This is a genomic window from Bradyrhizobium sp. SZCCHNRI1009 (assembly GCF_032487575.1).
Classification (GTDB): domain Bacteria; phylum Pseudomonadota; class Alphaproteobacteria; order Rhizobiales; family Xanthobacteraceae; genus Bradyrhizobium.
This window is the reverse complement of the sequence record NZ_JAUEUL010000007.1, coordinates 56897-114567: the sequence shown is the minus strand read 5'-3', so window position 1 is coordinate 114567 and position 57671 is coordinate 56897. Positions and strand designations below refer to the sequence as shown.

General features: G+C 65.8%; 50 protein-coding genes, 2 tRNA genes, 1 pseudogene and 1 riboswitch (1 of these 54 cut by a window edge). Of the genes and pseudogenes, 34 read left to right on the top strand and 19 right to left on the bottom strand.

Annotation, left to right across the window (positions count from 1 at the left end):
* The 3 genes from QX010_RS15050 to purH form a co-directional block, all read left to right on the top strand.
* Positions 1-606 carry the final stretch of an RsmB/NOP family class I SAM-dependent RNA methyltransferase gene (locus QX010_RS15050; RefSeq protein WP_316180263.1) on the top strand. 747 nt of this gene lie to the left of the window's left edge, so only the last 606 of its 1353 coding nucleotides appear in the window; its start codon lies off the left edge, out of view; the stop codon is at positions 604-606.
* A gap of 234 nt (positions 607-840) precedes the next feature.
* Positions 841-2556 carry a heparinase II/III family protein gene (locus QX010_RS15045; protein WP_316180261.1) on the top strand — a complete coding sequence of 572 codons (1716 nt, stop codon included), beginning with the start codon at positions 841-843 and terminating at the stop codon, positions 2554-2556.
* Between the two features lie 315 nt (positions 2557-2871).
* A riboswitch (ZMP/ZTP riboswitch) is annotated at positions 2872-2952 on the top strand.
* Between the two features lie 24 nt (positions 2953-2976).
* Entirely contained in the window at positions 2977-4569 is a 1593-nt protein-coding gene (gene purH / locus QX010_RS15040) for a bifunctional phosphoribosylaminoimidazolecarboxamide formyltransferase/IMP cyclohydrolase (RefSeq protein WP_315800759.1), read from the top strand.
* 113 nt (positions 4570-4682) lie between these two features.
* Here purH and QX010_RS15035 read toward each other — a convergent pair whose 3' ends face one another.
* Entirely contained in the window at positions 4683-6092 is a 1410-nt protein-coding gene (locus QX010_RS15035) for an MFS transporter (RefSeq protein ID WP_316180259.1), read from the bottom strand.
* A 169-nt stretch (positions 6093-6261) separates the two neighbouring features.
* On the opposite strand from QX010_RS15035, the gene ggt reads away from it, so the two are divergent.
* Positions 6262-7968: a gamma-glutamyltransferase gene (gene ggt, locus QX010_RS15030; protein WP_316180258.1), complete on the top strand. Its 1707-nt coding sequence runs from the start codon at positions 6262-6264 to the stop codon at positions 7966-7968.
* Positions 7969-8136: 168 nt separating this feature from the next.
* Positions 8137-9543 carry a serine hydrolase gene (locus QX010_RS15025; RefSeq protein WP_316180256.1) on the top strand — a complete coding sequence of 469 codons (1407 nt, stop codon included), beginning with the start codon at positions 8137-8139 and terminating at the stop codon, positions 9541-9543.
* Between the two features lie 9 nt (positions 9544-9552).
* Here the strand turns inward: QX010_RS15025 and QX010_RS15020 are convergent, their stop codons facing one another.
* On the bottom strand, positions 9553-10218 hold the full coding sequence (locus QX010_RS15020) for a glutathione S-transferase (RefSeq protein ID WP_316180255.1): 666 nt from the start codon (positions 10216-10218) through the stop codon (positions 9553-9555).
* A 163-nt stretch (positions 10219-10381) separates the two neighbouring features.
* On the opposite strand from QX010_RS15020, the gene QX010_RS15015 reads away from it, so the two are divergent.
* The 5 genes from QX010_RS15015 (at position 10382) to panE (ending at position 15020) form a co-directional block, all read left to right on the top strand.
* Positions 10382-10954: a DUF2239 family protein gene (locus QX010_RS15015; protein ID WP_316180253.1), complete on the top strand. Its 573-nt coding sequence runs from the start codon at positions 10382-10384 to the stop codon at positions 10952-10954.
* Between the two features lie 151 nt (positions 10955-11105).
* Positions 11106-12419 (top strand): MATE family efflux transporter, encoded by a 1314-nt coding sequence (locus tag QX010_RS15010; protein ID WP_316180456.1) that lies wholly within the window; start codon positions 11106-11108, stop codon positions 12417-12419.
* 104 nt (positions 12420-12523) lie between these two features.
* Positions 12524-13132: a 2-hydroxychromene-2-carboxylate isomerase gene (locus QX010_RS15005; RefSeq protein WP_316180251.1), complete on the top strand. Its 609-nt coding sequence runs from the start codon at positions 12524-12526 to the stop codon at positions 13130-13132.
* A 112-nt stretch (positions 13133-13244) separates the two neighbouring features.
* Entirely contained in the window at positions 13245-13982 is a 738-nt protein-coding gene (locus QX010_RS15000) for an SDR family oxidoreductase (RefSeq protein ID WP_316180249.1), read from the top strand.
* Positions 13983-14096: 114 nt separating this feature from the next.
* Positions 14097-15020, top strand: coding sequence for a 2-dehydropantoate 2-reductase (gene panE, locus QX010_RS14995; protein ID WP_316180247.1), 924 nt, complete (start codon positions 14097-14099; stop codon positions 15018-15020).
* Positions 15021-15125: 105 nt separating this feature from the next.
* Here the strand turns inward: panE and QX010_RS14990 are convergent, their stop codons facing one another.
* Together QX010_RS14990 and QX010_RS14985 are read right to left on the bottom strand one after the other, a co-directional pair.
* Positions 15126-15710 (bottom strand): c-type cytochrome, encoded by a 585-nt coding sequence (locus QX010_RS14990; protein WP_316180246.1) that lies wholly within the window; start codon positions 15708-15710, stop codon positions 15126-15128.
* A gap of 131 nt (positions 15711-15841) precedes the next feature.
* Positions 15842-17119, bottom strand: coding sequence for a PQQ-dependent sugar dehydrogenase (locus QX010_RS14985; RefSeq protein WP_315800769.1), 1278 nt, complete (start codon positions 17117-17119; stop codon positions 15842-15844).
* Positions 17120-17520: 401 nt separating this feature from the next.
* Here QX010_RS14985 and QX010_RS14980 point away from each other — a divergent pair, with 401 nt between their 5' ends.
* The 3 genes from QX010_RS14980 to QX010_RS14970 all read left to right on the top strand — a co-directional run bounded on the left by QX010_RS14980 (position 17521) and on the right by QX010_RS14970 (position 21821).
* Positions 17521-18867 (top strand): amidase, encoded by a 1347-nt coding sequence (locus tag QX010_RS14980; RefSeq protein ID WP_316180245.1) that lies wholly within the window; start codon positions 17521-17523, stop codon positions 18865-18867.
* A gap of 96 nt (positions 18868-18963) precedes the next feature.
* Positions 18964-20268 (top strand): nicotinate phosphoribosyltransferase, encoded by a 1305-nt coding sequence (pncB, locus tag QX010_RS14975; protein ID WP_316180243.1) that lies wholly within the window; start codon positions 18964-18966, stop codon positions 20266-20268.
* A gap of 116 nt (positions 20269-20384) precedes the next feature.
* Complete coding sequence (locus QX010_RS14970) at positions 20385-21821, top strand: caspase domain-containing protein (RefSeq protein ID WP_316180241.1); 1437 nt, start codon at positions 20385-20387, stop codon at positions 21819-21821.
* 34 nt (positions 21822-21855) lie between these two features.
* On the opposite strand, the gene QX010_RS14965 is transcribed toward QX010_RS14970, so the two are convergent.
* Positions 21856-21930, bottom strand: a tRNA-Gly gene (locus QX010_RS14965).
* Between the two features lie 289 nt (positions 21931-22219).
* On the opposite strand from QX010_RS14965, the gene trxA reads away from it, so the two are divergent.
* A complete protein-coding gene (gene trxA / locus QX010_RS14960; RefSeq protein WP_316180239.1) occupies positions 22220-23140 on the top strand; it encodes a thioredoxin in 921 nt (306 codons plus the stop codon).
* A 48-nt stretch (positions 23141-23188) separates the two neighbouring features.
* A complete protein-coding gene (locus QX010_RS14955; protein WP_315715855.1) occupies positions 23189-23863 on the top strand; it encodes an LON peptidase substrate-binding domain-containing protein in 675 nt (224 codons plus the stop codon).
* Here QX010_RS14955 and QX010_RS14950 read toward each other — a convergent pair whose 3' ends face one another.
* The 3 genes from QX010_RS14950 to QX010_RS14940 all read right to left on the bottom strand — a co-directional run bounded on the left by QX010_RS14950 (position 23864) and on the right by QX010_RS14940 (position 25702).
* The gene (locus tag QX010_RS14950; RefSeq protein WP_315800774.1) at positions 23864-24694 is read right to left on the bottom strand and encodes an FTR1 family protein; all 831 of its coding nucleotides are present in this window, start codon (positions 24692-24694) and stop codon (positions 23864-23866) included. It abuts the gene before it with no gap.
* 11 nt (positions 24695-24705) lie between these two features.
* On the bottom strand, positions 24706-25002 hold the full coding sequence (locus QX010_RS14945) for a cupredoxin domain-containing protein (protein ID WP_315800775.1): 297 nt from the start codon (positions 25000-25002) through the stop codon (positions 24706-24708).
* A 349-nt stretch (positions 25003-25351) separates the two neighbouring features.
* A complete protein-coding gene (locus QX010_RS14940) occupies positions 25352-25702 on the bottom strand; it encodes a hypothetical protein (RefSeq protein WP_315800776.1) in 351 nt (116 codons plus the stop codon).
* 90 nt (positions 25703-25792) lie between these two features.
* Here QX010_RS14940 and QX010_RS14935 point away from each other — a divergent pair, with 90 nt between their 5' ends.
* From QX010_RS14935 to QX010_RS14925, 3 genes are read left to right on the top strand one after another with little or no spacing between them, the layout of a single operon-like run.
* Positions 25793-26335 carry a TetR/AcrR family transcriptional regulator gene (locus tag QX010_RS14935; RefSeq protein ID WP_316180237.1) on the top strand — a complete coding sequence of 181 codons (543 nt, stop codon included), beginning with the start codon at positions 25793-25795 and terminating at the stop codon, positions 26333-26335.
* 56 nt (positions 26336-26391) lie between these two features.
* Positions 26392-26589, top strand: a complete 198-nt coding sequence (locus QX010_RS14930) for a Trm112 family protein (protein ID WP_006613415.1) — start codon at positions 26392-26394, stop codon at positions 26587-26589.
* A gap of 3 nt (positions 26590-26592) precedes the next feature.
* Positions 26593-27522, top strand: a complete 930-nt coding sequence (locus QX010_RS14925; RefSeq protein WP_316180236.1) for an alpha/beta hydrolase — start codon at positions 26593-26595, stop codon at positions 27520-27522.
* A gap of 58 nt (positions 27523-27580) precedes the next feature.
* Here QX010_RS14925 and QX010_RS14920 read toward each other — a convergent pair.
* Positions 27581-28804 (bottom strand): annotated as a pseudogene (locus QX010_RS14920) (ubiquinone biosynthesis hydroxylase); the annotation flags it as partial.
* A gap of 152 nt (positions 28805-28956) precedes the next feature.
* Here QX010_RS14920 and tesB point away from each other — a divergent pair.
* Entirely contained in the window at positions 28957-29832 is an 876-nt protein-coding gene (gene tesB / locus QX010_RS14915) for an acyl-CoA thioesterase II (RefSeq protein WP_315800779.1), read from the top strand.
* 5 nt (positions 29833-29837) lie between these two features.
* Here tesB and QX010_RS14910 read toward each other — a convergent pair whose 3' ends face one another.
* Positions 29838-30713 (bottom strand): DUF4339 domain-containing protein, encoded by an 876-nt coding sequence (locus tag QX010_RS14910; RefSeq protein WP_316180233.1) that lies wholly within the window; start codon positions 30711-30713, stop codon positions 29838-29840.
* A gap of 208 nt (positions 30714-30921) precedes the next feature.
* Here QX010_RS14910 and QX010_RS14905 point away from each other — a divergent pair, with 208 nt between their 5' ends.
* The 6 genes from QX010_RS14905 (at position 30922) to QX010_RS14880 (ending at position 38218) form a co-directional block, all read left to right on the top strand.
* The gene (locus tag QX010_RS14905; RefSeq protein ID WP_315800781.1) at positions 30922-31260 is read left to right on the top strand and encodes a P-II family nitrogen regulator; all 339 of its coding nucleotides are present in this window, start codon (positions 30922-30924) and stop codon (positions 31258-31260) included.
* 93 nt (positions 31261-31353) lie between these two features.
* On the top strand, positions 31354-32664 hold the full coding sequence (locus QX010_RS14900) for an ammonium transporter (RefSeq protein WP_316180231.1): 1311 nt from the start codon (positions 31354-31356) through the stop codon (positions 32662-32664).
* Between the two features lie 333 nt (positions 32665-32997).
* The gene (locus QX010_RS14895) at positions 32998-33336 is read left to right on the top strand and encodes a P-II family nitrogen regulator (RefSeq protein WP_006611147.1); all 339 of its coding nucleotides are present in this window, start codon (positions 32998-33000) and stop codon (positions 33334-33336) included.
* 39 nt (positions 33337-33375) lie between these two features.
* Positions 33376-34878, top strand: coding sequence for an ammonium transporter (locus tag QX010_RS14890; protein ID WP_315800783.1), 1503 nt, complete (start codon positions 33376-33378; stop codon positions 34876-34878).
* Positions 34879-35718: 840 nt separating this feature from the next.
* On the top strand, positions 35719-36873 hold the full coding sequence (locus QX010_RS14885) for an IS4 family transposase (protein WP_315800429.1): 1155 nt from the start codon (positions 35719-35721) through the stop codon (positions 36871-36873).
* Between the two features lie 190 nt (positions 36874-37063).
* Positions 37064-38218 carry an IS4 family transposase gene (locus QX010_RS14880; protein WP_315800429.1) on the top strand — a complete coding sequence of 385 codons (1155 nt, stop codon included), beginning with the start codon at positions 37064-37066 and terminating at the stop codon, positions 38216-38218.
* A gap of 145 nt (positions 38219-38363) precedes the next feature.
* On the opposite strand, the gene QX010_RS14875 is transcribed toward QX010_RS14880, so the two are convergent.
* The 4 genes from QX010_RS14875 to tsaD form a co-directional block, all read right to left on the bottom strand.
* Positions 38364-38579 carry a dodecin family protein gene (locus QX010_RS14875; protein WP_315800784.1) on the bottom strand — a complete coding sequence of 72 codons (216 nt, stop codon included), beginning with the start codon at positions 38577-38579 and terminating at the stop codon, positions 38364-38366.
* Between the two features lie 325 nt (positions 38580-38904).
* A complete protein-coding gene (locus QX010_RS14870; RefSeq protein WP_315800785.1) occupies positions 38905-39318 on the bottom strand; it encodes an EVE domain-containing protein in 414 nt (137 codons plus the stop codon).
* Between the two features lie 184 nt (positions 39319-39502).
* Positions 39503-40483 (bottom strand): NAD(P)H-dependent glycerol-3-phosphate dehydrogenase, encoded by a 981-nt coding sequence (locus QX010_RS14865; RefSeq protein ID WP_316180229.1) that lies wholly within the window; start codon positions 40481-40483, stop codon positions 39503-39505.
* 241 nt (positions 40484-40724) lie between these two features.
* Entirely contained in the window at positions 40725-41792 is a 1068-nt protein-coding gene (gene tsaD / locus QX010_RS14860) for a tRNA (adenosine(37)-N6)-threonylcarbamoyltransferase complex transferase subunit TsaD (protein ID WP_316180228.1), read from the bottom strand.
* 140 nt (positions 41793-41932) lie between these two features.
* On the opposite strand from tsaD, the gene QX010_RS14855 reads away from it, so the two are divergent.
* The 5 genes from QX010_RS14855 to QX010_RS14835 all read left to right on the top strand — a co-directional run bounded on the left by QX010_RS14855 (position 41933) and on the right by QX010_RS14835 (position 47601).
* Entirely contained in the window at positions 41933-42661 is a 729-nt protein-coding gene (locus QX010_RS14855) for a uroporphyrinogen-III synthase (RefSeq protein WP_315800788.1), read from the top strand.
* Positions 42662-42711: 50 nt separating this feature from the next.
* The gene (locus QX010_RS14850) at positions 42712-44025 is read left to right on the top strand and encodes a hypothetical protein (RefSeq protein WP_316180226.1); all 1314 of its coding nucleotides are present in this window, start codon (positions 42712-42714) and stop codon (positions 44023-44025) included.
* Positions 44026-44042: 17 nt separating this feature from the next.
* Complete coding sequence (locus tag QX010_RS14845; RefSeq protein ID WP_316180224.1) at positions 44043-45941, top strand: heme biosynthesis protein HemY; 1899 nt, start codon at positions 44043-44045, stop codon at positions 45939-45941.
* A 151-nt stretch (positions 45942-46092) separates the two neighbouring features.
* Positions 46093-46168: transfer RNA gene (locus QX010_RS14840), tRNA-Thr, on the top strand.
* A 185-nt stretch (positions 46169-46353) separates the two neighbouring features.
* Positions 46354-47601, top strand: a complete 1248-nt coding sequence (locus tag QX010_RS14835) for a tyrosine-type recombinase/integrase (protein ID WP_315800791.1) — start codon at positions 46354-46356, stop codon at positions 47599-47601.
* 379 nt (positions 47602-47980) lie between these two features.
* Here QX010_RS14835 and QX010_RS14830 read toward each other — a convergent pair whose 3' ends face one another.
* Entirely contained in the window at positions 47981-48196 is a 216-nt protein-coding gene (locus QX010_RS14830; protein ID WP_315715837.1) for an AlpA family transcriptional regulator, read from the bottom strand.
* A 128-nt stretch (positions 48197-48324) separates the two neighbouring features.
* Positions 48325-51336 (bottom strand): Ti-type conjugative transfer relaxase TraA, encoded by a 3012-nt coding sequence (gene traA, locus QX010_RS14825; protein WP_315800792.1) that lies wholly within the window; start codon positions 51334-51336, stop codon positions 48325-48327.
* A gap of 169 nt (positions 51337-51505) precedes the next feature.
* Between traA and QX010_RS14820 the strand changes: the two genes are divergently transcribed.
* Both QX010_RS14820 and QX010_RS14815 read left to right on the top strand, forming a co-directional pair.
* Positions 51506-51832 (top strand): conjugal transfer protein TraD, encoded by a 327-nt coding sequence (locus tag QX010_RS14820; RefSeq protein WP_315800928.1) that lies wholly within the window; start codon positions 51506-51508, stop codon positions 51830-51832.
* Position 51833: 1 nt separating this feature from the next.
* Positions 51834-52127 (top strand): conjugal transfer protein TraD, encoded by a 294-nt coding sequence (locus tag QX010_RS14815; protein WP_315800793.1) that lies wholly within the window; start codon positions 51834-51836, stop codon positions 52125-52127.
* Between the two features lie 46 nt (positions 52128-52173).
* Here the strand turns inward: QX010_RS14815 and QX010_RS14810 are convergent, their stop codons facing one another.
* Positions 52174-53580, bottom strand: a complete 1407-nt coding sequence (locus tag QX010_RS14810) for an MFS transporter (RefSeq protein WP_315800794.1) — start codon at positions 53578-53580, stop codon at positions 52174-52176.
* A 100-nt stretch (positions 53581-53680) separates the two neighbouring features.
* Here QX010_RS14810 and QX010_RS14805 point away from each other — a divergent pair, with 100 nt between their 5' ends.
* Complete coding sequence (locus QX010_RS14805) at positions 53681-54631, top strand: LysR substrate-binding domain-containing protein (protein WP_315800795.1); 951 nt, start codon at positions 53681-53683, stop codon at positions 54629-54631.
* On the top strand, positions 54528-56021 hold the full coding sequence (locus tag QX010_RS14800; RefSeq protein WP_315800796.1) for a serine hydrolase: 1494 nt from the start codon (positions 54528-54530) through the stop codon (positions 56019-56021). Before QX010_RS14805 ends, QX010_RS14800 begins: the two co-directional genes overlap by 104 nt.
* 168 nt (positions 56022-56189) lie before the next feature.
* On the opposite strand, the gene QX010_RS14795 is transcribed toward QX010_RS14800, so the two are convergent.
* Both QX010_RS14795 and QX010_RS14790 read right to left on the bottom strand, forming a co-directional pair.
* On the bottom strand, positions 56190-56969 hold the full coding sequence (locus QX010_RS14795) for a class I SAM-dependent methyltransferase (protein WP_315800797.1): 780 nt from the start codon (positions 56967-56969) through the stop codon (positions 56190-56192).
* 215 nt (positions 56970-57184) lie between these two features.
* A complete protein-coding gene (locus QX010_RS14790; RefSeq protein ID WP_315800798.1) occupies positions 57185-57631 on the bottom strand; it encodes a hypothetical protein in 447 nt (148 codons plus the stop codon).
* Between the last annotated feature and the right edge of the window lie 40 nt (positions 57632-57671).

The following is a 57671-nucleotide window of genomic DNA, read 5'->3' as shown; positions in this document are numbered from 1 at the left end:
GTCAGCGGCAAGGCCGTCGCCGACCTCTGCGCGGCGCCGGGCGGCAAGACCGCCCAGCTCGCCCATGCCGGCGCCCGCGTCACCGCGGTCGACCGGTCGCCGGCCCGGATGAACCGGCTGAAGGACAACATGACCCGGCTGCAGCTCGCGGCCGAGACGGTCGTGGCCGATGCCGCCGAATGGCAGCCCGCCGACGGCGGCGGCTTCGACGGCCTGCTGCTCGATGCGCCCTGCACCTCGACCGGCACGATCCGGCGCCATCCCGACGTCGGCTGGTTGCGCAGCGAGGCCGACATCACCGCATTGTCGGGCCTGCAGACGCGGCTGCTGACCAGGGCGGCCAGCCTGCTCAAGCCGGGCGGAACCCTGGTCTACTGCACCTGTTCGCTGGAGCCCGAGGAGGGCGAGCAGGTGGTCGAGCGCGTGCTCGCCGAAAGCACCGAGCTGCGCCGCATCCCCGTCAGCCCCGGCGAGGTGGCGGGACTGGCCGAGCTGGTCACGCCGGCTGGCGACCTGCGCACCCTGCCCTGCCATTTGCCGCACCAGGACCCGCGGCTTGGCGGTCTCGACGGTTTTTATGCGGCGAGACTGGAGCGGCGGCCGTGAGCGTGTCATCGTGTGCGCTCTGCGCCGGCCGCGCTTTGAGGGCGTCGGCGTTGCGTTAGTCCGTTTATATCCTGATTTTGCACCAGATTCTGGTCCCGCGATGGTGCTGCACCGGGGCCAAAAATGGTGTATCGGCGGCAGTTGCGATCTATGAAGGATGCGCAACCGAATCCCCCTCTGAATCCAAGGCTTGGCGTGTCCGCCGCTCAACGCAGACGCATATCGACGCTGGTGATGGGCCGCTTTGCGCGCAGCCTGATGTCCAACGTCAGCGGTGTATCGGTATCCGTGTCCGGGCTGTGGCCAGGACGCGCGGACCGGCTCATCATTGCGCCGCATGACCTGCGCACGTCGGACGCGACGCGGGCGGCCGAGATCTATGCCGGACGCTTCGTCTTCGCCGGCAAGATCGTGACCTGCCACGGCCGTTCGATCTTCGACCTGGAGCCGCCGTCCGAGGACTGGGAGGTGGCCCTGCTCGGCTTCGGCTGGCTGCGACATCTGCGCGCAGCCGATACCGCGCTGACCCGCGCCAACGCCCGCGCTTTGGTCGACGACTGGATCACCAACCAGATCGGCCGCCATCCGCTGAGCCGGCGCGCCGACGTGCTGGCGCGACGGGTGATTTCGCTGTTGTCGCAGGCGCCACTGGTGCTGGCCGATTCCGACGGCAAGTTCTACCGCCGCTACCTGCGCGGGCTGACCCGCGAGATCCGCTATCTGCGCTATTCGACCATCGACATTCCTGATGGCGCGCCGCGGCTGCAGGTGCTGATTGCGCTGTGCTACGCGGCGCTGTGCCTCGCCAACCAGGCCAAACACATCCGCAGCGCGACCCGGAAACTCTCGGACGAATTGCAGCGCCAGATCCTGCCCGATGGCGGCCACGTCTCGCGCAATCCGGGCGCGCTGATCGAGCTCTTGATCGACCTGCTGCCGCTGCGGCAGACGTTTGCGGCCCGCAACATCGCGCCGCCGCCGGCGCTGCTCAATGCCATCGACCGCATGATGCCGATGCTGCGCTTCTTCCGGCACGGCGACGGCAACATGGCGCTGTTCAACGGCATGGGCGGCACCCCGTCCGACCTGCTGGCGACACTGCTCGCCTATGACGACACCCACGGCACGCCGATGGCGAGCATGCCGCATTCCGGCTTCCAGCGGCTCGACGCCGGACCGATGACGGTCATCGTCGACACCGGTCCGCCGCCGCCACCGCATCTGAGCCATGAGGCCCATGCCGGCTGCCTCGCCTTCGAGATGTCCTCCGGACCGTGCCGCATCGTGATCAATTGCGGCATGCCGTCGACTGGCCGCGACAATTGGCGTGCCTTCGCGCGCAGCACGGTGGCGCATTCGACGCTGACCTATCACAACACCTCGTCCTGCACCTTCGTCGAGATGTCGGCGATGAAGCGCCTGCTGCACGGCGCGCCGATCGTGTCGGGTCCGACGCGGGTCGAGAACTTCCGCGAGATCGTGCCCGACGGCACCGTGCTGTCGACCTCGCACAATGGCTACGCGGCGAAATTCGGCCTGATCCATCGCCGCGTGCTGGTGGCGGCCGAGGATGGCTCGCGGCTCGACGGCGAGGACACCGTGACGCCGGCGCAGGGCGCGCGGCTTCGCGGCGGCGGCTCGGACTACGCGCTGCGCTTCCACCTGCACCCGGCCGTCAAGGCCAGCCGGCTCAGCGACGGCCGCGGCGCCATGCTGGTGCTGCCCAATCGCGAGGTCTGGACGTTCGAGACGTTCGACGACCGCGTCGATCTCGAGGACAGCGTGTTTCTCGCCGGCAATGACGGTCCGCGCCGCACCACCCAACTGGTGATCCGGCAGGACGCGCAGCAGGCCCCGTCGATCCGCTGGAGCTTCGTCCGCTCGTCGGCGTCGCCGACCGAGACCAACGGGCGCCGCAACGCGCGGAAAGAGCCGGAACTGCCGCTGTGATCGGTACGGCGCCAAGGAATGAGCCGACGAATCGTGCTGCGAGATGCACGCCATATCTGCACGGACAGTAGGCTCCCTCTCCCCGTTCTTACGGGGAGAGGGTCGGGTGAGGGGCAGACGCACGGGAAGTGCACGTGGCGAGACCTGTACCCCCTCACCCGGATTGCATCTGGCGATGCAATCCGACCTCTCCCCGCAAGCGGGGCGAGGTAAGGGCACCGCCTGCGACGCGCGTTCGAGCCAACATGAGCGCTCAATCGATCCCGAGCACACACACCTCCCCGTTGTCGCCATCGGCAAAAGCTGATATGAGGCCGGCTCTCGCGCGACTGGCGACTTTGGATGGAGCACCATCGGGGAGCGCGGGATCGACCGCCGTGCGCCTGGGCAAATTGAACTCCTTCAACAGGACTCTTTGCCATGACAAACCAGCTTCGTCGCGTTCGCCGTGCTCTGCTCTCCGTTTCCGACAAGACCCGCCTCGCCGATTTCGCGCTGGCGCTCGCCGCGCGCGGCGTCGAACTGATCTCCACCGGCGGCACCGCCAAGGCCATTGCCGAGGCCGGCCTGAAGGTGAAGGACGTCTCCGACCTCACCGGCTTTCCCGAGATGATGGACGGTCGCGTCAAGACGCTGCATCCCAAGGTGCATGGCGGCCTGCTCGCCATCCGCGGCAATGACGAGCACACCGAGGCGATGAAGGCGCACAACATCGCGCCGATCGATCTCCTCGTCGTCAATCTCTATCCGTTCGAGGCCACCGCCGAGCGCGGCGCGTCGTTCAGCGACTGCATCGAGAACATCGATATCGGCGGCCCGGCGATGATCCGCGCGGCCTCGAAGAACCACGAGGATGTCGCGGTCGTCGTCGACGTCAACGACTACGAGGCCGTGCTCGAGGACCTCGCGCGCCACGAGGGCTCGACCACCTTGCTGCTGCGCCGCCGGCTTGCCGCCAAGGCCTATGCGCGCACCGCCGCCTATGATGCTGCGATCTCCAACTGGTTCGCCGCCACCATCCAGAACGACGCGCCCGACTACCGGGCCTTCGGCGGCAAGCTGATCCAGTCGCTGCGCTATGGCGAGAACCCGCACCAGCATGCGGCGTTCTACGCGCTGCCCGGCCGCCGTCCCGGCGTCGCCACCGCGCGCCAGCTCCAAGGCAAGGAGCTGTCCTACAACAACATCAACGACACCGATGCGGCCTATGAGTGCATCGCCGAGTTCGACCCGGCGCGCACCGCGGCCTGCGTCATCGTCAAGCACGCCAATCCCTGCGGCGTCGCCGAAGGCCCCGATCTCGTCACCGCCTATCAGAAGGCGCTGGCCTGCGATTCGACCTCGGCGTTCGGCGGCATCATCGCGATGAACCGCAAGCTCGACGCCGCCACCGCGCGCGCCATCACCGGCATCTTCACCGAGGTGATCATCGCGCCCGACGCCACCGACGAGGCGATCTCGATCATCGCAGCGCGCAAGAACCTGCGGCTGCTGCTCGCCGGCGCCCTGCCCGATCCGCGCGAAGCCGGCCTCACCGCCAAGACCGTGGCCGGCGGCCTGCTGGTGCAGAGCCGCGACAATGCCGTCGTCGATGACATGGAGCTGAAGGTGGTGACCAAGCGCGCCCCCACCGACGCCGAGCTGCGCGACCTGCGCTTCGCCTTCCGCGTCGCCAAGCATGTCAAGTCGAACACGATCGTCTACGCCAAGGATTCGGCGACCGTCGGCATCGGCGCCGGACAGATGAGCCGGGTGGATTCGGCGCGCATCGCCGCACGCAAGGCGCTGGATGCGGCCAGCGCGCTCAAGCTCGCCGAGCCGCTGACCAAGGGCTCGGTGGTCGCCTCCGACGCGTTCTTCCCGTTCGCCGACGGCATGCTGGCCTGCATCGAGGCCGGTGCCACCGCCGTGATCCAGCCGGGCGGATCGGTGCGCGACGACGAGGTCATCAAGGCCGCCGACGAGCACGGCATCGCCATGGTGCTCACCGGCGTCCGGCACTTCCGGCACTGAGCGCCTTCACCGTCGTTCCGGGGCGCGCGCAGCGCGACCCCGGAATCCGGAGCCGAGGCGCGAGATTCCGGGTTCGTTGCTGCGCGACGCCCCGGAATGCCCCCGGAGAGAGTTCAGGCAGCCCGCTCCGCAGGACGATCTGAACTCACGCGCGCCAGCAACAGCAATCCGGTCGCGAAGAACAGCACCAGCACCGCCATGCCGGCCTTCTGACTCGCAGTGACCGCGGTGATGGTGCCGATCAGCAATGGCCCGATGAACGACGTCACCTTGCCGGTGAGCGCGAACAGGCCGAAATACTGCGCGACGCGCTCCTTCGGCACCATGCGGATCAGCAGCGAGCGCGAGGCCGCCTGCAGCGGCGCGCCGCAGGCGCCGATGACGCAGCCGAGCAGGAGATAGGCGCGCTCCGGCAGCGAGGCGAATAGCGGGCCGCCCGGCACGGCCGGCGTCACCGGAATGAACAGAACCGAATCACGGCTCACCATGAGAATCGCGACGATCGCGAGCAGCAGCAGCGTCATGCTGCCGGCGATCACACGCTTCGGCCCGAGAAAATCATCCAGCTTGCCGCCGAGCCAGCCACCGAACGTGCCGGCGGCGGCGAGGATGATGCCAAAGGTGCCGATCTGGATCGTGTTCCAACCGAATGTGCCGGCGGCATAGATGCCGCCGAAAGCGAACAGCGACACCAGCCCATCGGTGTAGATCATGTTGGCGAGGAGAAAGAGTGCAACGTCACGCTGCTGCGGCAGGCTGCGCAGCGTCTGCTTCAGTTGACCGAGCCCCTCGCGCACGGCCGCGCCCAGCCGGTGCCGTGCCGGAAAGTCCGGTGTGAACAGGAACATCGGCAGCACGAACACGATGAACCAGAGCCCCGTGAGCGGACCGGAGATGCGGTCGCCTTCATGGCTCACGGGATCGAGCCCGAACAGCGGCTTGAATCCAAACAGCGTGCGGCCGCTGTCGGGATTGGCGGCGAGAAAGCCGAGCACGATGATGAGCGAGAGGATGCCGCCGACATAACCGGTGGCCCATCCGGTGCCGGATAGCCGGCCGATGCGTTCCGGCGGCACCAGGGTCGGCATCATCGCGTTGTTGAACACGGTGGCGAACTCGACGCCGATGGTGGCGATCACATAGGCCGCGAGCAGCGGCGGGATCAGCTCGGGCGCGCCGGGGCGCCCGATCCACATCAGCGAGGCGCCGATCACGAGCAGCGCGCCGAACGCCGCGATCCACGGCTTGCGGCGCCCGGTGGCATCGGCGATGGCGCCGAACACCGGTGACAGCAGCGCGATGACGATGCCGGCCGCGGCGGTCGCAAAGCCCCACAGCGCCTGGCCGCTCGCCGCGTCCGGCGCGACATGCGCCGCGAAATAGGGCGCGAAGACGAAGGTCGTGATCAGCGTGAAATAGGGCTGCGCCGCCCAATCGAACAAGATCCAGCTGACGACGGCCGCGCGCCCGGGATAGATTCGGCCGTCGGCAGTGCCAGAGGTCTCGATCGTGATGACGGCCATTCGAAAATCCTCTGCAATCCCAGCGTCGCGTCTCGCGACGATCACGGCGTTGCGTTTTACGCCGGCGACCCGGCCCTATAACATCTGACGATCCCAGGCGGATGTCAGCAACGGCAGAATTGCGATGACCACGTTCACGATTGATCGACGACGGCTCCTTGCGGGTTTCATGCTGTTGCTGGCCGGCTGCCTGCCCGCGCGGGCGCTGGATTCGCAAACCTTCGATATCCCGCAGCCACCCGGTATCACCGCGCCGGCGCAGCCGCCCGCCCATGGCATGGTGGTGGCACAGGAGAGGATCGCAGCCGAAGTCGGCCAGCGCATTCTCGCGCTCGGCGGCAACGCGGTCGATGCCGCCGTTGCCACCGGCTTTGCGATGGCCGTCACCTATCCGGTTGCCGGCAACATCGGCGGCGGCGGCTTCATGGTCATCCACATCGCCAAGTCCAACGAGGATATCGCGATCGACTATCGCGAGACCGGTCCCGCCGCGATTACGCGCGACATCTTCCTCGGCGCCGACGGCAAGCCCGACAACGCCAAGTCGCGCGATTCGGCGCTGTCGATCGGCGTCCCCGGATCGGTGGCGGGTCTCGCGCTGGCGCTGGAGAAATACGGCTCGGGCAAATTCACGCTGGCGCAGGTGCTGCAGCCGGCGATCGTGCTGGCACGCGACGGCATCCCCGTCGCCGACGACGTCGCCGTGACGCTGCCGATGATGGCGCCGCGGCTGGCGAAATGGAAATCGTCGGCCGCGATCTTCATGCGGCCCGATGGCACCGTGCTGAAGGACGGAGACCGGCTGATCCAGCGCGATCTGGCGGCGACGCTCACCGCCATCGCCGAGCAGGGGCCGCGCGGATTTTATGAAGGGCCGGTCGCCGACCAGCTCGCCAAGGCGATCCAGGATGCCGGCGGCATCATGACGGCGGACGATCTCAAATCCTACCAGCCGGTGCTGCGCACGCCGGTGCGCGGCACCTATCGCGGCTATGACATCGTGTCGATGCCGCTGCCGTCGTCGGGCGGCACCGTGCTGGTCGAGATGCTGAACATCCTCGAGGGCTTTCCGCTCGCCGAGCTGAAGCAGGGCTCGCCCGCATCGCTGCATCTGCTGATCGAGGCGATGAAGCGCGCCTATGCCGACCGTGCGCGCTATCTCGGCGACCCCGCCTTCGTCGACGCGCCGGTGCGCGCGATGCTGTCGAAGGACTATGCCACGCGCCAGCGCGCCGGCATCGATCCCGCGCACGCCACCAGCGCCGGCGACGTTCTCAACACCAAGCCGTTGCGCGAGGGCAGCAACACCACGCATTTTTCGGTGGTCGACAATGACGGCAATGCCGTCAGCAACACCTACACGCTGAACTTCCCCTATGGCGTCGGCCTCGTCGCCGACGGCACCGGCGTGCTGCTCAACAACGAGCTCGACGATTTCACCGCCGCGCCCGGCGCCTCCAACGCCTTCGGCCTGGTCGGCTTCGAGGCCAATCTGCCCGGCCCCGGCAAGCGGCCGCTGTCCTCGATGTCGCCGACCATCGTGCTGAAGGACGGCAAGCCCGTGCTGGTCACCGGCTCGCCGGGCGGCAGCCGCATCATCTCGACCGTGCTGCAGGTGATCGTCAACGTGCTCGACTATCGGATCGACGTCCGCCAGGCCGTCGCCGCGCCTCGCCTGCATCACCAATGGATGCCCGACGAGGTTCGGATCGAGAAGGGTTTTGCCGATGACGTGCTCGCCGGTCTGCGCGCCCGCGGCCACAAGATCGAGGAGCCGATGGGACGGACCTCGGCCAACTCCATCCTGGTGACGCCGGATGGATTCGTCGGAGCGCCGGATCCGCGCAGCAAGGGCGCCACCGCAGCCGGGCGCTGAGGCGCCCGGTTCCTGGCCGATAGGAGGAGATCGTGGCCCGGATGACGATTTGCCGCCGCCCGGCGGGGCCCTGCACCAGCTTCCCTCCGTTGGCGTGGTGACCGAGGCGCGTTAGAAGCATACCAGGGCGCAGCGAGGCTCGCCCGCGAGACGGCGTCGGACGTTCTGGTGCATTTGCGAAGATTCGTGGTCGGTCTGTTGGTGTTTGCGGCCCTGCTGGTGGCGGGATGGCTCACCTATCGGCCTGACCGGGCGCTGCGCGTCGCGACCACCGTGGTCGCCGAGATGATCTGCGCCAAGACCTACGTCTCCGGCCTCGATCCGCAGACGGTGTTTGCGGAGACCATGGAACGGCCCGGTCTGCGCCGGTTGCGGGCCGTGATGCGCTACCGGGTGGAGCCCGACATGCGCATGGTGGAGGTGTCGCTGCTCGGCCTGCACGCCACCCGGGCCTCGTATCACGATGGTCTCGGTTGCGTGGCGCTTCAGGGTCAGAAGCCGCCTTACGTGCCCCACACCGACGTCGCTGCGCTGCGCGCCGCTGCGCCTGCTCCCGCCTTGCCCGACTTCGCCGAAGACGCTGCGGTGGAGCCCAGCGATCCCGCGCTGAAGGCGGCGCTCGATCACGCCTTCGAGGAGCCGGCCAGCCCGCCATTCCGCCGCACCAAGGCGATCGTCGTCGTCAAGGACGGTCGCCTGATCGCGGAACGCTATGCGCCGAACATCGGCGTCGATACCCCGCTCATGGGCTTCTCGATGACCAAGACGGTCACCAATGCGCTGCTGGGCATCCTCACCCGGCAAGGCAGACTGAGCCCGTCGATCCCGGCGCCGGTCGCGGAATGGCGCGGGGCCGGAGATCCGCGCCATGACATCACCATCGAGCAGTTGATGCGCATGACATCAGGCCTGGCGCTGGACGAGACCAATTCCGGCTTCGATCCGTCGAGCCAGATGGACATCCACCGCGACATGGCGGCGTTCGCGGTGCATGCGCCGCTGATCGCGCCGCCCGGCCAGCGCTGGGCCTATTCGAGCGCGAGCACCCAGATCCTGGCGCGCATCATCCGCGACGCCGCCGGCGGCCCCGAGCAGGCGATCGAATTCGCGTGGCGCGAGCTGTTCCATCCGCTCGGCATGCGCAGCGCGACGCTGCAGTTCGACGGCACCGGCACGCTGCAAGGTTACGGCAACATGCTGGCGAGCGCGCGGGACTGGGCGAAGCTGGGGCTGCTCTATCTCGGCGACGGCGTCGCCGGGGACAAGCGCATCCTGCCCGAGGGCTGGGTGGCGATGTCAGCGACCCCCACGCTGGACACCGACTATGGCGCGGGATTGTGGACCAACCGCAGCCAGCACGTTCACGCGCTGGGACGGGCGCGCGCCGGCATTCCGGCGGATGCGTTCTTCGCCTTTGGCCTGCTCGGCCAGCGGCTCGTGATCATGCCGAGCCAGCGCATGGTGGTGGCCAGGCTCGGTGATTCCATCGACCCGGACGGCGACATCAAGGGCGTCGCGCGGCTGGTGCGCGAGGTGATCGCGGCGACGGAAGCCACCGCCGCGCAATCGAAATAGAGCCGGGGCTCAGCGGCCGACCTCGTAGGGCCCGCCCTTCTCCAGCGCGATCTTGTAGGCCGGCCGTGCCTCGATGCGGGCGAGGAAATCCATCGCCCGCGGATGGCCCTGCTCCAGACCGCCGCGCGATGCCGCCGCCTGCAGCGGGAAGCTCATCTGGATGTCGGCCGCGGTGAAGGCCTCGCCGGCAAACCACTCGCTCTTCTGCAGCTCGCTTTCCCAGAACGCCATGTGCTGCTTGAGCTGCGGATTGACCAGCGTGGTCAGCGCCTGGTTCGACACCTTGCGCACGATCGGACGCAGCAGCGCCGGCGCGCGCTTCGGCATGATGTTGAACAGCAGCTTCAGCAGCAGCAGCGGCATCGCCGAGCCCTCTGCATAGTGCAGCCAGTACGAATAGCGCAGCCGCTCCGGCGTCTTCGGCGGCGGGATCAGGCGGCCATTGCCATAGGTCTCGATCAGATATTCGACGATCGCGCCGGACTCCGCGACCGTGTTGCCGTTGTCGGTAATCACGGGCGACTTGCCGAGCGGATGAATGGCGCGCAGCTCCTTGGGCGCGCGCATGTCGGGCTGGCGCTCGTAGCGGATGATCTCGTAGGGGACGCCGAGCTCCTCGAGCAGCCAGAGCACGCGTTGCGAGCGGGAATTGTTGAGGTGGTGAACGGTGAGCATGGGGTTCCCAGGGACGGATCGAGTGGCGGGCGCCGTTCCGTAGCAGGACAGGACGGGTTCGGCGAGGCGTCCTCGGCACTGGAGGAGGGCCACAATAATTATCCGGGTAATATTGACTTTAATTTCGCCCGGGTCTTATTAAGCGCATCAAAGGGACCAAGCCATGGACACTTTCACCGCATTTGCCGGCCAGACCCGGATCGCCGCCGGGCCCCTGCCCAAGGTGGCGCTGGTGCTGAAACACGCCGCGCCGAACACCGAGCCGATCGTGATCTTCAACGACCGCACCGGGCAGCCGATCGACATCGATCTGCGCGGCAGCGACCGGGAGATCCTGGCCCGCCTGCCGGTCGACGCCGGCGTGGTCGCAGACCAGCCGCCGACCGGGCCGCGCGGCCGCGGCCGGCCAAAGCTCGGGGTCGTGGCCCGCGAGGTCACGTTGCTGCCGCAGCACTGGGAATGGCTCAATGCGCAGCCGGGCGGCGCCTCGGTCGCCCTGCGCAAGCTGGTCCACGAAGCCCGCCGCGCCAACGGCGACAGCGACCGCGCCCGCGAGGCGCGCGACGCGGCCTATCATTTCATGTCGGGGATCGGCAGCAACCTGCCACAGTTCGAGGAGGCGTCCCGCGCGCTGTTCGCCGGCGATCTCGCCCGCTTCGCCGGCTTGATCGCGGACTGGCCGCCCGACATCCGCGACCATGCAGTGGCGCTCGCGCATCGCCACAGGGCCGAGTGAGATCGGCTGATTTCGACAGTCAACGAGAGCGGCCGCTCGCGGCGGCTCTCGCTTCCATTCCTCGCAACACGGCCGTGCCTCGAACGAAGGGCGGTCGACGGAGAACCATGCCGTGTCGCCGCCAACCGCCTCGCTGCGCAAGCCGTTCCTGATGTTCGTCGTTCCGATGATGCTGAGCAACATCCTGCAATCGCTGTTCGGCACCATCAACAATGTCTATCTCGGCCAGATGATCGGCGTCGACGCGCTCGCCGCCGTCTCGGTGTTCTTCCCGGCGATGTTCTTCTTCGTCTCCTTCGTCATGGGCCTCGGCTCGGGCGCGGGCGTCCTGATCGGACAGGCCTGGGGCGCCGGCGAGCCGGCCAAGGTGAAGCAGATCGCCGGCACGACCCTGAGCATCGCGCTGCTGCTCGGCGGCCTGATCGCGGTGCTGGGCGGCGTGTTCAGCCGCGAATTGCTGACCGCGCTCGCCACGCCCGCCAACATCCTCGATGCCGCCGCGGGCTATGCCCGCATCATGATGATCACGATGCCGCTGACCTTCGCCTACATCCTGCTGTCGTCACAGATGCGCGGCGTCGGCGACACCGTGACGCCGCTGGCCTCGCTCGCCGCATCGACCACGCTCGGGCTGGTGCTGACGCCGGTGTTCATCCGCGGATGGCTCGGCGCGCCCGTGCTCGGCGTCGCCAGCGCGGCCTGGGCCTCGGCAATCTCGACGCTGACGACGCTGGCCTGGCTCCATCTCCATCTGCGCCGGCGCAAGCACCCGTTGGCGATCGATACGGCACTCCTGCGGGGCATGCTGCCGGACACGAAACTGCTGCGGGCGGTGCTGCGGCTGGGCATCCCCGCCGCGATCGGCATGATCGTGATGTCCTTGGCAGAGATGGTGCTGATCGGCCTCGTCAACGGCTTCGGCTCGGACGCGACGGCGGCCTATGGCGCGGTCAACCAGGTGCTCGGCTACGTGCAGTTTCCGGCGCTGTCGATCGCGATCTCGGTCTCGATCTTCGGCGCCCAGGCGATCGGCCGCGGCCAGGCCGGGCAGATCGGCGACATCGTGCGGACCGGCATCGAGATGAATGTCGTGCTGACCGGCGGCCTCGTCGCGATCGGCTATCTGTTCTCACGGGTGCTGATGGGCTTCTTCATCACCGACCCAGCCGTCATCGAGGTGGCGCAGCATTCGCTGCACATCGTGCTGTGGAGCTCGGTGCTGTTCGGCATATCCATCACGTTCTCGTCGGCGATGCGCGCCTCCGGGACGGTGTGGATGCCGCTGGCGATCTCGGCGTTTGCGATCGCCGCGATCGAGGTGCCGGCTGCCACCTGGCTCAGCCGCAGCATCGGACTCGACGGCGTCTGGCTCGCCTATCCCATCACATTCGCCGCGATGATGCTGCTGCAGATGAGCTATTATCTCGTGGTCTGGCGCAAGCGGACGGTGCACAGGATGATCTGATGCACTCCCGACGCCTCCCGGCCGCTGGAATATGATGACCGTCATAAAACCCTGGACGGGGCTGCTGCGCTGGACCACAATGTGAAAAACCGAGGAGACCGCCCATGAGCCGTCCAGCGCCAGAATTCATGTTCGACTTCGGCAGTCCCAACGCCTATCTGAGCCACGAGGCGATCCCGGCGATCGTGCAGCGGATCGGCGTCCAGTTCTACTATGTCCCGGTGCTGCTCGGCGGCATCTTCAAGGCGACCAACAACAAGTCGCCCGCCGAGTCGCTCGCCGGCGTCAGGAACAAGCGTGAGTTCCACGAGGTCGAGACGCAGCGTTTCCTCAAGCGCTACCACGTGCAGCCCTGGGTCTGGAATCCATACTTCCCGGTGAATACGCTGAACCTGATGCGCGCGGCCATCGCCGCCCAGATCGAAGGCGTGTTCGAGGCCTATGTCGACGCGGCGTTCCACCACATGTGGCGCGAGCCGAAAAAGATGGACGATCCCGAGATCGCGATTGCTGCGATCACATCCTCCGGGCTTGACGGAGCCAAGCTGTTCGCGCGCGCCCAGGAGCCCGAGGTCAAGGCGAAGCTCGTGGAGAACACGCAAGCCGCCGTCGAGCGCGGCGCATTCGGTTCGCCCACCTTCTTCGTCGGCAACGAGATGTTCTTCGGCAAGGAGCAGTTGCGCGACGTCGAGGAATATATCCTGGGCAAGTGATCGCCATCATCGCGAGCCGACGGGTCCACTCGAAGCACGGCCCGACGGGCTCGCCATAGGCGAGACCCGGGGCTCCTCGCAATGACGCTGAAGTGAGATCGGGAGACAAAGCATGCAACAGCGCAACGCCACCGTCGCGGTCGTCGGGGCCGGCGACTACATCGGCGCCGAGATCGTCAAGAAGTTCGCGTCGGAAGGCTTCACGGTGTTCGCCGGCCGCCGCAATGGCGACAAGCTCGCGCCGCTGGTCGCGGAGGTCGAGGCCGCCGGCGGGCGGATCGTGGCGCGCTCGCTCGATGCCCGCAAGGAGGACGAGACCACCGCCTTCCTCAATGACGCCGACAGGCATGCGCCGCTCGAGGTCGTGATCTTCAACGTCGGCGCCAACGTGAACTTCCCGATCCTCGAGACGACGGACCGGGTGTTCCGCAAGGTCTGGGAGATGGCGTGCTGGGCCGGCTTCGTCACCGGGCGCGAGGCCGCCCGGCTGATGCTGCCCCGCGGCGGCGGCAAGATCTTCTTCACCGGCGCGACCGCGTCGCTGCGCGGCGGCTCCGGCTATGCCGCCTTCGCTTCGGCCAAGTTCGGACTGCGCGCCGTGGCGCAGGCGATGGCGCGCGAACTGATGCCGCAGAACATCCATGTCGCCCATCTCATCATCGATTCCGGCGTCGATACCGCATGGGTCCGCGAGCGCCGCGCCCAGCTCTGGGGTCAGGAGGCGCTGGACAATCCGGACCTGCTGATGCCGCCGGCGTCGGTCGCCGGTGCCTATTGGCAGCTCTACCAGCAGCCGAAGAGCGCCTGGACCTTCGAAATGGAGATCCGGCCGTTCGGCGAGAAATGGTAGAGGCGAATGGCGAATAGGGAGTAGCGAATAGGGAATGGAGCCTATTCCCATTCGCTGCTCGCCATTCGTCACTCGCTTCTGCATGATGCGGCCCGCTCACAGAGGGATCCACCCATGCGTATTCTCGTCGTCGGCGCCGGTGCCATCGGCGGCTATTTCGGCGGCCGGCTGCTGCAGTCCGGTGCCGATGTCACCTTCCTGGTCCGCCCGCGCCGCGCGGCTGAGCTCGCCAGTGCCGGCCTCGTGATCCGCAGTCCGACCGGTGACGTCACCTTGCCCAATCCGAAGACGGTGCAGGCGGACGGTTTGAAGCAGCACTTCGACGTCGTACTGCTGAGCTGCAAGGCGTTTGATCTCGACGACGCGATCGACTCGTTTGCACCCGCGGTGGGACCTGACACCGCGATCATCCCGATGCTGAACGGCATGAGGCACCTCGACGTGCTCGACGCCAGGTTCGGTCGCGCGCGCGTGCTCGGCGGGCTCTGCGCCATCGCCGCGACCTTGAACGAGAGCCGCGAGGTGGTGCAGCTGCAGCCGATGCAGTCGCTGAGCTTCGGCGAACGCGACGGCGGATCGTCGGAGCGCGTCCGCGCGATCTTCGAGATTTTCCAGCGCGGCAATTTCAATGCGTCGGCCAGCGAGAACATCATGCAGGACATGTGGGAGAAGTGGGTTTTCCTGTCCTCGCTCGCGGCGTCGACCACCTTGATGCGCGGGCCGGTCGGCGTGATCCTGACCGCGCCGGGCGGCAAGGATTTCCTGCTCGGCATGCTCGATGAATGCAGCGCCACCGCTGCGGCTGCAGGCTACCCTCCGGCCGGCGCCTTCTTCCAGCGCGTTTCCGGCATGCTCACGGCGGAGGGTTCCCCCATGACCGCCTCGATGTTCCGCGATCTGCGCGCCGGCCTGCCGGTCGAGGCCGATCACGTCATCGGCGATCTCGTCGCCCGCGCCGATGCGGCCAAGGTCCCGGTGCCGCGGCTGCGCATCGCCTATACCCAGCTCAAGGTTTACGAGGCACAGCGGGGGAAGTAGCCTCGATGAGGCGGCAACGATGAGCGAAGTCCCTCGATAGATTCCGCGGTATGGGTCCCGGACCGGCGTCCGGGACGACGGCCTTTGTCTTGGCAACCATCCCGACTACAAATGCGCCAGATAATGCGCCAGCGCCGTGATCTCCTCGTCGCTCAGCGGATAGGCAACATCCGTCATCGCAGCCTGGCTGCCGCCGACGCGTTGTCCGCTCTTGTAGTCGTGCAGCGCCTTGACGAGATATTCCTCGCGCTGGCCGGCGAGCCGCGCCACGCCCTTGGTGCCGGCATAGCTGTCGAGATGGCATGAGGCACAGCGGCGACCGGCGGCGGCTTCGGCGCCCTTCTTCGACAGCTCCGGATTATCGTCGGGCGGTGACTTCGCCGGCTGCAGCGAAGCGAAATAGGCGCCGAGGTTGCGGATGTCCTCGTTGTTCAGCTGATCGATGATCGGCTTCATCGCCTCGTTCTTGCGGGTGCCGGCCCGGAAGAACACCAGCTGCCACTGGATGAACTGGTCCTGCTGGCCGGCCAGCGAAGGAATGTTCTCGGTCTGGGAGATGCCGTTCTCGCCATGGCAGCCGACGCAGAGCTCGGCCTTTGCCTTGCCGGCTTCGACATCAGCCGCCTGCGCGGAGGGGCTCATCAACACCAGCGCCAGCACGCATGCCGCAGCGGCAACTCCATGACGCATGTCAAATCCTCCGAATGCCCGGCTTCGCCTGCGCGGCCGGGATCGCCACGCTCAGATCAACGCGCAGCCCCGAAAATAGTTGGGGCTGCGGCCGCCATAAGGCAGCGCGCAGCCCCGCTTTCACGACGAGATCACTTCTTCTCGTAGCTGATGCGATAGATCGCGCCGGCCCAGTCGTCCGCCACCAGGATCGAACCGTCCTTGGCGAGGATGATGTCGTCGGGACGGCCGAGGTAGCCCTGGTCGCCCTCGATGAAGCCGGAAGCGAACACCTCTTGCTTGGCGTCCTTGCCGTCGGGACCGACGATGACGCGCATGATCCGGGCGCCCTGGTACTTGTGCCGGTTCCAGGAGCCGTGCTCGGCGATCAGGATGTTGTTCTTGTACTCCGCCGGGAACTGGTCGCCGGTATAGAACTTCATGCCCAGGGGCGCGACGTGAGCCCCGAGGTTCAGCACCGGAGGCGTGAACTCCGAGCATTTGTGGCCCATCGCGAACTTCGGATCCGGCAGGTCGCCCTGGTGGCAATAGGGATAGCCGAAATGCTCGCCGAGCTTCGAGATCATGTTGAGTTTGTCGCTCGGCAGATCGTCGCTGACCCAGTCGCGCGCATTCTCCGTGAACCAGTATTTGCCGGTGCGCGGATCGACGTCGCCGCCGACGCTGTTGCGCACGCCGAGCGCATAGATCTCGGCATTGCCGGTGCGCGGATCGACGCGGCGGATCTGCGACACGGACGTCGGCGGAATGCCGATGTTGAAGGGCGGTCCGAAGGGAATATAGAACCAGCCGTCCTTGTCGACCGCGATGTATTTCCAGCCATGCGCCGCATAGGACGGCATGTCGTCATAGACGACCTTGCCCTGGCCGAGATTGTCGAGATTGGCCTCGGCATTCTCATATTTGATCAGCTTGTCGACGGCGATGACGTACAGATTGCCGTCCTGGAAGGCGAGGCCGGTCGGCATGTTCAGGCCCTTGAGGACCGTCTTGACCTCGCGCTTGCCGCCCTTGTCGCTGATCGCATAGACGTTGCCGAGCCCGAACGAGCCGACGAACAGCGTGCCCTTGTCGCCCCAGGCCATCTGCCGCGCGGCAAGCACGCCCGAGGCCCAGACTTCCATCTTGAAGCCGTCGGGCAGCTTCACCTGCTTGACGATCTTGGCGAGCTCGGCATCGGAGGCGCCGGTCGGCGGGCCCGATGGCGGCGCCAACCCCTTCTGCGCCTCGGTCTCGTCGCCGAGGAACCAGTCGTCCGGCGGATGCGTCCAGAATTCCTTGGTGCCCGATTCGTACTTCTTGAGCGGCTTACCCGCGTCGGATTTCTGCTGCGCGCCGGCAATGCTGGTGCCGGCGAGAAGACCGATTGTTGCAAGCGCAAGAATGCTTCGGTGGAAAGCCGATGTCATCGCTTCACTCCCATGAGGCAGCTCGTCTGGCTGCGTCTACTTTTCGGAACGTATCTGAGGACGTCCTTTGGCCGGCCACGTCGAGTGGTCCTGCGCGAAAATGGTAGCACATCCTGAGCGGGTGAGAAGCGGATTGCGGCGAAGTTTGCGCGGCACTCACGAGCCGCCTCTGCACTCAAAGCATGCCAAATGCGCGCTTGATGTGCGCGCTCTTGCAACCCGTCGATCGCTTTTGCGCTGACGGCAAGAACGGCCATGCGCTGTATTCATACGCACCGATCGCAGGCGCGACTGGCGGGCGCATCGCCAGTCGCTACTCTGCGGCAGCACGAGCGGGCGCGGGCCGTGCGAGAACCTCCAAGACTCGTGCCGAACAAAACTCGTGCCAAACAGGATGCCCGATGTCGCGACAGTCCGAACTTCAGACGCCGAAGGCCGGTGCAGGTGTTCTCGAGCTGCTGCGCCGGTTCGCCGCCGACCCGGCCGCGGCGGCGGGCTATGGTGAAGAATGTCTGACGAGGACACGGGCGATCGAGCCGCAGTTGAAGGCGTTCGAATATCTGCCGCGCGACGTCACGGCGAAGGCCGGACCGCTGCGCGGAATTCCCGTCGCCATCAAGGACATCATCGCCACCTCGGACATGCCGACCACCAACGGCTCGCAGATCTATCGCGATCACGTCCCGGAGGCGGACGCCTGGGTGGTCGAGCGGCTGCGCAATCTCGGCGCGACGATCTTCGGCAAGACGGTCTCGACCGAATTCGCCTGGCGTCATCCAGGCCCGACCGTCAACCCATGGAACCCCGAGCACACGCCGGGCGGCTCATCGTCCGGATCAGCCGCGGCGGTTGCGGCCGGCCTGGTGCCGCTGGCGCTGGGCACGCAGACGCTCGGCTCGGTGATCCGGCCGGCGGCGTTCAACGGCGTCGTCGGCTTCAAGCCGAGCTTCGGCGCGATTCCCCGCGTCGGCGTGCATCCGCTCAGCCCGTCGCTCGACCATGTCGGCTTTTTCGCCCGCCGCGTCGACGACGTCGCCTTCGCCCTCTCGCTGCTGGCCGGCAGCAGCGCCGACGATCGCCACGGCCGGCCGCTGCCGGGCTTCACGGTGGATGTTGCGCAGGGCGTCGCGCCGCTCTCCAGGCCGCGGCTCGCGGTGGTACGCTTCGCCAAATGGGAGCGCGCGGAGGCGGACCAGAAGGCGGTGTTCGAGTCGGTCGTCGACACGTTGCGCAGCGCCGGCGCAGCGATCACCGAGATCGAACTGAGAGAGCTCGATACGGTGAACGGGAAGGCGGTCACCACCATCATGCTCAGCGAGGCGACCACGATCTTCTCCGATCTGATCGCGCGCTATCCGGATCGCGTCAGCGCGGTCATGAAGGACCATGTCGAGAGCGGCCGCAGCAAGACCGCCATGGAATATCTCGCCGCCAAGGCGGCCCAGGCCCACCGGCAGAGGGCGCTCGCAACCGAGCTCGACGGGTTCGATGCGGTGCTCACCTTGCCGGCCTTCGGCGAAGCGCCGCGCGGCCTGGATTGGACCGGCGATGCCGAATATTGCGCGCCCTGGACCTTCGTCGGAGCGCCTGCAATCTCCCTGCCGGCGGGGTTCGGCCATGACGGCCTTCCACTCGGCGTGCAGATCACCGGCCCCTATCGCAACGACCTCCACGTGCTCCGCGTCGCGAAATGGGCCGAAGCTGTGCTGGCGTTCGATCCCGGCGTACCGCTGCTGGCGCGCGAATAGCCCTCAAAAAGTGCGAGCGAGGATGCCGCCGCGCCACAAGGTTCACCTGCGACAAGCCCAGTGGCGGGTTTGCGGCCGGCGCTGTAGAACGATCACATGACAGTCACAGACATCGCGAGCAGAACCTATAATCACGGTTGGCGCCTCGATCCGATCGTGCGCAGCCTGCTCGATACCGATTTTTACAAGCTGTTGATGCTGCAGATGATTCGGGAGTTCTACCCGAATCAGCAGGTGACCTTCTCGGTGATCAACCGGACGAAGCGCGTACGGCTCGGCGACGTCATCGACGAAGGCGAGTTGCGCGCTCAGCTCGATCACGCCCGGACCATCCGCTTCTCCAAGAAGGAGCTGATCTGGCTGGCCGGCAACACGTTCTACGGCAAGACCCACATGTTCTCGCCGGAGTTCATCGCCTGGCTCGCCAATTTCCGCCTGCCCGAATACGAGCTGCGCAAGTCCGAGGGCCAGTACGAGCTGCATTTCCATGGGCCATGGACGCACACCACGATGTGGGAGATCCCGGCGCTCGCCATCGTCAACGAGCTGCGCTCGCGCCAAGCGATGAAGGGCCAGGGCCGGTTCGCGCTCGACGTACTGTTCGCTCGCGCCAAGGCCAAGCTGTGGGCCAAGGTGGAGCGGCTGCGCAAGCTGGACGGCCTGCGGCTGTCGGATTTCGGCACCCGCCGCCGTCACGGCTTCCTGTGGCAGCGCTGGTGCGTCGAGGCCGTGAAGGAAGGTCTCGGCTCGTCGTTCACCGGCACTTCCAACGTGCTGCTGGCGATGGACAATGATCTCGAAGCCATCGGCACCAACGCGCATGAGCTGCCGATGGTCGCGGCGGCGCTTGCCAAGGACGATGACGAGCTTCGCTTCGCGCCCTATCGCATTCTCGACCAGTGGCGGCAGACCTATGCCGGCAACCTCCTGATCGCGCTGCCCGACGCATTCGGCACCAAGGCCTTCCTGCGCGACGCACCCGATTGGGTCGCCGACTGGACCGGCTTCCGGCCCGACAGCGCGCCGCCGATCCAGGCCGGCGAGGAGATCATCGCCTGGTGGAAATCGAAGGGACGCGATCCCAAGCAGAAGCTCCTGGTGTTCTCCGACGCGATGGACGTCGAATCCATCGAGCAGATCCATCATCGCTTCTCCGACCAGGTGCGGCTGTCATTCGGCTGGGGCACCAACCTGACCAACGATTTCGTCGGCTGCTCGCCGGACGGCTCGGTCGACCTCGATCCGATCTCGCTGGTCTGCAAGGTGACGTCGGCGGACGGCCATCCCGCCGTGAAGCTGTCCGACAACCCGGAGAAGGCGACCGGCGACCCCACCGAGATCGCGCGTTACCTGCGGGTGTTCGGCGACGCCGGGCGGGTGCGCACGCCGGTGGTCGTCTAGGCGGCCAACACCCGGCGGCAATTTTCTCTTTTCTGCCACGATTCTTGTTCCGGTTTTGTTCGACTTGCGGTATTACCACCGCGAGCGTTCGGATCGGATGGCAGGAGATCGTTGGCATGCGTCGGGTGATCGGCCGAGTTGGGCAGCTGCTGTCTGCAATCATACTTTGGGTCGGCGCGATCCTGATCACCACGGGGCCGGCTGCCGCTGACAAGCGGGTGGCGTTGGTGATCGGCAACTCCATCCACGAGCGCGCGCCGCTGCTGGACGAGCCGGCGGCGGACGCCCGGCTGATCGCCGACAGCCTGTCGCGGCTGGGCTTCACCCTGAGCGGTGGTGCTGCGCAGATCGACCTCGACCGACGCGGCTTCGATCGCGCGCTGGCCGAGTTCAAGGGCCGGATCGCCGACGCCGACGTCGCGCTGGTCTATTACGCCGGCTACGGACTCAACCTGGGCGGCGCCGATTATCTCGTCCCGGTCGACGCGGCGCCGGCGACGCCCGCGGACCTGACCACCGAGCTGCGCGACCTGACTGGCATTCTGCGCGAGCTGAGCGGATCGAGCTCCCGGCAAAACGTGATCATTCTCGACGCCTTCCGCTCCAATCCGTTCGCCGGGCGCGGCATCGCCGGTCTTGCCGCCGGCCTCGTCCCGGTCGACGTTTCCGCACAGACCGTGATCTCCTTTGCCGCACAGGCCGGGACGGCGGGACAGCGCGGTCCGGACGGTCACGGCGTGTTCGCCGCCGCCCTTGCAGAAGCGCTCCAGCAGCCTGGCCAACGCCTGATCGAGACCTTCAACCAGACCAACGCGGCGGTGGAGCGCGCCACCGGCGGAGCGCAGCGCCCGCTCGTGATGTTCACGTCGATCGACGGCAGCGCCCAACTGAACGCCGCTGCGGCGAAGCCAGCGCAGCCCGCTGGCCTGGGCGCCGGACGTAGCAGCGCTCCCCTGCCCAGCCCGGCCGCATCCTCCGACGCGCCGGACGCGCGGACGCCCGGACTCGCGGTGCTGTATGACGAGGATCTCTCCAACCCCAACGGCAAGCGGTATTCCGGCTCGGTGACCTGGCGGACCGAGACGGTCAAGAATGCACAATCAGGGCGGCCCACGCCGGTGATCCGTGGCGAGATCGACATTCCCGAGCGCAAGCTGAAGGTCAGCCTGCAGCTGCGCCGCAACGACGATCCCAGCCTGCCGGCCAGCCATGTCGCCGAGCTCACCTTCAGGCCCGCCGCCGATTTCGTCGGTGGCGGCGTCAGCAACGTGCCGGGAATGCTGATGAAGACGGATGAGAAGTCGCGCGGGACGCCGCTCGCCGGGCTCTCCGTCAAGATCACCGAAGGCTCGTTCCTGGTCGGCTTGTCCAACGTCGAGGCCGATCGCGCACGCAATGAGGAGCTTCTCGCGCGGCGCGAATGGTTCGACATCCCGGTCGTCTATGCGAACCAGCGCCGGGGCATCCTCGCAATCGGCAAAGGTCCAAGTGGGGATCGGATATTTGCCGACGCACTCGCGGCCTGGGACAAATCCCCGGCGACGAAACGATGAGGCATAAAGCGAGAGAGCAACGGAGCGGAATTTTTGGAGCGGGCGAAGGGGTTCGAACCCTCGACCCCGACCTTGGCAAGGTCGTGCTCTACCACTGAGCTACACCCGCATCCGTGACGCCTTGGCGGCGTGGCCGCCAGCGATGGGCAGACCTATGCCAAATGCCGCGGACGAATGCAACAGGTCTGCGACAGGTTTCGTACGCCGGCGACGTTCAAATTTTAGCGGTCGGGACCGGCCGAACCGGGCCAAAACCTGCCCATCGCCGGACCGCGATGGGCGCTGATTGAAATTTCCGGCTGGACCGCCACTTAAAGTGAAAGAAAACGTGTATTGAGGCGCGGCGGCGGCCGGTTCCCGGTCGCCGTCCATCGGAATTTTTTCGGACGAGGGACCCCGTGACCATTGTTGAACAGGGCGGCGGAGCGGCGCCGCAGGTGCCGGATCTGATCAAGGACACCACGACGCAGAGCTTCGTGAAGGACGTCATCGAGGAATCGAAGCGGCAGCCGGTCCTCATCGACTTCTGGGCGCCGTGGTGCGGACCGTGCAAGCAGCTGACGCCCATCCTGGAAAAGGCCGTCAAGGCCGCCAAGGGCAAGGTCAAGCTGGTCAAGATGAACATCGACGAGCATCCGGCCATCCCGGGCCAGATGGGCATCCAGTCGATTCCGGCCGTGATCGCGTTCGTCGGCGGACGGCCCGCCGATGGCTTCATGGGTGCCGTGCCCGAGGGCCAGGTCGCCACCTTCATCGAAAAGATCACCAAGGGCGTTCCCGGCGCCGGCGAGCCCGACATCGCCGAGATCCTCAAGGAAGCCGAAGCCGTGCTGGCCGAGGGCGATGCGGCCGGCGCGGCCGAGATCTATGCCGAGGTGCTCGCGGTCGACGCCGCCAACATCCCGGCGATCGCCGGGCTTGCCAAGTGCCAGGTCGAGCTCGGCGCGATCGACGAGGCCAAGCAGACGCTGGCGATGGTCCCGGACTCCAAGCGCAGCGATTCGGCGGTCTCCGCCGTGCAGGCCGCGATCGATCTGGCCGAACAGGCCCAGTCGCTCGGGCCGGTCGGCGAGCTCGAACAGAAGGTCGCCGCCAATCCGCTCGACCACCAGGCGCGTTTCGACCTGGCGACCGCGCTGAACGCCGCGGGCAAGCGGAAGGAAGCCACCGACCAGTTGCTCGAGATCGTGAAGCGTGACCGCAAATGGAACGAGGACGGCGCGCGCAAGCAGCTCGTGCAGTTCTTCGAAGCCTGGGGCGGCGCCGACGAGGCCACCATCGAGGGCCGCAAGCGGCTGTCGACGATCCTGTTTTCGTAACCCGGCTGGGCGGGACGCGCGCTCGTTCCAGCGGACACGAGGTATCGCATGCCGATCAATGCCGAATATCGCGGTCCCGCCGAGCTGCCGGAGATCGTTCCGGTGTTTCCGTTGGCGGGAGCCTTGCTGCTGCCGCGCGGCCAAATGCCGCTCAACATCTTCGAGCCGCGTTATCTCGCGATGGTCGACGATGCGCTTCGCGACGGCCATCGGCTCATCGGCATGATCCAGCCCGACGTCACCCATTCCTCCAGCGAGGAGCGCCCGGTGCTGTTCAAGGTCGGCTGCGTCGGCCGGATCACGCAGCTCGCCGAGTCCGGCGATGGCCGCTACATCCTTGAGCTCACCGGCGTGTCCCGCTTCAAGGTGGTCGAGGAAATGACGGTGCTGACGCCCTATCGGCAGTGCAAGGTCGATTATTTCCCGTTCGTCGATGATTTCACGGCGCGCAAGGGTGAGGACGCGGTCGACCGCGAGGCGCTGCTCGCGGTGCTCACCGACTTCCTCAAGGCCAATAATCTGAAGGTCGACTGGGCCGGCATCGAAGCGGCGCCGAACGAGGCGCTCGTGAACGCGCTGGCGATGATGTCGCCCTACGGACCGGCGGAGAAGCAGGCGATGCTCGAGGCGCCGGACCTGAAGACCCGCGCCGAAATCCTCATCGCCGTGACCGAGATGGATCTCGCCAAGAAGCGGACCTCGGGCGATCCGCCGCTGCAATGATCATTCGGCGGGAGCCGCACGCGGCGCTGGCGGAGCCGCCGTCAGACGCATCAGCGCGATGGTGGCGACGATCACCCCGATGTAGACTGCAAGCTGCATCGCGGTAGGCTGATCAGTATAGCCGATCAGAGCCTTGAGCGTCCGCCCGGCGACGCCACGCTCGGGCAGAACCGCGCTCGAATCCCACACCACCTGGTCGAATGACGTCAGCCAGTTGGCGCGGGCGAGAAAGAACACCGCCTGCGCGGCCATTCCCGCCGACAACAGGGTGATCAGCACGGTGGTGGTCTTGAACAGCGCGCGCGGCGGGATGCGCATCAGACCGAGATAGGTCGCGAGACAGACGGCGACGCCGAGCAGCAGGCCAAGAACGCCGCCACCGAGCAGCGCCCGCCCGCCGCCGTCGCCGGAGGCCGCCACGCCATAGAGAAACAGCGCGACCTCACTGCCCTCGCGCAACACGGCGATGGCGATCACGGTCGCCAGCGCGACCAGCGGCTTGGCGCCTTCGGCCACCGCCTGGCCCATCGTCCGCAGCTCGTTGCTCATCTCGCGGCCGTGCCGGGCCATCCAGACATTGTGCCAGGTCAGCATGATCACGGCAGCCGACAGGATCCCCGCATTGAACAATTCCTGTCCCATGCCTTCAAAGAGCTGAGTCAGCGTTCCCGCGAACGCCGCGACGATGCATGCGCCGACCAGGCCGGCAAACAGCCCCGCGCCGATCCAGCGCAGGCGATGCGGGACCGCGCTGGTGACGGCAAGCACGATGCCGACGATCAGGCCGGCTTCGAACACTTCGCGGAAGACGATGATCAGGGCGGCGAGCATGGGATCTGGACCTATTGGACGTTGACGAAGCCGCGGGCCTTTTCGTTGAAGTCGTTATAGAACTCGTAGCGCCCGGACTTCATCGCGCGGACGTTGAGAACCGCCTCGCTGTTGGCCGCGATCACCTTCTCGACCTTCAGGGTCTCGCTCTCGAACTCGATGGCCTTGCCCTCCATGTTCCTGACGCGGATGGTCAGCGGCGCGTCCGCAGGAACGGTCGGCTCCTTGGGCTCGAATTGACCATTGGCATAGGTGAGGCAGATCTCGTTCGATCCGCCGGCGTGCGCCTGCGCTGCCATCACGAGCATGCCGACGCTTCCACCTACGACGACCAACTTCCGCACCACGTCGACCAACATCGATCCGTCCCCTCTCCTATCCAGACAAGCAAATCGGAGAACGGTTGCGCGCCCCGGATCGATGTCGACACCGGGCACCCGTTCGCGACGACGAACAACTAAGCGGCTCGTCGCCGTGTCTGCAAAGAGACTCCTTCTAAGTTGGAACCATTCTTGGCGAATGTGTCGCGGCAGTGGCCTCGCGGTGAACGGAGTGCGGCCGAACGGCAGTTGAGGCGACGCGGCGGTGACGGAGCGTCACGGTGCCTTCCTCTGGCCGGGTACGTGGCGGCGCTGCGTTCGACCGGAATTCCCCGCATCAGTAGCCGGCGATGGCGAGACCGACCACGCCGGCGAGCATGACCCAGCCGAAATGCCGCCCGCGCGTCGCCAGCGCATTGGCGCCTGCAGCGAAAGCGAACACGACGATGACCGTGGCCACCGTCCAATGCCGCGCCGGCTCCGACGCCATTTGCGGGGCGACGGCGAGCAGCACGCCACAGCCGATCCACGCCACCGTGCCAGTCTGCCAGACCAGCCGCAGCAGGGTTCGCAGCCGCTCCGGCGAGATGGCGGCACGCGCGAAGACCATCGTCTCGCCGAGCACGCCATGGATCACGGCGACGGTGATCGCCAGCAGCCCCGCGCATACCAGCAGCACATCACGCATGGCACACCCTCCATACAGTTCTGTATGGATGGTGCACGACGTCCTGGCGGCCGTCAATACAGTTGTGTATGGTCGTCTCATGGAGACGACATGACCGATCAGCTCTCGGCCGACGATTGGCTGGACCAGGGATTGAAGGTGCTGGCCAGCCAAGGCTTCACCGCGCTGAAGGCGGAACCGCTGGCGAAAGCCCTGGGCGTGTCACGCGGCAGCTTCTACTGGCATTTCGCCGACGTGGCTGCGTTTCACGCCGCCCTCCTCAAGACGTGGCGGGAGATTGCGGCCGAGCAGATCATCACCGGGGTGGAGGCGAGCGCCGGCGACCAGCCGGCGATTGCCGTGCTCCTCCGGCGCACGTTCACGGTCAAGCTCGTCCTGGAGCGCGCCGTGCGCAACTGGGCCGGATCCGACCCCGCCGCGCGCCAGGCGGTGCAGGCCATCGATAGGCGCCGGCTGGGCTATGTCGAGAGCCTGCTTGCAGCCGAGGGACTGACGCCGACGATCGCACACGCACGCGCCCAGGTGCTGTACTGGGCTTTTCTCGGCCATGCGCTGTCGGATCGGCCGTTGCCGGCCCGGCAACTGGACACGGTCATCGACGAACTGATCCGGATCGCCCTGCACAGGCCTTGATGGACGACAAGCAGGCGCGCGATATGCTACAGAGGCGCCCGCCGGAGACCCTTGCCATGAACGCCCCGCTCGAACGCCCCGCCAATTCCGTCGATCCCAAGCTGCTCGAGATCCTGGTCTGTCCGATGACCAAGGGCCCGCTGGAATACGACGCGGCGAAGCAGGAGCTGGTCTCCCGGTCGGCGAAGCTCGCCTACCCGATCCGCGACGGCATCCCGATCATGCTGCCCGAGGAAGCGCGGAAGATCGACTGACCGATGCGGTCCGTCGTGATCCGCTGCGCGCTCGCTTTGGCGCTGATGGCCCTCGCTTCGGCGGTCTCGGCCGAGGAGAGCGCCGTCCGCATTGGCCCACTCGACGCCGTCTTGACGACGCCAGCGGGTGTCGCGCGCCCGCCGGTGGCGCTGTTGATCGCCGGCTCGGGGTCGACGGACCGGGACGGCAACGGGCCGCAGCTCAAGCCGGCGACCTTGAAGAAGCTCGCCGAGCAGCTCGCCCTCCAGGGCATTGCCAGCCTGCGCTACGACAAGCGCGGCGCGCGCGGCTGGAAGGCGGAATTCGGCAAGCCTGAGGACTTCCGCTTCAAGGACTATGTCGACGACGCCGCTTCGCTGGTCGACTTCCTGCGCGGCAAGTTCGCCCGCATCGTTCTCGTCGGCCACAGCGAGGGCGGCCTGGTCGCCATCCTCACCGCCCGCCGCACCCCGGTCGACCGCCTCGTGCTGCTCACCACCTCGGCGCGGCGGCAGGGCGATCTGCTCAAGGCGCAACTCGAGAAGAAGCTGCCGGCGGCGAAGATGGAGCCGGTCGCCAAGGCGATCGATGCCATCATGGCCGGGCAGATCGTGGACCCGCCGCCGCCCGAGCTGCCGATCGCGCCGAGCATGCAGCCAAGCATCGGCTCCGCCTTCGCCGAGGACCCGATCGATCCGCTGAAGCAGCTCACGATCCCGATCCTGATCGTCGGCGGCGCCCGCGATCACCAGATCGCACGCCTCGACATGGTGGCGCTCGCCGCCGCCGCACCGGCCGCCAAGTCGCTGTGGCTGCCGGACATGAACCACGTCCTGGTCGATGTCGCCAACGAGGACGAGAACCTCGCCTCCTACAACGACCCGGACCGTCCGCTCGACCCCGACATGGTCGAAGCCGTCGCCGGTTTCATCACGGCCGCAGGCCCGCGCTAGCTCTTTGTTTGAGCATGATCTTTTCGGAAAACCGGTCCCCACTTTTCCGGATCATGCTTTATAACGCTTCCCCCTTCAACAGCCGCGGCATCTCCCCGGTGAGGCCCGCGGCCTGCTTGATGAACAGCTCCTTCAGCGGCGGCGCGCGATCGACGATCCCAAGGCCGATGTCGCGCACGGCGCGCAGCAAGGTCGACTTGTTCGAGAACAGGAAGTTCAGCGAGTTGGTGGCGACGCCCATCGCCATCGTGTCGAAGCGGCGCCAGCGCTGGTAGCGCTCGAGCACATCGACCTGCCCCGGATCGATCCCCATGCGCGCAGCATCGACCACGACCTCGGCCAGCGCGGCGACGTCCTTCAGCCCCATGTTGAGGCCCTGCCCCGCGATCGGATGGATCACATGGGCGGCGTCGCCGACCAGCGCCAGCCGCGGCGCGATGAAGGAGCGGGCAACGAAATAGGACAGCGGAAACGCCCGGGGCTGGTCGAGCACCTTGAGCTCGCCGAGATGCAGGCCGGCGCGCTTTTCCAGCTCGGCGTGGAATTCGTCCGCGCTCAGCTCCACGAGGCGCTTCGCTTCCTTGCGCCGCTCGGTCCACACCAGCGAGGAGCGCTTGCCGGTCAGCGGCAGGATCGCGAATGGGCCGGGCGGCAGGAAATGCTCTTCGGCGCGGCCGCCATGGTCGCGCTCATGACCGATGGTGACGACGATGCCGGACTGATCATAGTCCCAGCCATGGGTCTGGATGCCCGCGCGCTCGCGCAGCTTCGAACGCGCGCCGTCGGCGGCAACCAGCAGGCTGGCTTCGCAGCGGCTGCCATCGCCCAGGGTCACTGCAACGCTGTCGCCGCGCGTCTCAAAACCGGTCACAGGCATCGCCTTGAGCTCGACGCCCGCCGCCTCCGCATGCTTGACCAGCGCGTCGATCAGGTGCCGGTTCTCGACCATGTGCGCGAACGGCTCGCCGGCCTCGACCTGGCCCGCAAAGGTCAGGAACGACGGCCGCGTCGCATCCTCGAGCTTGGAATCGGTGATGACCATGTCGAGGATCGGCTGCGCCTGCGGCGCCACGTCCGCCCAGACGCCGATCGCGTCGAACAGCTTGCGGCAGGCCGCGACGATGGCGCTGGCGCGTGGATCGCGGCTTGGCCGGTTGGCGAGCGCCGGATCGGCCACGATGACGGGCACCTCGGGGCCGAGCCCCTGCCGGAGCGCCAGCGCAAGCGCCAGGCCGGCAAAGGCGCCGCCACAAATGACAATGCTTCGCTGTGTCGTCATGGCACCCTGCTCACGGTTACTCTTGCGGGGCGATTATAGCTGGGCGAAACAGGGGCGTGAACCAAGGGCTGCCACCCCAGGCCGTCATTTCCGGATGCCTGATCCCGCCCGAACGGGGCCGGAGCGGACGGCCGAGCCAGCGAAAGCAACACGCCATGTCCAAGGGACTGATCGACCTGATCTCGATCCTCGATCTCGAGCCGATCGAGGTGAACCTGTTCCGCGGCAACAGCCCGAAGACCAGCTGGCAGCGCGTGTTCGGCGGCCAGGTGATCGGCCAGGCGATGATGGCGGCGTGCCGCACCGTCGAGGGCCGGCTGCCGCATTCGCTGCACTGCTATTTCATCCTGCCGGGCGACCCGCAGGTGCCGATCATCTACCAGGTGGAGCGCCTCCGCGACGGCAAGAGCTACGCGACGCGCCGCGTCACCGCGATCCAGCACGGCAACGCGATCTTCTCCATCATGGTCTCGTTCCACAGCGACGAGGAGAGCGCGTTCAACCATCAGGACAGGATGCCGGACGTGCCGCCGCCGGAGAAGCTGACGGCCGAGGAGATCTCCAAGCAGCCGATGTTCCAGGAGGTCTTCCAGCGGATGCCGGACTTCATCCGCCGCTATTACGAATCCGATCGTCCGATCGAATTGCGCCCGGTCGAGCTCAGCCGCTATTTCGGCCAGAAGATCGACGACGGGCGCATCCATGTCTGGATCAGGACGGCGGCGAAGCTGCCCGATGATCCGGCGCTGCACATGTGCGCGCTAGCCTATGCATCGGACTTCTCGCTGCTTGACGCCGTGATGGCGCGCTATGGCCGCACCTTGTTCGACAAGCGCATGATGCCGGCCTCGCTGGATCACGCGATGTGGTTTCACCGCCCGTTCCGCGCCGACGAATGGCTGCTCTATGCGCAGGATTCGCCGAGCGCGCAGGGCGGCCGCGGGCTGACCCGCGGCTCGATCTTCAAGCCCGACGGCACGCTGGTCGCCTCCGTCGCGCAGGAGGGATCGATCCGCGAGCGCCGGGCCTAGCCGCATCACATCGGCTGCGCGGTGCGCGGCACGACCGCGAATTGCGACACGTACCAGGCGCTGTACCAGCGCAGCAGCCACGGGATCGGAATGATCACCGAGCTGCCGAGCACGAACGCGAAGGTGCGCCACAGCACCTGCAGGCCCGAGCCGGTGAACACGACCTCGCGCCGCGTCCCCTGGATGTTGCGGCACACCCAGCGCATCCAGGCGGTCAGCACCCAGGCCCAGCCGATGACGGTGATGCCCGACACGATCATCAGCAGGTACCAGCCGGCATAGACGACGGGGCTGCCTTCGAAATGGATCGGCAACCGCTCGCCATTCGAGGCGAGGTTGCTCAGCAGCCAGCGCAGCACCATCCAGCCCAGGAACGCCGGGGCAACCAGCGAGATGAGGTTGAGGATCGGCCGGTCGCTGAGGCCGACATAGGCCAGCACGCCCATCGCGATGAAGACGTACCAGATGTCGAGCGGCTGGCCGGTGAAGGTGAGGTTCGGCCGGCCGGGCACCCTCATCCGCTCGATCACGTAGCGGTAGAGATAGACAGCGGTCCAGGGCGTGATGACGATCAGGAACTGGCCGACGACATACAGCAGCGTCCAGCCGAGATAGGACCAGGTGTCGAGCTTGACCGAGAGCGCGCCGCCCGACGCGGCGGTGCCGGCGTCGAACGCGGGCGGCGTGGCCGGCGACATGCTCGGCACGCCCGACATCAGGCCGGGAATGCGCCCGGCCTTCTCCCAGCCGGCCATGCCGTCGCTCCACAGCAGCGTCTCGGCGGTCACGACGCCCCGGGCGATCAGGTCGCGCAGTTCGTCTTCCGAAATGGGACCCTGTTGCTGGCCTTGCGCCGCGTAATACCAGGAACGATTCGACATGGGATGTCCTTGAATAGAGGATGGCAGGAACACGTCTTCAGTCTGTCGGGCGATGTCGCGTTCCGTTCAGTGATATCCGTCACTCCTTGACGTTTTCGCTTAACGCTGCGCTGATTTTGTGCCATTTGCCTAGGAACAGGCCAAAACGGCCGTCCCAAGCCTGCCTCCGAAACAGGCTGCTTCGCTCCGAGGAAACCAAGGCCCGCCCATGAAGCTCGTCGTCGCGATCATCAAACCCTTCAAGCTCGACGAGGTGCGCCAGGCCCTCACCGCGATCGGCGTCCACGGCATGACCGTGACCGAGGTCAAGGGCTACGGCCGCCAGAAGGGCCACACGGAGATCTACCGGGGCGCCGAATATATCGTGAACTTCCTGCCCAAGCTGCGCATCGAGATCGCGGTCAACTCCGAGATGGCCGACAAGGCGGTCGAGGTGATCACCACGCATGCGCGCACCGGCCAGATCGGCGACGGCAAGATCTTCGTGACGCCGATCGATCATGCCCGCCGCATCCGCACCGGCGAGACCGACACCGACGCTCTGTAAACCGTTCAAGCAGCCGCGACGGCTGCACGCCCGCCGCAACGGCGCGGCGGAGCGAACATTCTCAACCTGATCCGACATGCCGGGGGGACTGTCATGGGGACCTGCGCGTCTCGTTGCCTGCGCGCGCCTGCTGCTTTGGCTGCGGCGGCCGCCATCATCTTCGTTACACCCGCACGGGCGGCAGCGCCGTCCACGATCGATCCGGCCGACACCGCCTGGATGATCGTCGCCACCGCGCTGGTGCTGATGATGACCATTCCCGGGCTGGCGCTGTTCTACTCGGGCATGGTGCGCAAGAAGAACGTGCTGGCGACGATGGCGCAGAGCCTCGCGGCGGTGATGCTGATCTCGATCCTGTGGGTCGCGTTCGGCTATTCGCTGGCGTTCGTCGGCGACGGCAACTGGATCGGCTCGCTCGACCGCGCGTTCCTTGCCGGCATGGGCATGGACAGCGTCCATCCTGGCGCCAAGACCATCCCCGAGTCGCTGTTCATGCTGTACCAGATGACGTTTGCGATCATCACGGTGGCGCTGGTGGCGGGCTCGGTCGCCGACCGCATGCGGTTCTCGGCCTATCTGCTGTTCGGCATCGCCTGGTTCATCTTCGTCTATGTCCCGCTGGCGCATTGGATCTGGGGCGGCGGCTTCCTTGCGCAGGCCGGCGTGGTCGATTTCGCCGGCGGCCTCGTCGTGCATCTCTCCGCCGGCACTGCCGGGCTGGTCGCCGCGCTGGTGATGGGACGGCGCCAGGGCTATGGCAGCGAGAACCTCTCGCCGTTCGACCTGTCGCTCGCGGTGGTCGGCACCGGCCTGCTCTGGGTCGGCTGGTTCGGCTTCAATGGCGGCTCGGCGCTTGGGGCCAATGCGCATGCGGTGATGGCGATCCTGACCACGCATCTCGCCGCCTGCGCCGGCGCCGTCACCTGGGGCGCGCTGGAATGGTCGACCCGGCGCAAGCCCTCGGTGCTCGGCATGATCTCCGGCGCGGTCGCCGGCCTCGGCACCATCACGCCCGCGTCCGGCTTCGTCGCGCCGTGGCACGGCCTGGTGATCGGCGCGCTCGCCGGTATCATCTGCTACTGGGCCTGCACCTCGCTGAAGCACCGCTTCAACTATGACGATTCGCTCGACGTGTTCGGCGTCCACGGCATCGGCGGCCTGACCGGGACCCTGCTGGCCGGCGTGTTCGCGACGGCCGCGATCGGCGGCACTACCGGGCTGATCGAGGGCAACCCAAAGCAGCTTGCGGCCCAGCTCTACGGCGTCGCCGTCACACTGGTGTGGTCGGGCGGCGTGACCTGGGGTCTCCTGAAGCTGGTCAGCGCCTTCGTACCGCTGCGGGTGTCGCGCGAGCACGAGCTGGAAGGGCTCGACATCTCCCAGCATGGCGAGGCGCTGCAATAGCTGCAGCAAACGGCGCCAATTGACCTGTTCGGCGTCGCGGGATTCTGCCCGCGCCGTGGGCAGCATTGTGTCTTGAGCCTGACATGCGCAACTTTTGCGCATGTCTGCCCATTCCTTGAGCGCGACGGAATGGCGCAGCCCCTGATGCCCCCCCTGAGGGCTGAAAAGGTCAGGATTCACCGCTCGTTAGCCCTGACCAGCCGTCTGGCACGGCATTTGATTCTATCGCCCCCGGCTGTGCCCGCGTCGTGAAGATTTTCTCCGCGTGGTGAACCTCAGTCGACAGGAAGCGCTCGGTAATGTCCGTACCGGGCCCAAGCGGGGATTGGACCCATGAAAATTGTTATGGCGATCATTAAGCCATTCAAGCTCGAAGAAGTCCGGGACGCCCTGACCGCCATCGGCGTTCATGGTCTCACGGTGACGGAAGTGAAGGGGTACGGCCGTCAGAAAGGTCATACGGAAATCTACCGCGGCGCTGAATATGCGGTGAGCTTCCTGCCCAAGATCAAGATCGAGGTCGCGATCCCCTCCGACCAGGTCGACAAGACCATCGATGCCATCTCCTCGGCCGCCAAGACCGGCCAGATCGGCGACGGCAAGATCTTCGTCATCAGCCTCGACCACGCCGTGCGCATCCGCACCGGCGAAGCGGACGCTGCGGCCCTTTGATTTCGCGCTCAAACCAGAACACTTACGGAGTAGAATAAAATGACGTTCAAACGTCCAACCAGCGCGGGATGGATCACGCTCGCCATCGCCGGGCTCTGCGTCGCAGGCCTCGCCGACGTGGCGTTCGCCGAGGACGCGCCGGCCGCCGCTGCCGCAGCCGCCCCCGTTCCCAATAAGGGCGACGTCGCCTGGATGCTCGTGTCCAGCGCCCTCGTGCTGATGATGTCCATCCCCGGCCTCGCGCTGTTCTATGGCGGTCTCGTCCGCACCAAGAACATGGCCTCGGTCCTCACCCAGGTGTTCGCGATCGTCGCCATGGTCGGCGTGATCTGGACGCTCTACGGCTACTCGATGGCCTTCACCGACGGCGGCAGCATGACCTCGTGGGTCGGCGGCTTCTCCAAGGCCTTCCTGCACGGCGTCGACGCCAACTCGACCGTTCCGACCTTCTCGAACGGCGTGGTGATCCCGGAGCTGGCCTACTTCGTGTTCCAGATGACCTTCGCGATGATCACCCCGGCCCTGATCGTCGGCGCCTTCGCCGAACGCATCAAGTTCTCGGCGGTGATGCTGTTCATCCTGCTCTGGGTGACCTTCATCTACTTCCCGATCGCGCACTGGGTCTGGTACATCGCGGCTCCCGATGACGTGGCCGCCGCTGCCAAGGCTCTCGCCGCCGCCGGCGACGCCGCTGCCAAGACCGCCGCCCAGGCCAAGCTCGACGAAGTCACCGGCGCGGTCGGCTGGCTCGCCGGCGCTGGCGCTCTCGACTTCGCGGGCGGCACCGTCGTTCACATCAATGCCGGCATCGCCGGTCTGGTGGGCGCGGTTCTGATCGGCAAGCGCACCGGCTACGGCAAGGAGCTGATGGCTCCGCACTCGCTGACCATGACCATGATCGGCGCCGCGCTGCTGTGGGTCGGCTGGTTCGGCTTCAATGCCGGCTCGAACCTGGAGTCGAACGGCGTCACCGCGCTGGCCTTCGTCAACACCATGGTCGCCACCGCCGGTGCGGCGCTGTCCTGGCTGCTGTGCGAATGGGCCGTCAAGGGCAAGCCCTCGCTGCTCGGCATCTGCTCGGGTGCGGTCGCCGGCCTCGTCGCCGTCACGCCGGCCTCCGGCTTCGCCGGCCCGATCGGCGCGCTGGTGCTCGGCCTGATCGTCTCCCCGATCTGCCTGTTCTTCGTCTCCACCGTGAAGAACGCGCTGGGTTATGACGACGCCCTCGACGTGTTCGGCGTGCACTGCATCGGCGGCATCGTCGGCGCTCTCGCCACCGGCATCCTGGTCAACCCGGCACTGGGCGGCGTCGGCATCACCGACTACACCAACATCACCGGCAACAACGCCGGCACCTACGACTTCGCCACGCAGATGCTGGCGCAGATCAAGGCTGTCGTCGCCACGCTGGTGTGGTCGGGTGTCGGCTCGGCGATCCTCTACAAGGTCGTCGACGTGATCATCGGCCTGCGCCCGACCGTCGAGCAGGAGCGCGAGGGTCTGGACATCACCGACCACGGCGAGCGCGCCTACAACTACTGAGTTCTCCCGGGACTTGGTCGTAAGCGACCAGGTCCGCAACTTCGGTTCGGGCAAATACCCGGCAATGCCCTGACCGTTGAGGGGCTCCAGCGCAAGCTGGGGCCCCTTTCTTTTTTGGCCTTTCGACTGGGCTTGTCTTTTGTCCGAGATGGGCAGCTGCAGCGCTGCGGACAGGTCGTAGAGGCCGATCGCGTGACACACCGCCGGTGTCGTCCCCGCGAACGCGGACCCATACCGCGTGATCTTTGTAAGGGGCAGGCGGCAGGTACCACAGGTCTGGCCGAACGCACCCGGCCCTCCCTGCGCAACGATTTTAACGGCTGCTTCGCGTTCTCCCTGGTGCGCCGGGCTGTCTGGCCACCATCACGAGCGCGACACTCCAGGGCATCGCCACCCGCTTGATATCAGCGTCGGGATATCAGGACCGCGCGACTTGACCGTGCGTGCATCGATCGTTCGTCCGCGCAACTAAGTCACGCTGCGTTGACACACGCCCATCGCATCCCACTGCCAACGATCCGTGACGGTCGCGAAACGACCCTCATGCGGCAGCAGGGACGCCGCGGAAATGTGATTTGCCCGACGGTGCAAGGGGAAATGCTGCGGCAAACTAAAACGACGGGCAGTTTGCCCATGGCAGGCTTGCGGTCACGTCCATCCCGCTCGGCTTTACGGTGAGCCCGACCATCCCCGTCCTTGTTTGCTCAAAAGGAAGACGTGGATGCCCGGGACAAGCCCACGGCTGTCCGGTTCAGACAGACTGGACATGGTGCATGGCGTGGATTCTTCTGCGGTCTTGAGCATCGCCAAATGTTCGAGACACACCAGGAAGGTCCCGCCATGCCGCATCAGAATACAGTATTCCGAGACATTCTGAAGTTGGTCCCCTGGCATCGCTTCGAGGCGCTTGTGGACGAGCATGGCACGGACGCGCGGATTCGACGGCTTTCCACCAAAGACCAATTTGTGGCGCTGCTGTACGGTCAGCTTTCGGGGGCTTCCAGTCTGCGTGAGATTGTCACCGGGCTGTCGAGCCACACCGCGCGGCTTTATCACCTGGGTGGGGGCCCTGTCCGCCGCTCGACTTTCGCGGACGCCAATATGAATCGGCCTGCGGAGATGTTTGCCGCCCTGTTGGCCATCATGATGAAGCAGGCCCATCGCCGGTTACGCCGCAAGCTTGCCGAGACGACGTATTTGATTGATTCGACCAGCGTACGGCTGACAGAAGCCAGCGCTGGCTGGGCACGGTTCTCTACCGGTGTCTGCGGTGCCAAGGTGCATGTGATCTATGATGCCGACGCCGACCGGCCGATTTATGCGGCAATCAGCGGAGCCAACGTCAACGACAATACTGCAGCGCATCAGATGCCCATCGAGCCGGGAGCAACCTACGTCTTCGATCTCGGCTATTATGAATATGCTTGGTGGGCTCAACTGGACGCCGCCGGTTGTCGAATCGTGACCCGGTTCAAATCCAATACGCCGCTGCGGGTCGTGGAGGAGTTGCCTGTCATCGCGGATGGCAACATCCTCTCCGACCGCATCGGCTTCCTTCCACAACGCCAAGCCTACAGCCGCCGCAATCCAATGCAGACTGCGGTGCGCGAAGTGCGCGTCACCTTGGAAACGGGAAAGATCCTGCGCATCCTGTCGAACGACCTCGATGCCAGCGCTCAAGAGATCGCCGACCTCTATCGTCGCCGCTGGGCCATCGAGTTGTTCTTTCGTTGGGTCAAGCAGACCCTCAAGATCACCAGGTTCCTCGGGACTTCTGAGAACGCCGTTCGTATCCAGATCGCCGTTGCCCTGATCGCCTTCCTCTTGCTTCGCCTCGCGCAAGACCTTCAGAAGGCAATCCAAAGCCCCTTGGTCTTTGCCAGATTGGTCCGCACCAACCTCATGCATCGCCGCCCCATCGATCAATTGCTCACGGGGCCACCCCAACTTGCCAAAAACCCACAACAGTTGAGCCTCGCAATATGCGGAAGCTGAACCGGACAGCCGTGGGCTTGACCCGGCCATCCATCTCCTGAACCGTCCATCCATCACCAGAAGAGGATGGATGCCCGGGTCAAGCCCACGGCTGTCCGGTTCAAGACAGACTGGACATGGTGCATGGCGTGGATTCTTCTGCGGTCTTGAGCATCGCCAAATGTTCGAGACACACCAGGAAGGTCCCGCCATGCCGCATCAGAATACAGTATTCCGAGACATTCTGAAGTTGGTCCCCTGGCATCGCTTCGAGGCGCTTGTGGACGAGCATGGCACGGACGCGCGGATTCGACGGCTTTCCACCAAAGACCAATTTGTGGCGCTGCTGTACGGTCAGCTTTCGGGGGCTTCCAGTCTGCGTGAGATTGTCACCGGGCTGTCGAGCCACACCGCGCGGCTTTATCACCTGGGTGGGGGCCCTGTCCGCCGCTCGACTTTCGCGGACGCCAATATGAATCGGCCTGCGGAGATGTTTGCCGCCCTGTTGGCCATCATGATGAAGCAGGCCCATCGCCGGTTACGCCGCAAGCTTGCCGAGACGACGTATTTGATTGATTCGACCAGCGTACGGCTGACAGAAGCCAGCGCTGGCTGGGCACGGTTCTCTACCGGTGTCTGCGGTGCCAAGGTGCATGTGATCTATGATGCCGACGCCGACCGGCCGATTTATGCGGCAATCAGCGGAGCCAACGTCAACGACAATACTGCAGCGCATCAGATGCCCATCGAGCCGGGAGCAACCTACGTCTTCGATCTCGGCTATTATGAATATGCTTGGTGGGCTCAACTGGACGCCGCCGGTTGTCGAATCGTGACCCGGTTCAAATCCAATACGCCGCTGCGGGTCGTGGAGGAGTTGCCTGTCATCGCGGATGGCAACATCCTCTCCGACCGCATCGGCTTCCTTCCACAACGCCAAGCCTACAGCCGCCGCAATCCAATGCAGACTGCGGTGCGCGAAGTGCGCGTCACCTTGGAAACGGGAAAGATCCTGCGCATCCTGTCGAACGACCTCGATGCCAGCGCTCAAGAGATCGCCGACCTCTATCGTCGCCGCTGGGCCATCGAGTTGTTCTTTCGTTGGGTCAAGCAGACCCTCAAGATCACCAGGTTCCTCGGGACTTCTGAGAACGCCGTTCGTATCCAGATCGCCGTTGCCCTGATCGCCTTCCTCTTGCTTCGCCTCGCGCAAGACCTTCAGAAGGCAATCCAAAGCCCCTTGGTCTTTGCCAGATTGGTCCGCACCAACCTCATGCATCGCCGCCCCATCGATCAATTGCTCACGGGGCCACCCCAACTTGCCAAAAACCCACAACAGTTGAGCCTCGCAATATGCGGAAGCTGAACCGGACAGCCGTGGGACAAGCCCGGGCATGACGGAGTAGTTAGTTCGCGATCACCACGCCCTGATGACGGGTGTGACGCCGAATAGCACGTCCGCCGTTGCTCTGGCCGATGGGCGCTGCGAGCAATGCAAGCCGATGGACAGCTCATGCACCTTCGAACTTGAACGACACGTTGAGCTTGGCCCGATAGGCTTCCACTTTCCCCTTCGCGTCGAGCTGCATGTCCAGCTTGACGACTTCCGCGACGCGGAGGTCTCGGAGTGTTTTCGCCGCCTGTTCGACCGCATTCGCGGCCGCCTTTTCCCAGGATTCACCGCTGGTACCGATCAGCTCGATGACTTTGTAGACGCTGTCAGACATGTCGTTCTCCTGTTCGGTATGAAGCAGGAAGCAGGAGCTTCCTGCCACAACCGAGCGTAGCATCACGACATCAACACGGGAAGCGCTCGGCAGAGTATTGATCCCGAAGTTCACCCAGCCTTTCAGGGCAGGATTTCCTATTCTCAGATGCGATCGCGGCCCTCTACGCCGGGAACTTCTCGACTGACGACCTGAGGGCCATGGGCAGGCGCTCGGCGAAGAGATCGCAACCAGATGGTCGACGAGCCGCGCAAGAAAGGTCTGGATCTCTGAGCTGCGCCAGAGCCGGGCGCTGCTGAGCCGGCATCTTACGCCGTTCGATCGGTTATACTCCGCCCAACTTGCAGATGTGCTTCCATTCCTCCGGCGTCACCGGCTGCACCGACAGGCGCGACTGCTTGACCAGGGCCATCTCACTGAGCGTCTTGTCGGTCTTGATCGCGGCGAGCGTCACCGGGGTCTTGAACGCCTTGTGCGCCTTGATGTCGACGCAGACGAATTTGCCGGTCTTGTCGGTCGGGTCGGGATAGGCTTCCTTGATGATCTCGGCGATGCCGACGATCTCCTTCCCCTCGTTGGAATGATAGTAGAAGGCGAGGTCGCCCTTCTTCATCGCCACCAGGTTCTGCCGCGCCGTGTAGTTGCGCACGCCGGTCCAGGCCTCCCCCTTCGCGCCCTTCTCCACCTGCTGGTCCCACGACCATACCGAGGGTTCGGATTTCACCAGCCAGTAGTTCATGATGCAGTTCTCTTTTCTCTTTCCATTCATCGTGGCCGGGCAAAAGTGCGAAGCACGTCTGTCAAAGGCCCCGGCCATCCACGTCTCACCGCCAGCTCTATTATCTTAGACGTGGATGCCCGCGACAAGCGCGGGCATGACGGCGGAGGTGGCTGCGCGACCGGTAGCGCCGCGCCTACACCGCTCACTCCTCCGCCTTGAACGGGCGCAGCATCAGCGCCTCGATCGCAGCGTCGATCGTGACGCTGCCGGCGAGAATGGCGGCCACGGCCAGCGCGACCGGCATCTCGACGCCGCGCGAGGTGGCGAGCTCGACCAGCACGGGCGCGGTGTATTGTCCCTCGGCGAGCTTGCCCGCCGGCAGCGGCTCGCCGCGGCCGAGCGCGAGGCCGGCGGCGAAGTTGCGCGACTGCGGGCCGGCGCAGGTGAGGATGAGGTCGCCGAGGCCGGACAGGCCGGTCAAGGTCTCGCTGCGCGCGCCATAGGCGCGGCCGAGCCGGACCAGCTCGGCGAAACCGCGCGTGGTCAGCGCCGCCAGGGCCGAGGCGCCGAGCTGCCGTCCGGCGACGATGCCGGCGGCGATCGCCAGCACGTTCTTGGCGGCGCCGCCGATCTCGACGCCGCGCACGTCGGTCGCGTGATAGGGCCGGAAGGTCGGCGAGCCCAGCGCCTGCACCAGCGCCGCCGCAAGCGGCTCGTCGCGGGCGGCGAGCGTCACCGCCGTGGGCAGGCCGCGCGCGACATCGTCGGCGAAGCTCGGGCCGGACAGGATGGCGGGGATCGCGTTCGGCGCCGCCTCGGCGATGACCTCGGTCATGAATTTGTGGGTGCCGTGCTCGATGCCCTTGGCGCAGGCGATGAGCGGTGTGCCAGGCCGAAGCAGCGGCGCGAGGTGCATGACCGCGCCGCGCAGGTGCTGCGCGGGAACGACGATGAGAACGGCGTCGGCGCGGGCGGCCCGGGCGAGATCGGCGGTGACGGCGATGCTGTCGGCGAGCGGAATGCCGGGCAGGCGCGGATTCTCGCGCGCGCTGGCGATGCGCGCGGCGTGGTCGGCATCGCGGGCGTACAGCGTGACGTCACGGCCGGCGCGTGCCGCGACGGCGGCGAGCGCGGTGCCCCACGCCCCGGCGCCGATGATGCTGATGGTTTGGAAACTGATCATGCGCGGCAACCGTCGCTGCGCTCCCTCTCCCCTTGTGGGGGAGGGCTGGGGAGGGGGGTGCCACGGGCGAGAGCGTTCGTGGGGCTACGCGCACCCCCGACCCCTCCCCGCCTAGCGAAGCTCCGCTTCGCGCGGGGGGAGGGGGGCGCACCGAGTTTGCCGCGCCAGCTTGCGCTATGGCGTACAAGAGAACGAGCCAATGGATGGCGCGTGCTCGGCGCAGCCAGCAACTCTGCCACGGTCAAAACCCCGCGCGCGTATTCGCGAACTTGCCCGGCACGCTGGCATTGGCATCCAGCAGCCAGCGGGCGCGCGGGGCGGCGTCCATGCCGTCGACCATGCCGAGCGCGAGCCGCTCCAGTCCGGCCCAGGCAATCATCGCACCGTTGTCGGTACACAGCGCCGGCGGCGGCATGATCAGGCGGGTGCCGCCGGCTTGCGCGACATCGTCGAGCGCGCCGCGGATCGCCTGGTTGGCGGCGACGCCGCCGGCGGCGACCAGCGCGGTTGGCGCACCGAAGCGCTGCTTGAACAGATCGAGGCCGACGCGCAGACGGTCGGCGGTCGACTCCAGCACCGCCGCCTGGAAGCTGGCGCAGAGGTCGGCGACATCCTGGTCGGTGATGCTCTCCAGTCGGCCGATCTCGTTGCGCACCGCGGTCTTCAATCCCGACAGCGAGAAATTCGCATCGCTGCGGCCCAGCATCGGACGCGGAAACGCAAAGCGCTGACCGTCGCCGTTGCGCGCAGCCTGCTCGACTTCAGGTCCGCCCGGATAGGGCAGGCCCAGCATCTTCGCGACCTTGTCAAACGCCTCGCCCATGGCGTCGTCGACGGTGGTGCCGAGCCTGATGTAGTCGCCGACGCCGGCGACCGCGACGATCTGGGTATGGCCGCCGGAGGCCAGGAACAGGCAATAGGGGAAGTCGATTGCATCGGTGAGGCGCGGCGTCAGCGCATGCGCCTCGAGATGGTTGACCGCGATCAGCGGGGTATTGTGGACGAGAGCAATCGCCTTGGCGGTGGTGAGGCCGACGATGACGCCGCCGATCAGTCCTGGGCCGGCCGCCGCGGCGACGCCACCGAGCGCGGCATAGTCGATGCCGGCTTCGCGCATCGCTGCGTCGATGAGATGGTCGAGCATGTCGACATGGGCGCGCGCCGCGATCTCGGGAACCACGCCACCATAGATGGCGTGCTCGTCGGTCTGCGAGCGCACGACATTGGACAGGATCTGCCCCTTGCCATCCGAATCACGCGCCACCACGGCGGCGGCGGTCTCGTCGCAGGTGGTTTCGATGCCCAGCACGAGCGTTTGCGATTCGTTACCCAATCTCAACCCTTTTGGTCATTATGAGTGCGCAGAACCGCCTAACACCACGAGGTCGCCAGGTGCAATCACCCGCCCGTTGCAGCCCGGCCGATCCGTATTCGACGGGAGCATAGCACATGGCCGTGCTGGTGACCCGTCCCGCCCCCGACAATGAGCGCACCGCCGCGGCTTTGCGCGCGCGCGGCTTCGACGTGCTGCTGGCGCCGATGCTGCGCTTCGAGCCGGTCGCGCTGCCGCCGGACGCCGGCCGCGACGCCGCCGGACTGATCGTGACGTCATCGAACGCGCTGCGCGCGGCCGCGCCGCAGCTCGGAGCGTCCGCCTTGCTGCGCCTGCCGCTGTTCGCGGTCGGCGACCAGACCGCGGCGGCCGCACGCGACGCCGGCTTCACGCAAGTGATCTCGGCCGCGGGCGATGCGACGGCGTTGCGCGACCTGATCGCCAATGGCGGCGTCGTCGACGCCGGAGCCACCCTGCTCTATCTTGCGGGCGCCGACATCTCGCGCGATCTCGCCTCCGAGCTCGCCGCGCGCGGCTACGACGTGGTCACGCAGACCGTCTACCGGATGGCACAGGTGACCAGCCTGCCACGCGAGGTCTGCGACGCGTTCGCGGCAAACGCGATTCGCGCGGTGCTGCATTATTCGCGGCGGAGCGCGGCGGCGTTCGTGGCGGCCATCCGGGCCGACGGCGTCGAAATCTCGGCGCTGGCGGTGCCGCATGCCTGCCTGTCGGCCAATGTCGCCGAGGTTCTTCGAGAGGCTGGCGCGACCCAGGTCACAATCGCGGCGCATCCGGATGAAAACGACATGCTGGAGGGCCTGACCCGTGCGCTACGGTCGTGAATGGCGTAAGAGGGCCTGCTCAATCTTGCCTCAGCCAGGGAACTTCCACCATGGTCGATGAACCCGACACCGCTGCACCGGCCTCCGACACCGGGCGGCCGAAACGGCCACCGCCGACCATCGACCTGGAGCCGACCTCGCGCGAGGAGCGCCCGTCGGCCAGCGAGAGCGCGGCCGAGCGGCCGACTGCCTCGCCATGGTCCGCGCCGGCCGAAGCCTTGGCCGAGGGGTCGTCGGGCGCGGCGAGCCAGTCGCATCCGCATGCCGCCGGTGACACCGAACCGGAATCTGCTGCCAGCGAGACGCCCGAGGAGACCGTCGCCGCGGCCGAGCCGCCGCGCGCCGACCTTCCTCCGCCCCCGCCACCCCGCCCGGTCTCACCCTGGATCATCGCGCCATTCTCCGGCGCGGCCGCGGCCGCGCTGGTGATCGGCGTCGGCTGGATGCTGGGCTGGCCGCAGGTCGTACCGCCGTCGGCCGTCTCACCGCAGGCGTCCGCCGTCGACGCGCTCGCCACCCGCGTCGCCGGGCTGGAGCAGCGCATCGGGAAGCCGGATGGCGCCGTGACCGGGCGGCTCGATGCCGCCGACAAGGCGATTGCAGCGCTGCGCAACGATATCGCCGGCCTGCGCGCGCAGGCTGACAAGACGGTGGCCGCGCTCAACGACGTCAGGGCGCAGCCGCGCGACGGCGCCGCGCCGGCGCCCGCACCCGAGCCGGTCGATCTCTCCGGCCTGACCGCCCGCATCGACGCGCTGGAGCGGGCAAGCAAGAGCCAGAGCGCGGCGCTGGCGCAGGAAAGCCGCAAGATCTCCGAGGCGGCGGAGGCGGCCAAGCCGGCCGACGACGCGCCGCTGCGCCGCGTGGTCGCCGCGACCCTGCTCGACGTCGCTGTGCGTCACGGCGATCCCTATGGAGCGGCGCTGACCACCGCCAGATCCCTGGCGCCCGATCCGGCCGCGCTGAAGCCGCTGGAGGTCTTCGCCACCAACGGCGTGCCGAGCCCCGCGGCGCTCAGCCGCGAGCTGCTCACCATCGTGCCGAAGCTCTCGCCGCCGGCGCCCGAGAGCACCACGGGGACCTCGATCCTCAGCAAGCTCTCGGCCGGCGCCTCGAGCCTGGTCAAGGTCGAGCGCACCGACGGCGCCGGCACCGATCGCGGCGCGGTGGTGGCGCGGATCACCGCGGCGGCGCTGCGCAACGATTTCGCCGAGGCGCGCCGCGAGCTGAAGGGTCTCTCGCCGGAGGATCGCGCCCCCGCCAATGACTGGCTCGCACGTGCCGACGCCCGCGACGCCGCGCTGGCCGCCGCCCGTAAATTCGCCGACGACGCGATGACCGCGCTCGCCAAACCCGCGCAATAGGACGCCCAAGGACGCACATGTTCCGGATCGTCATTTTCCTCATCCTGGTCGGGCTCGCCGCGGCGGGCTCGGCCTGGGTCGCCGAGCAGACCGGCGACGTCGTCTTGAACTGGGGTCCGTGGCGGATCGCCATGACCTTGCCGGTGTTCGTGCTCGCGCTCGGCCTGACCATCGCCGCCTGCGTGCTGGTCTGGAACCTGATCAGCGCGCTGCTGCGGGCGCCCGGCCGCATCCGCAAGGCGCATCGCGCCCGCCGGCATCAGCGCGGCCGGCACGCCATCACCCACGGCCTGCTCGCGATCGGCCATGGCGATTCGACCGCGGCGCGCCAGCACGCCGACACCGCCAGGCGGCTGGCCGGCGACGATCCGCTGACGCTTCTCCTGCACGCCCAGGCGGCGCAGCTCGAAGGCGACCGCGACGGCGCCCGGCGCGCCTTCCGCGCCATGGCCGAGCGTCACGACACCAGGCTGCTCGGCCTGCGCGGCCTGTTCATCGAGGCGCAGCGCGCCGACGACGCCTACGCCGCGGTCATGATCGCCGACGAGGCGCTCAAGCTGGCGCCCAACGCCACCTGGGCCTCGCATGCCGTGCTCGGCTTCCGTTGCGCCGAGGCCGACTGGGACGGTGCGCTGGCGATCCTCGACAGCAACTACACCGCCGGGATGATCGACAAGCCGACCTACCGCCGCCAGCGCGGCGTGCTGCTGACGGCGCGCGCGCTGGCGCTGGAGACTGCGGATCGCGACCTGTCGCGCACGAGCGCGATGGAGGCGGTGAAGCTGGCGCCCACCCTGGTGCCGGCCGCGGTGCTGGCGGCGAAGTTCGAGAGCGAGGCGCATCAGGTGCGGCGCGCGATGAAGATCATCGAGGCGGCCTGGGCCGCCGGCCCGCATCCGGAGCTCGCCGACGCCTACGCCCATGTGCGGCTCGGCGATTCCGCAACCCAGCGGCTGGCGCGGGTGGAGAACCTCGCCGCGCGCACGCCCGGCCATGTCGAGGGCGCGCTGGCGGTGGCGCGCGCGGCGATCGACGCCGCCGAATACGGCCGCGCCCGCGCGGCGCTGGCGCCGTTCACCGACGATCCGACCCAGCGCGTGGCGATGCTGATGGCCGAGCTGGAGCGCACCGAGCATGGCGATGCCGGCAAGGCGCGCGAATGGGCGCTGCGCGCGGTGCGCGCCCGCCACGACCCGGCCTGGACCGCGGACGGCTATGTCAGCGACCGCTGGCAGCCGATCTCGCCGGTCACCGGCCGGCTCGACGCCTTCCAGTGGCAGACGCCGGTGGCGAGCCTGCCCTCGGAGCGCAGCAGCGTGATCGAGAGCACGGCCTTCGCCGAGGCCGTGCTGGCCCCACCGGTCCGTCCGGCCGTCGCCGAGGCCGCAGTCGCGCCACCGCGCGAGGCCGCAAGCGAACCTGTGGTGATCACGCCGGCCGTGCAGGACAACGAGCCGCCGCGGCCGGTGGTCGCCACCGAGCCCGAGCAGGCCGAACAACCGGTCGAGGAGGCCGTGGACAAGCCTGTCGACAAGCCGGTGGATATCCCTGTGGACACGGCTGAGGACGGCAAGCTGATCGAAGCCACCGCCGTGGCTGCCGAGCCGGCGCCGCCGTTGCAGGCCGCGGGACCCGCCGAGACCGAAACCGAGCCGGACACGGAGGCCGAGCCGGACGCGGTGGCCACCAAGCCGGCCGAGACCGCGGCGACCGCGCCGACGCCGCTGTTCCGCACCCGCAACGATCTCGCCAGGCCGGCGGAGACGCCGATCCAGGCGATCGTCCCGATCATGCGGCCGCCGGACGATCCCGGCGTCGACGACGACGACCAGCCCCGCGACGAGTTCGCCGAGCAGATCGCGCCCAAGGCGCAGGCCGGCGGCTGGCGCGGGTTCTGGTCACGGTTCGGCGGCTGAGGGCCGTCAGGCCGTCCCGCTGTTCCCGGCCACACCGGTTCGATTCCGGGCCGCGGCGGCGCGCGTTGTCCTTGCCAACGGGCCGTCCGCCCGATATCAGGAGCGCGTTCGCGTCGTCTGGCCCCGTGCCGGGCGCTCGCCGCCATGGTTCGCCGCAATAGCTCAGCTGGTAGAGCACGTCATTCGTAATGACGGGGTCGGGGGTTCGAGTCCCTCTTGCGGCACCACCCCCCTTCCGCAGCCGTCCTCCCTCGTTCGTTTCTCGCCGACAAGGTACTGAAAACAAAACATTTTCGGTCATTCGTGGCCGTCACGGTTTGTTCTCGTTCGTTGACAGCCGATGAAATTGTTGGCCTCCTTGTTGGCCTTTCGGGCGATGTAGCTTTGAAAAGGCCAACAGTTGGTGCGTGGCATGGCGAGTGGAAAACTTACGGACGCTGCCGTTAGGAACGCCAAGGCTAGTGGGCGGCTAGTGAAGCTCTCGGACGGGGGCGGCCTGCAACTGTGGCTTACGCCAAGCGGTGGCAAACTCTGGAATTTCGCGTATCGGTTCGGCAGCAAGCAGAAGAAACTCGCCCTTGGCGAATACGGCAAGGCCCCGGCCGGTGTGCCACTGGAAGCTGCCAGAAGGCTAAGGGACGAAGCTGCGGGCCTCTTGCGGGACGGCATCGATCCCGCCATCCGGAAGCGCCAGGTGAAGGCGGCGCGCGCCGAGGCTCAGGCCAACACGTTCAGTGTTCTGGCCGATGAGCTGCTTGCCAAGAAGAAGCGGGAGGGCGTTGCGACTGCGACCGCTGGCAAGCTGGAATGGCTGCTCGGCCTGGCCAAGGCCGATCTGGGACCGCTGCCGATCGGCGACGTCTCCGCTGGTGAAGTCTTGCGGGTGCTGCAACCACTGGAAGCGGCCGGCAAGCTCGAAACGGCAAAGCGCCTGCGGGCGGTCATTGGTGCCGTATTTCGATATGCTGTCACGACCGCCCGTGCCAATGCGGACCCGACCCAAGCGCTGCGCGGCGCAATCGCAGCTCCAAGACCGAAGCACCGGGCGGCGATTATCGAGCCTGTCGCGTTCGGCGGCTTGCTGCGGGCGATTGACGGCTTTCAGGGCCAGCCAACGACGAAGGCCGCGCTGCAACTGATCGCCCTGCTAGCGCCGCGGCCGGGCGAGCTGCGCCACGCGACATGGGCTGAATTTGATCTGGACGCTGCCGTGTGGAACATCCCCGCCGAGCGGACGAAGATGCGCAGACCTCACCGCGTCCCGCTTCCAGCGCAGGCTACCGCCATTTTGCGGGACCTGCATCCGATCACAGGGCGAGGCGTGGCCGGGCTTGTCTTCCCGGGCCTGCGTTCGGTGACGCGGCCGATCAGCGAAAACACGCTGTGTGCGGCGCTGCGCCGTCTCGGCTATTCGAACGACGAGATGGTCGCTCACGGTTTCCGCTCGACCTTTTCGACCCTGGCCAACGAAAGCGGAAAGTGGAGCATCAACGCCATCGAGGCTGCGCTGGCGCATGTTGAGCCGAATGCTGTGCGCCGGGCCTACGTCCGCGGCGACTATTGGGATGAGCGTGTGAAACTGATGACGTGGTGGGCCGACTATCTCGATGCGCTGCGCCAGGGTGCGCGCATATTGCAATTCAAGGAAGCGTCAGCGTGAGCAGCGGTGGGCCTAGTGCGTTAAGATCGTGTGCGCGGATAGGAAGGCTATCCGATTATCCGGTCAGCACCTCCGGGTACGCATCGGTTGGGGTACGACACGAGTGAGCTTATGGCCGCCCTTTTGGTGAAGAACGGGACGCCGGCATTTCACCAAGAACGGATCAGAAAACGCGGAGTTGGCTGCGTGGAGAAGCCCCTCTGTCAGCGCAGGACAAGCCTGTTGCTATCAGCACAGAACTAGGACCGATTGACGGTCCAATCAGCAACGGGCCGAAGACGCGCCTCTCTAAGGAATAGGACAAGCTGCCGCCACGGCGGACGCGCGCGTAGTTGATCATGCGTTTCGAGGACAACGACGATTGACGTTCATCTTCTTGTCACCGGACTTCACCGAGCGCGCCCCTCGGTCGCCACGAGACAGGATCTGCGATCCACCGGTTGATTTCGGATTCATGCCAACCGCTGCCATTGGTGCTGATCTTGATCTGAACCGGGAATGTGCCCTCGGCGATCTTGCGGTAGATCGTGGACCGCGACAGCCCGGTCCTCGCGAGAACGGTTTTCAAACGGATGATGCGGTCCGCTTCGCGCATGGCCGGGCTGCCTCCTGCTGGCTGGTTCTGACGGCTGCTGAGAGAAGAGAGGCCACCGCCTGGCGGGCGTGCAATTGGGTTTTCGACTTGTCGGGGCGTGGCGCCCAAGCGGCGGCAGATAGGCCTAGTCAGCGTTCGAGGCCTCGGTCTTTTCCAAGGCCGATACCGTGGGCAAGGGCTAGCTCCTGGCCGAGCCGGCGGCCGGATTCGAACGCGATGCCGAGGTCGTTCTTGCGGCCGGCGAGGATGGATTCCAATTGCGGATCGCGTTCGAGGCTTTTGGCCATGTCGCCCATTGCCGAGCGCGCAGCCTTGTAGCCGGACATGTCGCCAGCTTGGTATAGGCGCTGACTGGTGTGGCCAAGCTTGTGCCAGCGCTCCACAAAGCGATCGGCGCGCCGGCTTGGATCGGTGCGAAGTTCGGTCTCGATCTGGAGCGCACGGATGGCGGGGCTGACCTGACCGGCCGCCGCCTTACGGGCGAGCTCCGGGTTGTTTCGGTAGGCGGCTTCGGCGTCATGCGAGCCATAAGGCCGCACCGCCTCGAAGGCATGGCGGGCCGTCTGTAGTTCTTTCACCTGCTCCGGACTTGCCTGCCTGCCTATCTCCCGCTCCGCGAAGATCGCATCCACGGCGCGGGCATGGCGCACGAGCGCCCGGGTCCGGACGCGACGTGCTTCCGCCTCGGGATCTTGCGCCACGTTCCTTGCCGGCACTTCGGGTTCACGCCGGTCGGTTGCCGTACCACTCCTTTCCCTTTCCGGCGACCCGGGCTCGGGCCGTTGTCCGCCATATCGGTCGGACACCTCCCCAGGAACGCGAAGGCCGTCGAACATGTCGCGCAGCTTCTCCGGCATGACCTTGCGTACGATCTCGGCCACGCGCTCGCGAAACGTGATCCCACGCCGCTCGGCGTAGCCCCGGATCGGATCGGCACGGTCGTAGTCGGAAGCCATGTCCTTGGCGCGATCGCGCGACAGGGTGCGGACCAGCCGAACCTCATTGGCAAAGTCGTCACGGCCATAGTGCAGGTCGACGCTGTCGCGATGCCGCGACAGCGCGACATAGCTGCTGTGGGCGTCCATGCCGGGCGTCGCCAGCACATGGACGCGGTCCACCGTCATGCCCTGCGCCTTGTGGATCGTCGCCGCATAGCCATGGTCGAGCCGATTGTAATCTTTGAGGTCGAAGCGCACGGATCGGCCATCGTCGGTCTGCACGGTCATGGATTTTGCGCTGACCTGCTCGATGGTTCCGAGCGTGCCGTTCTTGACGCCGAGCCCGCGCTCGTTCTGCAGGAACATGACCCGATCGCCGCCCGCAAAGTCTCTCGTGCCGCGCTCGACCGTCACCTCCACCTCGTCGCCGAGATTGCCCGCTGCCCGCATCCGCTCGCGCGCCGCCTCGTTCAGCGCATGGACCTCTTCGTTGGTATGGGTGAGGATGATTCGGCTCCGATTCGGCGAGGCCAGCCGGTCGCGGTCCCAACGCTCGATCAGATCCCCGCGAGCCTGCTCGCGGGTCTGGGCCTCGTGCACCAAGCCATGGGCGCGGTAAGCTCCGAGCGCATGATCCACCTTGCCGGTCGCTAGATCGCGCGTGGCACCGCGCTGCCAGTCCTCCCGCTGACGGCGCACTTCGCCGATCTCGGCGCCGCCGTGACGTTCATAAATCGACCGGAAGGCCGCTCCCGCTTCGATCGCCTGCAGCTGTTGCGGATCGCCGACGAGCACCACCTTGGCTCCAGCCTCGGCGGCATGGGACAGCACGCGCTCGAGCTGCCGCGTGCCGACCATCCCCGCCTCGTCGATGACAAGCACATTGCTCGATTTGAGCAGATCACGGCTCTGTCCCCAGCCGTGCTCCAGGCTGGCAATCGTGCGCGAAGCAATGCCCGATCCGCTTTGAAGGTTTTCCGCGGCAATGCCGGACAGCGCCACGCCCCGGACCTCGAAGCCAGCCGCTTCCCACGCCTCCCGTGCCACCCCCAGCATCGCGCTCTTTCCCGTCCCGGCATGGCCGACCACGACGCTGAGATCGCGTCCACCCGTGACGTGCGCCAAGGCGTCAACCTGCTCGGATGACAGCACCAGGCCGCGCGCTTCCGCACGCGCCAAAGCCGCCCTGCGCTCCGCATCTCGCACCTCGAGGCGCTCCCCTCCCGCCAACAATTCAGCGGCACGGTGCAGGCGCTGTTCCGTCTCGATCATTCCGCGGGTTGTGAACCGATCCTCGCCGCGGGCGTCCTTACCGAGTTCGATCAGATCGGGCGTTCCCTGTATCGCGCCCATGACCGCATTGAACTGGTCGAGCCCGTCACTGTGACGGTGCGCGAATTTTGCCAGGTCGCGGCGCGTGAAGGTCGATTGCTGCTGGGTGATCGCGTCCAGTCCAAGGGAGGGATCAGCGATGATCCGCGCGCCATTGTTGCGCGCGATCTCGCGGTGCATCTCGGCCCGGTCGGCCTCAGACTCGTCGCCCGCAATGCCTCGGATCTCAATCCGTTTGGCGGGCTCGCCGATCTGGCTTTGCGGCTCCAGCGCAATGCCCTGGACTTCCAGGCTGCGATGGTCGATCCGCGCGTCGATGTCGAGCTCGGCCAGCCGCTCGTTGACAAGCTCGGCCCAGCGTCTGCGCCAGCGCTCGACCATCTCCGTACGGTTCCAGTCCCGTACCTTATTGCCAAAGCCGCTCTCGTCGACCGAGCGCATGGTCACCATGACATGGGCATGAGGTTTCGGCAGTCCGTCCTCCGCCCTGTCCCAATGCACATTGAGATCGGCAATCATACCGAGACCCACGAACTCGCTCCGAACGAAATCGCGGGCTAGCTCGATGCTCTGCGCCTCACTCATCTCGCGCGGAAGCGCAAACTCCACCTCGCGGGCCAGCTGGGCATCTTTCCGGATTTCGTGCGCTTCGACGTCATTCCAAAGCCGCTCGCGGTCGCTCCATGCTGCCGGCACGTTCTCCGGCAGCATGACCTCGGAATGAACGACGCCGCGCTTGGCGGAGAAATCCTGATCGCGGCCGAGCCGCTCGTCACGCAGCCGCGAGCCGGAGCGGTAGGCCGCCGATGCTACCGCGCTGCTCCCGGCCTTTCGGCCAATGACCTTGACGTGAAGATGATAGATCGCCATCGCGACCAGATCACTGGCACAGCGAAGCGCACGTCGGAACGACGTATAAGCGCGCCCTCCTCGAAAAAATCTCGGGAGGGACTACCCCGTCTCAGCTCGTCCTGATGACCTTACAGCATTCTGCGGTGTGCTCGCCTATTATTTCTCCATCGAGCTCATGGAGACGATGATGCGCAAGCCACGAGACTTTGATACGGATCTGAAGGCACTCGAAGACAAAGCGCGCGGGCTGAAAACTCGAAAGGTGCGCCAGCTCGGCGAATTGGTCATCGCGACCAGAGCTGACACACTGACGGCTGAAGAACTGGCAGGCGCGCTGATCGTGCTGGCCGAGACGAAAGAGGCCGGAAAGAGGGAGGCATGGGCCAAGCGCGGGGCCGCGTTCTTTCAAAGTCGGTCGCGGCGAAATGCACCAGCAGCTGACCGCAACACGAACGGCGCTCCTGCGCAATCGGGCGGCGCGCAACCGGCATCAGGCCGCAAAAGCGCGACATGACATGCGCGCGTGGCAGGTCGAACGCCGCAAGCGCACGCGGCATCTCATCGAGCTGGGCGGCCTCGTGGTCAAGGCCGGTATCGTGGATCTGACTGGTGACGACCGTTCCACGATCTTGGGCGCGCTGCTTTGGATGGCTGACAGGCTTAAAAGCGGTGAGGGCGAACGGGCACGTGAGCTTTGGGCCGCGAAGGGAAAACAAGCGTTCGAAATGGACCCTGCAATGGACCCCCCACAGTTCGTAGAATGCGCAACAATCGCACGTTGGCCGATTGACGCTTTCGTAGCCCTCTAGATGAATTGCTCGATCCTAGTATCAACTGCAGAGTTCGTTCGCCGCTTTACTGCAGCTCCTTTGCGACAGGAGTTGAGAGCAAGGCAAACACAATTGCACCAAGCACAAGCGTGATCGCGCCGACGAGAAGAAACGCGGGCGGATACAGGTCGCTTCCGCCCGAATTCAGGACGGCTCCTATCAGTGCGATGCCGAAAGCAAAGCCTACCTGACGCATTGTGACACACATGGCGGCAGCAGTCGCCGCTCGATCGGCTGGAACGGAGGAAACCGAGAAGGCCGTGATCTGAGCGTTGAACAGTGCGCACCCCGCTCCGCCCAGGAGCAGCATCGCGCCCACGGCCCACGTCGCTACCGGGCTGGATAGATCCGTAGAAATGGCTCCCAAGAACAGTGCCGCGACTCCAACCACAGTCAGTCCTCCGCCGAAGTAGAACCGTGCCGGCATGGACTGCGACAAGCGCGCGCCCAGGCTAGGCAGCAGGAGCATTGGTATGGTGAGCGCGGTTAACACCAATCCGGAGCGACTTGCATCGAGCCCCATCGGCCCGCGCATCATCTGCGGCAGATGGACGAGCAAGGACCAGTAACCGATCGAACTTGCAATAGCGGTGATACATAGGGCAAGGAACGGAGCCGACGCAAACAGTCCGAAATCAAAGGCCGGCCGCGGGTGCCTGCGCTCTGCGACCCAGAACGCACAAGAAGCGAGCACGGTTGTAGCCAGTGCTATCCCACGAAATCCGCCTGATGAGAGGAGCGCGTACGCTGAGGAACCGACGACTAGCGCTAGCAGGTTCGGTCCGAGCCAATCCATTGGCGGTTGAGAGCCAATACGTTCCGATTCCGCCAGGGGCAAGGCGAAGACCACGAGCGCCATACAGAGCGGAAGATTGATCAAAAAGATCCACGGCCAGCCAGCATATGAGGCAATGATTGCTCCGAGCGGTGGTCCGACGACCATTGAGCCACCGATGACCGTACCCCAGATGCCGAAGGCCCAGGCGCGTCGCTTACCCGGATAAGCGGCCGCGAGTAGCGCCGCAGCCGCCGATGTGATCGCAGCGCCTGCGACGCCTTGCAGCACGCGCCACGCCAGCAGGCTCTCGAACGTGGTCGACGCCGCAGACAGTGCCGAGGAGAGAGCAAACAAGACGCCGCCGCCAATGAACACTCTTCGCCGGCCATGTCGGTCTGCAAACGGACCGGCAACCGGAAGCGCGAAGATGAGAGCGAGGCTGTAGATGTCGATGATCCAGGCCTGGTCTTGCACCGGGACCCCTACGCTGCTGGCAATGTCCGGTAGCGCAGCGGCTAGACCCGTGAGATCGACCTGGAACAGGAATCCGCCGACACTCACCGCGAGAAGCGCAAACCGCGGTAATCGTGAAGAAGGACCGTTATCTGGGATTGTCGGATCGTCAGCCAGCGCAATTTCGAGATGTTCTGCCATCGCCTTAGGCTGGCGGAAGAACGGCTTGGCAGCGAATGAAGCATTCTCAAAATCTCATGAAACTGTATCATGTGGTTCTCATTGATCACTTCTTGCTCCGATGGTCCGTCGCCTTCCGCCTTTTGCTCCATTGGTCGCGTTCGACGCCGTCGCGCGCCACCGCTCATTCACTCGCGCGGCTGAAGAACTTGGCGTGACCCAGAGCGCGGTCAGTCATCGAATTCGGCAGCTCGAGACATTTTACGGGACGACTCTGCTGCGCAGACTCAATCCCGGGGTCGAGCTGAGCGCCGAAGGAAGTCTGCTGCGAGCCGAAGTTGCGATGTTGCTCGACACCATGGCCGGACTGGAGCCTCGTCTGCGCCGCCGCGCCAGCCGCCGAACCGTCAGATTGGGTTCAGGCCCGGCGTTCGCCGCGTGGTGGCTCGTCAGGCGACTTCCATCGTTTCAGTCGGAGCATCCCGACATCGATGTCGAGTTCGAGCCAATCCAAGCGGAGCAGGAGGCGGCGAATTCAGTCGATCTTCGTATCGTCTGGACGTCGCTTGCCGAAGCACGGCCCAGTTCGACCCAAGCGCCATTGTTTCAGGAGCGCGTGGTTCCGGTGTGCGCGCCTCGTGTGCTGCCTGAAGGCAAGCCGCTGGCGAATCCGGCCGGTCTGATTGAGCTTCCGCTGATCCGGAAGGGGAGCGATCCGGCCGGTGAGTGGAGTTGGGAATTCTGGTTCAAGACACTTGGCGTGAACCAGGCTGTCTCGCGCGGGCCGGTTCTGCGTGATATCGGGCTTTGCCTCACCTCTGCCGTAGAAGGCGGCGGGGTCGCGCTTGGCCGCTCGCTTCTGATCGCTGACGCAGTCGCCGATGGCCGCCTCGTACCGGCGTTGTTGGCGACGCCTCACGTGTCCTCGAGCAAAGTCCACGTGGCACGTTGGCGTCCAGAACTCACTGGTGATCGAGCTATCCGGACTTTGGTCAATTGGCTTTCTCGAGAAACATCGGTTACGGCAACTGCCCCTCGGCTCGGACAAGATGCGCAGAACGCAGACCTATGAATTGCTCCGCAACTACGGTGCACCCAATCGAAATGGCGCACCACGGCCGATGAAGATGGGCACTACTGCTTCGCTATACCCCTATGATGCAGCGGCCGCCAAAGCGATCCGGCCGGATAACCAGCGACGGACTACGATCTTGCGCTACGCCTCATGGGCGGCTGTCTTCCCGATTCCGCTGGTGGTCCGGTTACACCTCGATAGCGGCCATTTCGATCAATCGCAGGATCGACGTGATGGGCCAATTCCGGATGAGGCGCGTCGTCGCGTTGGCTCGAAGCCACAATTCTGCCGTCAATCATTTCGTGTATGGCGTGCTTCAAACAACTTCGTGCGACGTCCATCTCTCCGACCATCTCCGGAATCCCAAAACGAGGCCATCGTCATGCGATTCTTGGCAATGTTTACCGTCGCCATGCTGCTCTGTGTGGCTGCAGCAAGTGCCGAGCCGGGTGTCGATTGGGATATCCTCGATCCCCGCGAAGCGGCACGGGTGGCACCCATTCAGGATGCGGTCCAGGATTACGCTCGGAAATACAGGCCGACAGCGATTGTGGTTGTGCAAGACGACCGCTTGGTTGCGACGTCGGGGGACATTGCGCGCAAGGTCAATGTTCACTCTGTTCGAAAGAGCTTGCTGAGTGCTCTTTTCGGGATCGCCATCGAGCGCGGCCAAATAGATATTGGGAAAACGCTCGAGCAACTGGGCGTAGATGATAATGCGCCATCTCTGACGCCAGACGAGAAACAGGCAACTGTCCACCAACTGCTCATGGCTCGGTCTGGAATCTATCATCCGGCTGCTTACGAGACGCGGGAGCAGAAAGTCGCGCGGCCGCCGCGTGGCGCTCACCCGCCCGGGACGTTCTGGTATTACAACAACTGGGACTTCAATGCGCTTGGCGCAATCTACACGAAGGCGACGGGCTCGAATGTCTTTGAGAGCTTCGCTAAGTTGATCGCCGGTCCTATTGGGATGCAGGATTTCACTCCCTATAGTGGAATGTCCATTGGAGATAGCTCCTCTCTTTACCGCGCCTACGTATTTAGCATGAGCGCACGCGATCTTGCGCGTTTCGGCTTGCTGTTTCTCAACCAAGGTCGATGGAACGGAACAACTGTGATTTCGACGCGGTGGGTTGCTGAATCCACGAAAGCTTATTCGGAAACAGATCGAAAAGGCCGGGAGTACGGCTACTTGTGGTGGGTTCTCGACGAAGGGGTATATGGGAGAGACGCAATTCTAGCCTCCGGTTACGGGGGACAATTGATAGCTGTCGTGCCAGAGAAGCGTCTGGTCGTCGCTCAGGTGGTCGAATTGGACCAAGGCCGGACGGGGATTCATACGACAGATTTCCTGGATCTCGTCCGAGACGTCATGCTCCACTGATTGATGCGATGCGACCCAACCGTCCGCTCAGGGTCAAAAGCTGCCTTCTGATCGTCTGACGGCTCGCTTCCGGTTAAACCGCGAAAGCGGACATTCTCAATGCCGCTCTGGATCGTCCGTAGGGGGCAGAACCGGAAGTGAACGCGACAAATGGGCTAACGCGAAGGGCTATTTGTCGCCATCAATACGGTGAGCAATGTAGAGATGCGTTTCATAATCGATGTCGAGGCCGCCTCCTTGATCGTCGATTGCCTTTGCAATTTCATCGAGCAGGTCTTCACGCGTCTCTGCCGCGAGTAACCGAACGTCCGACCGCGTGCTCAGAAACTCGGTGTAGCTGGACGCCGTGTGCTGCCATTTCCACAGATAGCACCTGTGTTCAACGGGCCCGAACAACTGCGACTGGTCAAACCAGTCCTTAAGCGGCCCGTTCGGTAGGTACCAAGCTTCGGGCGGCGCCCCCCACGAGCCCGTGTGACGTAGCCAAATTTGCTTAAACCGTTCCAGTAAATGTGAGGATAGTCCGACAGGCACGTGCCCGAAGACGGCTAGTGTTCCGTTAGTCGAAAGCAGTTGGGCGGCTTTTACGAACCGCACTTCCGGGGATACCCAGTGCCACGCCTGTGCCGCAAAGATTAGAGCGAACACCGAACTTCCAACTGGCCACGCCTCGAAAGTAGCCTCGGCTAGTTTCACGTTGGCAAAACTCGCCAAAGTCTCGCGCGCGTAGCGGATCATTTCCGATCCGGGATCAATGGCGACGATCTGCAAACCCCGCTTCGCAAAGCTTTTTGTTGCTTGACCCGTTCCACAGCCAATTTCAAGAACGGCATCGGTTGGCTCTAGGTTTGCAAATGACATGACATCGTCAATCAGAGCCTCAGGGTAATCGGGTCGTGAGGCCCTGTATACGTTCGCGACTTGATCGAATGTGAAACGCTGCTCCATCGTTTGCCCCCTTTTGGCGGTTAGGGAACATAACCTGAGCGGCGTCTGCCCGTCCAACAGCCCACTTCCACTTCGGGTCAAAAAGCCGGCGGTCGGTGCCCGGCCCCCTTATTCCGGTCGAGGCCCGGAAGCCGACATCACCGGCGGGACCGAAGGTCCGGGACGGGCCAGCAGCGGAAGTAAACGCGACAAAAGCGAAGGGCCACTTGTCGCCGTCACCTCTTTGGCAGCGCGTCGATAGCCGCTGCAAACGAATCAGCAGATTGCAGAAGCCTGATGGCCCGTGCCGCCGGTGCCTTATCGGAGTCATATTGATAGCGACTCCTGATCGCGCCGATCAGCGTTTTCTTAAACTCGGACAGCGGCAGCCTCGCTTCATTGGCCAGCACCGGAATCGCAAAAATCGAACGCAGCAACCATGGTCCGATGGCTCTGATGCCGCCGAACGGGCGAACACGAATAAAGTCTAGAACATCGAACGACCGGCCGTCGGCGTCTACTAAGTGCCATTCGCCAGCGCGGGCGCGTTGGGCCGTCTCCTCGAACATCGAGCGGGGATGTGCACAGAGTTCGAGTGGCGTCGCAGCCAGATAGATGTAGTCCTCTCGCCAACAAAGCACGGGATACGAGATGTCGGGCAGATCGGCCGTCGTTTGACTCATTGGTCGCCGCAAAGTGCCAAATTGCTTGTATTCCAGGAGG

Coding starts and splice junctions, on each gene's coding strand:
- QX010_RS15045 (WP_316180261.1), top strand. CDS start 841: ATGGGCCGCTTTGCGCGCAGCCTGATGTCCAACGTCAGCGGTGTATCG.
- purH (WP_315800759.1), top strand. CDS start 2,977: ATGACAAACCAGCTTCGTCGCGTTCGCCGTGCTCTGCTCTCCGTTTCC.
- QX010_RS15035 (WP_316180259.1), bottom strand. CDS start 6,092: ATGGCCGTCATCACGATCGAGACCTCTGGCACTGCCGACGGCCGAATC.
- ggt (WP_316180258.1), top strand. CDS start 6,262: ATGCTGTTGCTGGCCGGCTGCCTGCCCGCGCGGGCGCTGGATTCGCAA.
- QX010_RS15020 (WP_316180255.1), bottom strand. CDS start 10,218: ATGCTCACCGTTCACCACCTCAACAATTCCCGCTCGCAACGCGTGCTC.
- QX010_RS15015 (WP_316180253.1), top strand. CDS start 10,382: ATGGACACTTTCACCGCATTTGCCGGCCAGACCCGGATCGCCGCCGGG.
- QX010_RS15010 (WP_316180456.1), top strand. CDS start 11,106: ATGTTCGTCGTTCCGATGATGCTGAGCAACATCCTGCAATCGCTGTTC.
- QX010_RS15005 (WP_316180251.1), top strand. CDS start 12,524: ATGAGCCGTCCAGCGCCAGAATTCATGTTCGACTTCGGCAGTCCCAAC.
- QX010_RS15000 (WP_316180249.1), top strand. CDS start 13,245: ATGCAACAGCGCAACGCCACCGTCGCGGTCGTCGGGGCCGGCGACTAC.
- panE (WP_316180247.1), top strand. CDS start 14,097: ATGCGTATTCTCGTCGTCGGCGCCGGTGCCATCGGCGGCTATTTCGGC.
- QX010_RS14990 (WP_316180246.1), bottom strand. CDS start 15,710: ATGCGTCATGGAGTTGCCGCTGCGGCATGCGTGCTGGCGCTGGTGTTG.
- QX010_RS14985 (WP_315800769.1), bottom strand. CDS start 17,119: ATGACATCGGCTTTCCACCGAAGCATTCTTGCGCTTGCAACAATCGGT.
- QX010_RS14980 (WP_316180245.1), top strand. CDS start 17,521: ATGTCGCGACAGTCCGAACTTCAGACGCCGAAGGCCGGTGCAGGTGTT.
- pncB (WP_316180243.1), top strand. CDS start 18,964: ATGACAGTCACAGACATCGCGAGCAGAACCTATAATCACGGTTGGCGC.
- QX010_RS14970 (WP_316180241.1), top strand. CDS start 20,385: ATGCGTCGGGTGATCGGCCGAGTTGGGCAGCTGCTGTCTGCAATCATA.
- QX010_RS14955 (WP_315715855.1), top strand. CDS start 23,189: ATGCCGATCAATGCCGAATATCGCGGTCCCGCCGAGCTGCCGGAGATC.
- QX010_RS14950 (WP_315800774.1), bottom strand. CDS start 24,694: ATGCTCGCCGCCCTGATCATCGTCTTCCGCGAAGTGTTCGAAGCCGGC.
- QX010_RS14945 (WP_315800775.1), bottom strand. CDS start 25,002: ATGCTCGTGATGGCAGCGCAGGCGCACGCCGGCGGATCGAACGAGATC.
- QX010_RS14940 (WP_315800776.1), bottom strand. CDS start 25,702: ATGCGTGATGTGCTGCTGGTATGCGCGGGGCTGCTGGCGATCACCGTC.
- QX010_RS14935 (WP_316180237.1), top strand. CDS start 25,793: ATGACCGATCAGCTCTCGGCCGACGATTGGCTGGACCAGGGATTGAAG.
- QX010_RS14930 (WP_006613415.1), top strand. CDS start 26,392: ATGAACGCCCCGCTCGAACGCCCCGCCAATTCCGTCGATCCCAAGCTG.
- QX010_RS14925 (WP_316180236.1), top strand. CDS start 26,593: ATGCGGTCCGTCGTGATCCGCTGCGCGCTCGCTTTGGCGCTGATGGCC.
- tesB (WP_315800779.1), top strand. CDS start 28,957: ATGTCCAAGGGACTGATCGACCTGATCTCGATCCTCGATCTCGAGCCG.
- QX010_RS14910 (WP_316180233.1), bottom strand. CDS start 30,713: ATGTCGAATCGTTCCTGGTATTACGCGGCGCAAGGCCAGCAACAGGGT.
- QX010_RS14905 (WP_315800781.1), top strand. CDS start 30,922: ATGAAGCTCGTCGTCGCGATCATCAAACCCTTCAAGCTCGACGAGGTG.
- QX010_RS14900 (WP_316180231.1), top strand. CDS start 31,354: ATGGGGACCTGCGCGTCTCGTTGCCTGCGCGCGCCTGCTGCTTTGGCT.
- QX010_RS14895 (WP_006611147.1), top strand. CDS start 32,998: ATGAAAATTGTTATGGCGATCATTAAGCCATTCAAGCTCGAAGAAGTC.
- QX010_RS14890 (WP_315800783.1), top strand. CDS start 33,376: ATGACGTTCAAACGTCCAACCAGCGCGGGATGGATCACGCTCGCCATC.
- QX010_RS14885 (WP_315800429.1), top strand. CDS start 35,719: ATGCCGCATCAGAATACAGTATTCCGAGACATTCTGAAGTTGGTCCCC.
- QX010_RS14880 (WP_315800429.1), top strand. CDS start 37,064: ATGCCGCATCAGAATACAGTATTCCGAGACATTCTGAAGTTGGTCCCC.
- QX010_RS14875 (WP_315800784.1), bottom strand. CDS start 38,579: ATGTCTGACAGCGTCTACAAAGTCATCGAGCTGATCGGTACCAGCGGT.
- QX010_RS14870 (WP_315800785.1), bottom strand. CDS start 39,318: ATGAACTACTGGCTGGTGAAATCCGAACCCTCGGTATGGTCGTGGGAC.
- QX010_RS14865 (WP_316180229.1), bottom strand. CDS start 40,483: ATGATCAGTTTCCAAACCATCAGCATCATCGGCGCCGGGGCGTGGGGC.
- QX010_RS14855 (WP_315800788.1), top strand. CDS start 41,933: ATGGCCGTGCTGGTGACCCGTCCCGCCCCCGACAATGAGCGCACCGCC.
- QX010_RS14850 (WP_316180226.1), top strand. CDS start 42,712: ATGGTCGATGAACCCGACACCGCTGCACCGGCCTCCGACACCGGGCGG.
- QX010_RS14845 (WP_316180224.1), top strand. CDS start 44,043: ATGTTCCGGATCGTCATTTTCCTCATCCTGGTCGGGCTCGCCGCGGCG.
- QX010_RS14835 (WP_315800791.1), top strand. CDS start 46,354: ATGGCGAGTGGAAAACTTACGGACGCTGCCGTTAGGAACGCCAAGGCT.
- QX010_RS14830 (WP_315715837.1), bottom strand. CDS start 48,196: ATGCGCGAAGCGGACCGCATCATCCGTTTGAAAACCGTTCTCGCGAGG.
- traA (WP_315800792.1), bottom strand. CDS start 51,336: ATGGCGATCTATCATCTTCACGTCAAGGTCATTGGCCGAAAGGCCGGG.
- QX010_RS14820 (WP_315800928.1), top strand. CDS start 51,506: ATGCGCAAGCCACGAGACTTTGATACGGATCTGAAGGCACTCGAAGAC.
- QX010_RS14815 (WP_315800793.1), top strand. CDS start 51,834: ATGCGCGCGTGGCAGGTCGAACGCCGCAAGCGCACGCGGCATCTCATC.
- QX010_RS14810 (WP_315800794.1), bottom strand. CDS start 53,580: ATGGCAGAACATCTCGAAATTGCGCTGGCTGACGATCCGACAATCCCA.
- QX010_RS14805 (WP_315800795.1), top strand. CDS start 53,681: ATGGTCCGTCGCCTTCCGCCTTTTGCTCCATTGGTCGCGTTCGACGCC.
- QX010_RS14795 (WP_315800797.1), bottom strand. CDS start 56,969: ATGGAGCAGCGTTTCACATTCGATCAAGTCGCGAACGTATACAGGGCC.
- QX010_RS14790 (WP_315800798.1), bottom strand. CDS start 57,631: ATGAGTCAAACGACGGCCGATCTGCCCGACATCTCGTATCCCGTGCTT.